Annotated in this window: 30 protein-coding genes (2 of these 30 only partly in view); 14 read left to right on the forward strand and 16 right to left on the reverse strand. The window is 73.8% G+C overall.

The genetic code is table 11. The features are described from left to right. Positions 1-1,138 carry the 3' end of an amino acid adenylation domain-containing protein gene (locus ACFYXE_RS21350; RefSeq protein ID WP_389314550.1) on the forward strand. The gene continues 1,322 nt to the left of window position 1, outside the view, so the window shows 1,138 of its 2,460 coding nt (coding positions 1,323-2,460); the start codon falls outside the window, past its left edge; it ends in the stop codon at positions 1,136-1,138. Between the two features lie 72 nt (positions 1,139-1,210). Here the strand turns inward: ACFYXE_RS21350 and gntD are convergent, their stop codons facing one another. From gntD to ACFYXE_RS21365, 3 genes are read right to left on the reverse strand one after another with little or no spacing between them, the layout of a single operon-like run. After that, positions 1,211-2,248: a guanitoxin biosynthesis L-enduracididine beta-hydroxylase GntD gene (gntD, locus tag ACFYXE_RS21355; protein ID WP_361180177.1), complete on the reverse strand. Its 1,038-nt coding sequence runs from the start codon at positions 2,246-2,248 to the stop codon at positions 1,211-1,213. A gap of 42 nt (positions 2,249-2,290) precedes the next feature. Further along, positions 2,291-3,904: a condensation domain-containing protein gene (locus ACFYXE_RS21360; protein ID WP_389314553.1), complete on the reverse strand. Its 1,614-nt coding sequence runs from the start codon at positions 3,902-3,904 to the stop codon at positions 2,291-2,293. Positions 3,905-3,936: 32 nt separating this feature from the next. After that, positions 3,937-11,001: an amino acid adenylation domain-containing protein gene (locus ACFYXE_RS21365; protein WP_389314555.1), complete on the reverse strand. Its 7,065-nt coding sequence runs from the start codon at positions 10,999-11,001 to the stop codon at positions 3,937-3,939. A 197-nt stretch (positions 11,002-11,198) separates the two neighbouring features. Between ACFYXE_RS21365 and ACFYXE_RS21370 the strand changes: the two genes are divergently transcribed. Then, a complete protein-coding gene (locus ACFYXE_RS21370) occupies positions 11,199-12,035 on the forward strand; it encodes a putative nonproteinogenic amino acid hydroxylase (protein ID WP_389314557.1) in 837 nt (278 codons plus the stop codon). Here ACFYXE_RS21370 and ACFYXE_RS21375 read toward each other — a convergent pair. The 5 genes from ACFYXE_RS21375 to ACFYXE_RS21395 all read right to left on the reverse strand — a co-directional run bounded on the left by ACFYXE_RS21375 (position 12,011) and on the right by ACFYXE_RS21395 (position 19,144). Then, positions 12,011-13,612 (reverse strand): amino acid adenylation domain-containing protein, encoded by a 1,602-nt coding sequence (locus ACFYXE_RS21375; RefSeq protein ID WP_389314559.1) that lies wholly within the window; start codon positions 13,610-13,612, stop codon positions 12,011-12,013. The two genes, ACFYXE_RS21370 and ACFYXE_RS21375, sit on opposite strands and share 25 nt — an antisense overlap. After that, positions 13,609-14,697: an ornithine cyclodeaminase family protein gene (locus tag ACFYXE_RS21380; protein WP_389314561.1), complete on the reverse strand. Its 1,089-nt coding sequence runs from the start codon at positions 14,695-14,697 to the stop codon at positions 13,609-13,611. The genes ACFYXE_RS21375 and ACFYXE_RS21380 overlap by 4 nt, the downstream gene beginning before the upstream one ends. A 16-nt stretch (positions 14,698-14,713) precedes the next feature. Continuing rightward, positions 14,714-16,507: an ABC transporter ATP-binding protein gene (locus ACFYXE_RS21385; RefSeq protein WP_389314563.1), complete on the reverse strand. Its 1,794-nt coding sequence runs from the start codon at positions 16,505-16,507 to the stop codon at positions 14,714-14,716. Between the two features lie 49 nt (positions 16,508-16,556). Continuing rightward, positions 16,557-18,248 carry an ABC transporter ATP-binding protein gene (locus ACFYXE_RS21390; protein WP_361177889.1) on the reverse strand — a complete coding sequence of 564 codons (1,692 nt, stop codon included), beginning with the start codon at positions 18,246-18,248 and terminating at the stop codon, positions 16,557-16,559. Between the two features lie 137 nt (positions 18,249-18,385). Then, positions 18,386-19,144 carry a thioesterase II family protein gene (locus ACFYXE_RS21395; protein ID WP_389314565.1) on the reverse strand — a complete coding sequence of 253 codons (759 nt, stop codon included), beginning with the start codon at positions 19,142-19,144 and terminating at the stop codon, positions 18,386-18,388. Between the two features lie 612 nt (positions 19,145-19,756). Here ACFYXE_RS21395 and ACFYXE_RS21400 point away from each other — a divergent pair. Genes ACFYXE_RS21400 through ACFYXE_RS21415 form a run of 4 tightly spaced genes read left to right on the forward strand, consistent with a single transcriptional unit; the run spans position 19,757 to position 23,484 of the window. After that, a complete protein-coding gene (locus tag ACFYXE_RS21400; protein WP_389314567.1) occupies positions 19,757-20,551 on the forward strand; it encodes an SDR family NAD(P)-dependent oxidoreductase in 795 nt (264 codons plus the stop codon). Next, positions 20,541-21,053 (forward strand): GNAT family N-acetyltransferase, encoded by a 513-nt coding sequence (locus ACFYXE_RS21405; RefSeq protein WP_389314569.1) that lies wholly within the window; start codon positions 20,541-20,543, stop codon positions 21,051-21,053. The genes ACFYXE_RS21400 and ACFYXE_RS21405 overlap by 11 nt, the downstream gene beginning before the upstream one ends. A 59-nt stretch (positions 21,054-21,112) precedes the next feature. After that, positions 21,113-22,813 carry a carbamoyltransferase N-terminal domain-containing protein gene (locus ACFYXE_RS21410; RefSeq protein ID WP_389314571.1) on the forward strand — a complete coding sequence of 567 codons (1,701 nt, stop codon included), beginning with the start codon at positions 21,113-21,115 and terminating at the stop codon, positions 22,811-22,813. Next, positions 22,810-23,484 carry a hypothetical protein gene (locus ACFYXE_RS21415; RefSeq protein WP_389314573.1) on the forward strand — a complete coding sequence of 225 codons (675 nt, stop codon included), beginning with the start codon at positions 22,810-22,812 and terminating at the stop codon, positions 23,482-23,484. The genes ACFYXE_RS21410 and ACFYXE_RS21415 overlap by 4 nt, the downstream gene beginning before the upstream one ends. Before the next feature lie 43 nt (positions 23,485-23,527). Here the strand turns inward: ACFYXE_RS21415 and ACFYXE_RS21420 are convergent, their stop codons facing one another. Next, positions 23,528-24,895, reverse strand: coding sequence for an MFS transporter (locus ACFYXE_RS21420; protein WP_389314575.1), 1,368 nt, complete (start codon positions 24,893-24,895; stop codon positions 23,528-23,530). Positions 24,896-25,219: 324 nt separating this feature from the next. On the opposite strand from ACFYXE_RS21420, the gene ACFYXE_RS21425 reads away from it, so the two are divergent. From ACFYXE_RS21425 to ACFYXE_RS21445, 5 genes are read left to right on the forward strand one after another with little or no spacing between them, the layout of a single operon-like run. Then, positions 25,220-31,456 (forward strand): amino acid adenylation domain-containing protein, encoded by a 6,237-nt coding sequence (locus tag ACFYXE_RS21425; protein ID WP_389314577.1) that lies wholly within the window; start codon positions 25,220-25,222, stop codon positions 31,454-31,456. 40 nt (positions 31,457-31,496) lie between these two features. Continuing rightward, the gene (locus ACFYXE_RS21430; protein WP_389314579.1) at positions 31,497-32,540 is read left to right on the forward strand and encodes a MupA/Atu3671 family FMN-dependent luciferase-like monooxygenase; all 1,044 of its coding nucleotides are present in this window, start codon (positions 31,497-31,499) and stop codon (positions 32,538-32,540) included. Positions 32,541-32,543: 3 nt separating this feature from the next. After that, positions 32,544-40,622 (forward strand): amino acid adenylation domain-containing protein, encoded by an 8,079-nt coding sequence (locus ACFYXE_RS21435; protein ID WP_389314581.1) that lies wholly within the window; start codon positions 32,544-32,546, stop codon positions 40,620-40,622. Then, positions 40,619-44,467 carry an amino acid adenylation domain-containing protein gene (locus ACFYXE_RS21440; protein WP_389314584.1) on the forward strand — a complete coding sequence of 1,283 codons (3,849 nt, stop codon included), beginning with the start codon at positions 40,619-40,621 and terminating at the stop codon, positions 44,465-44,467. Before ACFYXE_RS21435 ends, ACFYXE_RS21440 begins: the two co-directional genes overlap by 4 nt. 23 nt (positions 44,468-44,490) lie before the next feature. Then, positions 44,491-45,693 carry a cytochrome P450 gene (locus ACFYXE_RS21445; RefSeq protein ID WP_389314586.1) on the forward strand — a complete coding sequence of 401 codons (1,203 nt, stop codon included), beginning with the start codon at positions 44,491-44,493 and terminating at the stop codon, positions 45,691-45,693. Positions 45,694-45,720: 27 nt separating this feature from the next. Here ACFYXE_RS21445 and ACFYXE_RS21450 read toward each other — a convergent pair whose 3' ends face one another. After that, entirely contained in the window at positions 45,721-46,470 is a 750-nt protein-coding gene (locus tag ACFYXE_RS21450; protein WP_389314589.1) for an SAM-dependent methyltransferase, read from the reverse strand. A 511-nt stretch (positions 46,471-46,981) separates the two neighbouring features. On the opposite strand from ACFYXE_RS21450, the gene ACFYXE_RS21455 reads away from it, so the two are divergent. Continuing rightward, positions 46,982-48,067 (forward strand): winged helix DNA-binding domain-containing protein, encoded by a 1,086-nt coding sequence (locus tag ACFYXE_RS21455; RefSeq protein WP_389314591.1) that lies wholly within the window; start codon positions 46,982-46,984, stop codon positions 48,065-48,067. Positions 48,068-48,118: 51 nt separating this feature from the next. On the opposite strand, the gene ACFYXE_RS21460 is transcribed toward ACFYXE_RS21455, so the two are convergent. The 5 genes from ACFYXE_RS21460 to ACFYXE_RS21480 are packed head-to-tail and all read right to left on the reverse strand — an operon-like array spanning position 48,119 to position 54,274. Then, the gene (locus ACFYXE_RS21460; RefSeq protein ID WP_389314593.1) at positions 48,119-49,540 is read right to left on the reverse strand and encodes a cellulose binding domain-containing protein; all 1,422 of its coding nucleotides are present in this window, start codon (positions 49,538-49,540) and stop codon (positions 48,119-48,121) included. Continuing rightward, positions 49,537-51,102, reverse strand: coding sequence for a beta-N-acetylhexosaminidase (locus ACFYXE_RS21465; protein ID WP_389314595.1), 1,566 nt, complete (start codon positions 51,100-51,102; stop codon positions 49,537-49,539). The genes ACFYXE_RS21460 and ACFYXE_RS21465 overlap by 4 nt, the downstream gene beginning before the upstream one ends. A gap of 44 nt (positions 51,103-51,146) precedes the next feature. Beyond that, a complete protein-coding gene (locus ACFYXE_RS21470; RefSeq protein ID WP_389314597.1) occupies positions 51,147-51,983 on the reverse strand; it encodes a carbohydrate ABC transporter permease in 837 nt (278 codons plus the stop codon). After that, positions 51,980-52,948, reverse strand: a complete 969-nt coding sequence (locus ACFYXE_RS21475; RefSeq protein ID WP_389314600.1) for a carbohydrate ABC transporter permease — start codon at positions 52,946-52,948, stop codon at positions 51,980-51,982. Before ACFYXE_RS21475 ends, ACFYXE_RS21470 begins: the two co-directional genes overlap by 4 nt. A 54-nt stretch (positions 52,949-53,002) precedes the next feature. Further along, positions 53,003-54,274 carry an extracellular solute-binding protein gene (locus ACFYXE_RS21480; protein WP_389314602.1) on the reverse strand — a complete coding sequence of 424 codons (1,272 nt, stop codon included), beginning with the start codon at positions 54,272-54,274 and terminating at the stop codon, positions 53,003-53,005. A 198-nt stretch (positions 54,275-54,472) separates the two neighbouring features. On the opposite strand from ACFYXE_RS21480, the gene ACFYXE_RS21485 reads away from it, so the two are divergent. Both ACFYXE_RS21485 and ACFYXE_RS21490 read left to right on the forward strand, forming a co-directional pair. After that, on the forward strand, positions 54,473-55,321 hold the full coding sequence (locus ACFYXE_RS21485; RefSeq protein WP_361179171.1) for a GntR family transcriptional regulator: 849 nt from the start codon (positions 54,473-54,475) through the stop codon (positions 55,319-55,321). A gap of 73 nt (positions 55,322-55,394) precedes the next feature. Beyond that, positions 55,395-55,835 carry an OsmC family protein gene (locus tag ACFYXE_RS21490; RefSeq protein ID WP_389314605.1) on the forward strand — a complete coding sequence of 147 codons (441 nt, stop codon included), beginning with the start codon at positions 55,395-55,397 and terminating at the stop codon, positions 55,833-55,835. Positions 55,836-55,910: 75 nt separating this feature from the next. Here the strand turns inward: ACFYXE_RS21490 and ACFYXE_RS21495 are convergent, their stop codons facing one another. Next, on the reverse strand, positions 55,911-57,671 hold the 3' portion of the coding sequence (locus ACFYXE_RS21495; protein ID WP_389314681.1) for a family 16 glycoside hydrolase. It continues 1,269 nt past the right edge of the window; the window shows 1,761 of its 3,030 coding nt (coding positions 1,270-3,030); its start codon lies beyond the right edge, outside the window; it ends in the stop codon at positions 55,911-55,913.

Consider the following 57,671-nt stretch of genomic DNA (forward strand, 5'->3'; position numbering starts at 1 on the left):
CCTGCTTCCGCGCCAGCTCGCCGAGCTGGCGCGGCGGCACCGGGTCACCCATCTGACGACCGTCCCGAGCCTGTACCGGGTCCTCCTGGACGACCTCGCGGGCGCCGGTGACGCGCTGCACGCCGTCACCGTCGCGGGCGAGGCCACCACGGCCGACCTGGTGCGCCGCCACCACGAGCGGCTGCCCGGCGTCCGGCTCATCAACGAGTACGGCCCGACCGAGAGCTCGGTGGGCGCCACCGCCTTCGACCACGGCACGGACGCGGGCCCCGGCCTGCCGATCGGCCACGTCATCGGCAACACCGTCGCCACCGTGACCGGCGCCGACGGCCGCGCCCTGCCGGTCGGCTTCGTCGGCGAACTGCGCCTGGCGGGCCACGGCCTGGCCGACGGGTACCGCAACCGTCCCGATCTGACGGCCGCGGCGTTCGTCGCCGACGCCGGGGCGCCGGGCGGACGCAGCTACCGCACCGGGGACCTGGTGTGGTGGCGTCCGGACGGCATGCTGGAGTTCGCCGGGCGCGCCGACGACCAGGTGAAGATCCGCGGGCACCGGGTGGAGCCGGGCGAGGTGGAGAGCGTGCTGACGCTGCTGCCGGGCGTCTCCCAGGCCGCGGTCGCCGTGGTGCCGGGACCGGACGGCGCCCCCTCGCTCGCGGCCTGGCTGACCGCCCCCGACACCACGGTGGAGGAGATCCGGGCGGGCGCCGCGGCCGCGCTGCCGCCCGCGATGGTGCCGACCTCCCTCACCCTCCTCGACGACCTGCCGAGGATGGTCAGCGGAAAGATCGACCGGGGCGCCCTGGTCGGGCTCGCCGAGGCGGCCGTCCCGGCGCAGCGGTCCGCCGAGCCGGCCACCGGAGCGTCCGCCGGGGCGTCCGCGCAGGCGGCGTCCGGTGGCGACGAGGTGACGGCGACGGTCGCGGCCATCTTCGAGGAGGTCCTCGGCTCCGGGCCCGTCGACCCCGACGCCGACTTCTTCGACGAGGGCGGCCACAGCCTGCTCGCGATCAACGTCCTGGACGCCATCGAGAAGCGGTTGGGGGCCGGCGTGGACCTCGGCGACTTCTTCCTGACGCCCACGATCCGCGAGGTCGCCGAGCTGGTCCGCAACGCCAAGCCCGACCCGAAGGAGTAACCCGCACCACGCACGGCGGCGGCCCCGGTCCACCCAGGACCGGGGCCGCCGCGCTGTTCCCCCGCGGGGGCGCTAGCCGATGAGCCGGGAGCCGAGCGACCGGCGCATCGCACCGGACTTGCGCAGGTCGTGGGTGACGTTGACGCGCTTGAGCCAGCGGTCCGTCCCGTCGTAGCGCGCCTCGAAGGCGGTACGGCTGTGCACCACCCGGTGGTTGTTCATGAAGACGCAACTGCCCGGCTCCAGCGCGCAGTCGGTCAGGTTGGCGTCCAGCAGCTCCGCGGCGGCCGCGAAGGCCCGCACGGCCTCGGGGTCCTCGGGCGGCGCCGACATGTGCGTCGCGTCGAAGCAGAGCAGCGGGCGGGCCCGGGAACCGGTCAGCACCGGCACCAGGCCGAGTCCGTCGATGAGCCGCGCGATGTTCTCGAAGACCAGCCGGTCCTCCTCGGTGCGCACGGTGTTGTTCTCCGGCAGGTGCGAGGTGTCGGGGATGATGTGGAAACGGTCCTGGAACAGCACGTCGAGGACGTCGTCGGGCAGCACCGAGAAGTCCGCCTCGGCGACGGTCACCGGCACCGAGTCCGGATTGCGCAGCGACGACAGCAGGATGTAGTCGGCGCGGTAGGGGTGGAAGGCGTCCTCGGTGTGCAGGGTCAGCGGCGTCTTGCTCCCGGTGCCGAGCAGCGCGCGCTCGTACTCGCGTATCGGGAAGACGTCGTTGACCAGGTGCCCGTCCTGCTGGGTGGCCCAGCCGAACGGTTCGCCGAGCAGCGAACCGTAGAGCAGGACCAGGATCTCCTCGGGCAGTTCGTGGTGGACGCGCTCCTCGTCCTTCCAGTGCGCGGGGGTGGCGCCGATGCGCGCGTCGTCCACCAGGTGTCCGCTGACCGCGCAGAAGCCGCGGGCCTGGTCCAGGGAGAAGGCGCGCAGGAACCGCCGGACCCGCTCCGGCAGGTCACCGGTGAGCAGCGGCAGGTCCTGCAGCAGCCGCTCGTCGTCGGCCGCGAGGTACTTCTCGGCCAGGCGCAGGGTCAGGTCGGACACCTGCCGGGCCTCGTCCGCGGTCAGCCGCAGCTCGGTCCCGGTATCGGGGGTGATGGACGTGGTCATGGTCGTTCTCCTCAGATGCGATGGCCGGGTGCCGGGGCCGGATCAGGCGTCGAACCGGAAGCCGCCGAAGGTCTGGTGGGCGGGCTCCGCGGCGGGTACGGGCTCCGCGGGGTCCCGCAGCAGGAGCGTCACCTCGTCGACGAGCCGCTGGACGATCCGCTCCGCCGTGTCGGAGGCGTAGCGGCGGGTGTCGTACTGGAGCACCAGACGCATCCCGTGCGCGTGCTCCACGAACTGGAACGACAGCTCGAACATGCCGACGCGCAGCGGGGTCGGCCCGCCGCGCAGGGCGATGCCGTCCGGCGCGCACGGGCCGGTGTCGATGTGCGGGTACAGCGCCACCCAGACGTCGAAGAACGGCGGGCGGCCGGGGGAGCGCGGCGGGTCGAGCGCCGCCACGAGCGCGTCGAAGGCGACTTCGCTGTGGTCGACGGCGTCCATCGTGCGCTGTGCGACGTGGCGCACGAGGTCGTCCGCCGACGTGTCCGCCCGGACGTCGAGGCGCAGCGGGACCGTCGCGATGTGGAAGCCGACCGCGTCCTCCGCGCCGAGCAGCGCCCTGCGGTCCACCGGGGTGCCCAGGCAGATGTCCGTGCTGCCGGTGAGCCCGGCCAGGGTGCGCGCGACGGCGGCGGTGAGCGGCGCGAAGGGTCCGGCGTGGTGCCGTCGGCCCAGGTCGGTGAGGTGCCGCAGGGCTTCGGGGCCGATCTCCTGGGCGGCGATGGCGGTGGTCGCGCCGGCCGGTTCGGTGCGCGGGCCGCGCACCGGCAGGGGCAGCGGCGCCGGGGGCGGCAGGAGGACCTCCCGCCAGTGGCGAAGCGCGGCCTCCGGGTCCGTGGGCCGGGGCACGGACGGCCCCCGCGGCGCCTCGGCGGCCGACGGGTCCGCGTAGGCGGCCACGAGCTGTCGGGCGAGGATCTCCAGGCTGCGGCCGTCGCACACGAGGTGGTCCGCGAGCAGCAGGAGCGACCAGCGCGCCTCGGTGCGCAGGAAGAGGGTGGCGCGGGTGAGCGGGCCCGTCGCCGGGTCGAAGGGCACCGCGATCCGGTCGTCCACCAGCGCGCCGAACCGTGCCTGGCTCAGCTCCCGCGCGCTCACGTCCACCACGTCGAACAGCGGCTCGTCGTCGGTGAGCACCGCGCGCGGCTCGCCACGGAACTCGACGAAGACGGTCCGCAGCGCCGGGTGGCGCCGGGCCAGGGCGGCCAGCGCGGCCCGCAGCCGGCCGGGGTCGACGGGGCCCTCGCCGTGCAGCAGGCAGGGCACGGTGTACGCGCCGAAGTCGCCCTCGGCGCGCTGCCGTTCGAGCCACAGCCAGCGGGTGGCGTCGGCGACCGCCGTCCCGGGCGGCGTGCTGCCGGGCGCCGGAACGTCCGGTGCCGCGGCCGGGGGCCGGTGCGGTGCGGCGGCGGACGGAACGGTGCCGGGCGCGAGATTGGCCAGTCGGGCGGCGAGGAGCTCCGGGGTGGCGGACTCGAAGACGTCCCGCACCCGCACGCGGACGCCGAAGGCCTCCTCCACGGAGACGGCGAGGGCCAGCGCGGACAGGCTGTGTCCGCCGGCGAGGAAGAAGTCGGTGTCCGGGGTGACGTGGTCGAGTTCGAGCGCCTCGGCGAAGAGCGTGCACAGGCGCCGCGTCGGGTCGAGGTCAGCCACGGCGGCCCGATCCCGGGCACGTGCGGGCGGTGTCAGAAGTCATAGTGGGTGTCGCTCCAAACAGGGCCGGGTGCGGACGGGTTCGGGGTCGCGGTCGGGGGCGGGGGGCCGGTCGGCGGTGCGGCGCGGCCGGTGGTCAGGGCGCGCAGCGCGGCCACGACATGGTCGGCGTAGCCGCCCGCCTCCGCCGCGTCGAGCAGATGGTCGTCGTAGGTGAGGTCGAGGTGCAGGTCCTCGCCCTTGACGCGGGCGTACAGCCACAGGTCGCTGGTGGCGGGCAGGTCGTCGGGGAGCAGGTCCTCGACGACTTCGCTCTCGGCGCGCAGGCCCGCGTTCTCCCAGCTCACGCCGAGGTCGAGCAGCAGGCTGCGGCCCGGTGCGGCGCGCAGGCCGAGCCGCTCGGCCAGGACGTCGAAGGGCAGCCGGGAGTGCTCGTACGCCTCGACGATGCCGCTCTGGACCCGGGGCAGCAGGTCCTTGCCGGTCACCGTGTCGTCGAACGTGACCCGCAGCGGCACCGCGTTGACCAGGTAGCCGATCAGCGCGTCGGCCTCGGGGCGGTGACGCAGGCCCGCGGCGAAGCCGATGACCAGGTCGGTGGCCCGGGTGTGCTGGTGCAGGGTGACCGAGAACGCGGTCACCACCTGCGCGAACGGTGTGCCGGGGGCGTCGCCGAGCAGCGCCGCGGGCACGGTCCTGTGGACGAGTCCGGTCCGGCCGCGACGGCTGCCGCGGCGGGCCGGGTCCACCGGATCGGGCCCGTCGGTGACGCCGCGCAGCCGCTCCCGCCAGAACGCCACCTCCCCTTCCGCCTCGGGCCCTGCCAGCCACTCCTGCTCCTCGCGGACCCACTCCTGGTAGGTGTAGGCGAGCCGGGGCAGTGCGGCCGACGCACCGGCGGTCACCTGGTCGTACGCGGTGAACAGGTCGCGCAGCAGGACGTCGACGCTCGCGCCGTCGTAGATCAGGTGGTGAGCCGTGACGGTGAGCAGATCACCCCCGGCGGGGCCCGTGAGCAGCCGCAGCTCGAACAGCGGGGCCCGTTCCAGGTCGAGGTCGACCCGGCGGGCGTCGTGCAGCGCCGCGGCCACCTCCGGGCCCGCCGGGTCCGCGCCGGGCAGGTCGACGACGACCAGGGGCACGCCGTCCGGCAGCCCGTCGAGGACGGTCAGTTCCGCCTCCGTGCCGCGGGGCAGGACCTGGGCGCGCAGCATGTCCTGGCGGGCGACGACGGCCTCCAGGGCGGTGTGCAGCGCGTCGGGGTCGACACGGCGGCCCAGCCGTACCAGGTCGGAGATGAGGAAGGTGTCCGAGCCCGCCCGGCGCGAGGTCAGCCAGACGCGGCGCTGCGCGCGCGACAGCGGCAGGAACGCGCCCGGCGAGGACGCCCCGGCGGCCGGGCCCTGCGTGGTGCCGCCCACCGGCTGCCGGGTGTGCGGCCCGGCCCGCTCGGCCAGCGCCGCGGTGAGCGTGGCCACGGTCTGGTACGTGAAGACGGTGGCCACCTTGACGCGCAGGGCGTGGGCGATGCGCGCGGCGGCCAGACTGTGGCCGCCCAGCTCGAACAGGTTCGCGTCCGGGTCGGTGACGGGACGTTCGAGGACCCGCGCCCACACCTCGGCGACGGGCTCCTCGTCCGCCGTCAACGGCCGTACGGGGGCCGGGGACGCGGCGGCGGCCAGGGCCTCCTCGGGCGAGGGCAGCGCCCGCCGGTCGAGTTTGCCGCCCGCCGCCACGGGGAGCGCGGGCAGGTACACGAAGGCGGCGGGCATCATGTACGCGGGCAGCCGCCCGGCCAGGTGCCCGCGGAGCGCCGCCCGGTCCGCCCCGCCCACCACGTAGGCGACGAGCCGGTGTTCGCCGTCCGGCCCCGGCACCGGGAGCACGGCGGCGGTGCGCAGGCCGGGGGCCTCGGCGAGGACCGCGGCCACCTCGTTGGGCTCGACCCGGTTGCCCCGGATCTTGAGCTGGTCGTCGGTCCGCCCCAGATACTCCAGGCGGCCGTCGGGCAGCCGGCGCGCCAGGTCCCCGGTGCGGTAGACGCGCTCGCCCGGACGGACCCGGCTGGGCACGAAGCGGGCGGCGGTCAGCCCGGCGTCGCCGAGGTAGCCGCGGGCCAGGCCCGCGCCGCCGACGCACAGTTCACCCGGGGCGCCGAGCGGCACGAGCTCGCCGTGCGGGTCGAGCAGGTCCACGGTCTTGCCGGGCAGCGGGCGGCCGATCGAGGCGTCGCCGGACACCGTGCCGGGGGTGCCGGGCGGGGGCGCGGGGACCACCTGCTCCACCGTGCTGAGCACGCTGTCCTCGGCGGGCCCGTACTCGTTGAACAGCTTGACCCCGGGCAGCAGTTCGGCGTGCCGGGCGGCCAGGGCGCGGGTGACCCGTTCGCCGCCCAGGACGACCTCGCGGACCGCGCGGAACGCCGGCCCGACCTCGTCGAGCAGCACCTGGTAGAGGCTCGGCACGAGCAGCACGTGCCGGATCGGGTGCCGCCGCACGACCGCGGCGACGTCCGCCGGGGTGAGCAGTTCGTCGCGGGTGACGATCACCATGGGCGCGCCGGAGCCGAGCGCGCTGAACACGTCGACGATGCCGGCGTCGGCGTGGATCGGGTCGACCTGGAGGACGGCGCCGTCGGCGGCGAGCCCGTAGTGACCGATGCGGAACAGCACCGAGTTGACGATGCCGGCGTGCTCCACCATCACGCCCTTGGGCGTTCCGGTGGAGCCGGAGGTGTAGACGACGTACGCGAGGTCGTCGGGCCCCGCGGGCCGCGGCCCGGGCTGCTGCGCCGGGGCCGGTTCCGCGGCGGCCGTGTCGCCGGTGACCAGCGTGGGCAGGCCCGCGTCCGCTGCCGTGCCGGTGAACCGCGCCGACGTCACGGCGGCCACGGCACCGCTGTCGCCGAGCACGGCCGCGAGCCGGGCCGCCGACTGCTGCGGGTCCAGGGGCAGGAACGCCGAGCCGGTCTTGAGGACGGCGAGCAGCGCCACCGGCAGCCACTCGGAGCGGTCGCAGAGCACGGCGACGACACGGCCGGGCCCGGTCGGCGCGGCGGCGGCGAGGCGGGCGGCCAGGGCATCGGCCCTGCGGTCCAGTTCGCGGTAGGTGAGGGTGCGGTCGCCGCAGACGACGGCCCGGTCGTCGGGCGCGCGCCGCACTTGGGCGAGCACGACGTCGAGCAGGGTGGCCGGCGGGTGCGGGGCCGGGAGGCCCGGGCCGGTGCCCGCGGCGAGGAGTGCGGCGCGCTGGTCGGCGGGCAGTACCGGGACGGTGCCGACGGCCGCCGCGGGATCGGCGACCAGGGCGGTCAGGAGGTGGTCGAGCTGTCCGGCGATCCGTTCCGCGGTCGCCGCGTCGAAGACGTCCTCGCGGTAGGTGACGGCCATCTCGACGGGACGGCCGGGGCCGGGCTCGGAGAAGCTGAGGGACAGGTCGAAGCCCTCCGTGCCGCTGTCGAGGCGGAGGTGCTCGGCGGCCGGGCCGCCCTCGGTGCCCAGCGGGTCCGTGCCGGAGACGGCGGCCTCGACCAGCACGTCGAACAGCGGGTTGCGTCCGGTGGTCCGTTCCAGGCCCAGCGTCTCGACGAGGCTCTCGAAGGGGTACTCCTCGTGGGCGCGGGCCCGACGGGCGTGCGCGTCCACCGCCGTCACCAGATCGGCGAAGCCGAGCCCGGGGTCGACCGCGGTGCGCAGCGCCACCGTGTTGACGAACAGGCCGACCGAGTCGGCGAGTTCGGGCCGGTCGCGGCCCGACACGACGGTGCCGAGCACGACGTCGTCCGCCCCGCTCCAGCGCAGCAGCAGGACCCGGACCGCGGCGACCATCGCCGTGAACGAGGTGGTGCCGAGGTCCCGGCACAGGCGCTGCACGGCCCGGCTGGTGTCCGCGGCGACCGTACGGCGGACCGTGCCCGCGGCGGCACCGCGCTCCGCGGGACGGGGGCGGTCCAGCGGCAGGTCGGTGCTGGGTGCGCCCTCCAGGGTGCCGCGCCAGAACGCGGCGCTCTCCGGGGCGTCCGGGCGCTCGTGCCGCGCGAGGGCGTACGCGCCGTACTGGGTGGGCGCCGGCACCTGCTTAGTCCCGTCCAGGAACCGCAGCAGGTCGCGCAGGATCACGGCGAACGACCAGCCGTCGCAGACGCTGTGGTGCACGCAGAGGAGGAGCGTGCCGGGTCCCGGGCCGTCGGTGAGCCAGTGGGCGCGCAGCAGCGGTCCCTCGGCCTGGTCGAAGACGTGGCGCTGCTCCGCCGCCGCGACGCGCCGCAGGAGTGCCTGCGCCCCCTCGGCCCCGGCCCGGTGGACCCGCAGTTCGGGCCGCGCCCGGTCGGGCGCGAGGACGATCTGCCGCAGGCCGTCGGACTCCGTGCGGAACACGGTGCGCAGGGCCTGGTGGCGCCGGACGACCTGCTCCAGCGCGGCCGCGACGTCGGCCGCCGCGCGGGAGCCGGGCAGGCGGAAGGCCTCCACCATGTTGTACGGGCGCGGCTCCCCGGCCTCCCCGGCCTCGTACTGTTCGAGGAACCACATCCGGCGCTGGGCGTTGGACGCGGGGAGCGGGCCGGGGGTCAGGGGCCAGGGGGTCTGCCCGGCGGGGGCGTCCCGGCCGTCGGCCGCGGCGCGGTGCAAGAGCGCCGCCATGCCCTCGGGGGTACGGGCGGTGAACACGTCGCGGACGGTGATCACGCCGTCGGCCGCCCGGCCGAGGCGGCCCGCGAGGACGGCGGCGGTGAGGCTGTGGCCGCCCGCCGCGAAGAGGTCCTCGTCCCCGGCGCGCGGCGGAGCGCCGAGCACGTCGGCCCAGACGCGGGCGACGGTCCGCCCGGTCGCGTCGGTGGGCCGCCAGACCTCGCCGTCCTGGCCCGCCAGGTGCGCGAGGAGCGCCGAGCGGTCGATCTTGCCGTGCAGGGTGACGGGCAGTTCGTCCAGGCGCAGGATGCGGCCGGGGACCATGTACCCGGGCAGTCGGCGGTCCAACTCCGCCCGGACCGCGTCCGGTCCGGTGTCCCGGTCCGAGGTGTAGACGGCCGCGAGGGAGGGCGGTCCTGAGCCGTCGGTGCGGGGCAGGACCGTGGCGGCGACGACGCCGGGCACGGCGCTGAGGGCCGCCTCCACCTCGCCGAGTTCGACGCGGTTGCCGTGGATCTGGATCTGGTTGTCGCGGCGGCCGAGGAAGACCAGCTCGCCCCGGTGGTTCCAGCGGCCGAAGTCGCCGGTGCGGAAGGTCCGGACGCCCGGGTGCGCGGGGAGCTCGACGAACCGGCCGGGTCCCGTCGGCTCGTCGTCGAGGTAGCCGCGGGCCACGCCGGGGCCGAGCACGTGGATCTCGCCGGGCACGCCGGGCGGTGCGTGGTCCCCGTGCGGGGTGAGCACCAGGACGCCGAAGCCGTCCGAGGGGCTGCCGACCGGCACGGTGGTCAGCTCGGCGAAGGCGGACCCCGGGCAGGTGAAGGTGGTCGCCTCGATGGTGGCCTCGGTGGGCCCGTACAGGTTGGCGAAGGTGCCCACGCGCAGCCGGTCGGCCAGCCGGGGCAGCAGCCTCGCCGGGATCTCGTCGCCGCCGAGCAGCACGATGCGGACCTCCTCGGCGGCGCCCGCGGGCAGTCCCTCGGCCATGACGGCGAGCAGGGACGGCACGCAGTTGAGGACGTTCACGCGCAGGCGCCGTGTCGCCGCCCAGAACTCCGCGGGGGAGAGGGCCTGCGGGGACCCCATGGGCACCACGCAGCCGCCGGCCGCGAGCGTGGTGAAGACCTGGTACGTCAGGGCGTCGGAGGTCACCGCGGAGAGCAGGGCGCACCGGATCTCCGCGTCGAAGCCGAGGAGGCGTCCCGAGGCGGCCGTCTTGTGGGCGAGCTGGCGGTGGGTCAGGGCGACGGGGCGGGGCAGTCCGGTCGATCCGGAGGTGAAGAAGAGGATGGCCTCGTCGTCGGGTGCGGGCGCGGTGGCGACCACGTCGGCCGCGTCGGGGGCGGTGACCAGTGCCCGCGGCGGCACCACCGGGAGGTCCACGTCACCGGGGAGTTTGGCCGAGGCCGAGATGACGCACGCGGCCCCGCTCAGGCGCAGTTGACGGGCGACCCGCGCGGGCGGGTGGGACGGGTCGAGGGGCACGAACGAGGCGCCCGCGCGCAGCACCGCCAGGATGGCGAGGACCAGCTCCGGGCCCTTGGGCAGCAGCAGCGCGACCCGGTCGCCCCGCCCCAGGCCGTGGGCCGCGACGAGGGCCCGCGCCGCGCGCGAGGTGCGCGCGGCGAGCTCGCGGTGGCTCCAGTTCACCGTGCCGTCGGCGACCGCCTCGTGCTCCGGGAAGCGGTCCGCGGCGGCGTCGACGATGCCGGTGAGCGTCGCGTCGGGGAAGTCGGGCGGTACGGGCAGGCCGGACCACCGCTCCACCTCGGCGCGCTGTGCGGGGCCGAGGACGTCGAGGTCACCGGCCGGCTGCCGGGGCGCGTGGCCCAGGCCCGTGAGGGCGGCCGCGGTGCAGCGCAGCAGGGCCGTCGCGGCCACCGGCAGTTCGCCGCCCGCCTCGGCGGTCAGCACCAGCCGGTCACCGGAGCGCCGCAGGGTCAGGCGCAGGTCGACGGGGTCCAGGAGCTTGCCGCCCGTCTCCTCGCAGACGACGCCGAGCCGGGACAGCGCACGGCCGGCGGGCAGGCCGGCGAGCCGCAGGCGCGCGGCGACCGTCTCGCGGTCGGTCCAGGCGAGCGGCAGCGCGGATTCGAGTTCGGCGTGCAGCGCCGTGAGGAAGGCGGCGGCGGGCGCCCCGCGGTCGAGGGGGGCGCACAGGGCGAGTTCGCGCGGGGTGGCGTCCGTGGCGGCCCTGCCGGTGCCCCGGGGGGCGGGGGCGGGCACCAGGACGACGTGCCGGGACTCCTCGTCGAGGGCGGCCAGCGCGAGCCGTGCCGCGGCGACCGTCAGCAGCAGGAGGCCGGTCGCGTCGCCGCCCGTCAGGGCGTCGAGCCGCTCGGTGGCCGCGGGCTCGACGACGCACTCGGGAGTCTCTCCCGCCGGGGCCACGACGTCCAGGAACGGGACCCCGTGGGCGGCCGCCAGGCGGGGGAGCCAGGATTCACTCAGGGCATTGTCAATCAGCATTTCTCACGCTCACCCAATACCTTCGATGATTCTGACGAACATGACGGCACCGTAAGATCCTGCGCAAGAGAAATAGATCTTGTCAATCATCAATCCGGGGCCCGAAGCCGATCATTGCCCTCCCTCTTGCCAGCCGTTACGATTGCCGATCATCGGCGTCCGGTGCCCTGTGCACTCATCAACCGACGGGATCTCGCATGCTCAAGTCGCAAAGGCTCGCCACGCTTCCGATCGACTCCTACGATTTCGACGAAGAGCTTTCGATCATCGATTCGAACGACGCCGGGGGTGAGTACGACGCGTTTACCTTCGGGTCCTGGTCCGCGCATGTTCTCGCCAATTCCGGGGGAAGTGACGAGGACACGTCGTTCCGGCCCTACGAGGGGCAGCTCGCCCTGACGGAGCTGGGGCGGAAGCTGCCCGGGATCATGTCGATCGTCACCGACAACTTCCCGCTCGAAAGGCTGCAGTGGGTCCGGATCTTCAGTCTCAGTGATGGAATTCTCGCGCCGCACGTCGATTTCCTCGAATTCTCCGAGCCGGGTACGCGACTTCAGATTCCGTTGCGCACGGACGAGGATTCCCTGCACTCCGAGGAAGACATCGTGTACCACCTCCGTCGCGGCGAGGTCTGGAAAATACACACGACGGTCCCGCATTCGGCCCGGAGCGTCTCTTCTTTCCCCCGGCTCTCGCTCTGCCTCGATTTCTCCGGCGCCGAGGAACCGGTCGAGATCAAGAACGCGGTGCCGGCCGAACTGCCGGTCCGCATCATGGAGCGCCCGCCGGTGACGGACGCCGAGGTGGAGGAGCTGCTGTCCTCGTCGGCCGAGCTGGACGCGACCACCCAGCGCGCCGCGTTCCGGCGCTTCGCGGCGGTCCACTTCACGCGGCAGGCCGACGCGACGGCGGCCTTCGACTGGTTCGTCGAGGCCGCCGCGCGCACCGGGGACGACGCGCTGGTCGACAAGGCCAGGGCGTTCCGTACGTACTGCATCGAGAAGCGCGGTTACCGCGAGGCGTTCGAGTGGTGAGGGACCAGGGACAGGGGCTGGGCCCCGGGCCCGGGCAGGGCCTTGCGGTCCAGCTTCCCGTTGGGTGAGACCGGCAGGTCCTCCGTGAGCCACCAGCGCACCGGCACCATGTAGTCGGGCAGCACGGCGAGCAGCGCGCGGCGCAGGTCAGGGGCCGACGGCGGATCACCGGTGAGCGCCGCGTGCAGCTCCACCGCCCCGTCGGCCCGCACCACCGGGAACGCCGCCGCGTCACGTACCCCCGGGAAGTCCATGAGGTGCGCCTCGACCTCCCGGGGCTCCACGGCATTGCCCCGGATCTTGATCAGGTCGTCCATCCGGCCCAGGAGCTGCAGCGTCCGGTCCGCCCGCCACACCCCGCGGTCGCGGGTGCGGTAGAGCCGGGCGCCGGGGCGGAACGGATCGGGCACGAACGCCCGGCGGCTCAGCTCCGCGTCGGTGTAGCCGATGGCCACGCCCACGCCGCCGATGTAGATCTCGCCCACCTCCCCGTCGGGCACCGGCTCGCCCTGCTCGTCCAGCAGGTAGACGTAGGTGTTCCACACCAGAGACCCGACCGGGGGCCGCGCTTCGAGGTTCCCCGCCGCACCGCTCACCGAGTGGCTGGCGACCATGTGGTTCTCGGCGGGCCCGTAGTGGTTGTGCAGGGTGAGCTCCGGGCGGGCGGTGAGCAGCTCCCGCAGGGCCTCGGTGACCCGTACCGTCTCGCCCGCGCTGATGATGTGGCGCAGCTCCGGCGCGTGCGCGAAGTTCGTCGGCAGCGCCATGACCACGTCGATGAGCGACTGCGGGAAGTCCACGACCTCGATGCGCTCGTCGATCACGTAGTCGACGAGGTCCCGCGGGTCGCGCCGCACATACGGCTCCGGCACGTACAGGCAGCCGCCCGACGCGAGGGTGTAGAACATCTCCTGCACCGACACGTCGAAGGTGAGCGGAGCCACCTGCAGCACCCGCCGGCCGCGCCCCAGACCGGAGCCGTCGACCTGCCACGAGACGAAGTTGGCCAGGCACCGGTGCGTCTGCACGATGCCCTTGGGCACGCCCGTCGACCCCGAGGAGAAGATGACGTACGCGGCATCCTCCGGCGCGGGCCCGGCCCGGCCGCCCGGCGCGGCGGGAGCACCCGCCGCACCGGGCGCCACCAGATCCGCGAGACCGGTCGTCCGTGCCGACGGCGACATCGCGTCCGCGACCCCGGGCTCGGCGAGGACCAGCAGCGCCGCGCTGCTCGCCCGCAGGATCTGCTCGACGCGCTCGGGCGGATACGTCGTGTCCACCGGCAGATACGCGGCCCCGGCCCGCAGCGTGCCCAGCAGGGCCGCGGTGAAGTCCACCCCCGCCCGCGCGGCGATGAGGACGACGTCACCGCGGCCGATCCCGAACTCCCGCCCGAGCCGGCCCGCCACGGTGTCCGCGAGCCGGTCCAGTTCCGCGTACGTCACCACCCGGCCCGGCTCCCGCACCGCGGGGGCCTCGGGGTGTGCGGCCACCTCACGGTCGACGAGCTCGAGCACCGTCGCGACACCGGTGTCCACCACCGGACCCGCGTGCCCCGGCGGCGGCGCGGCCGTCATCGCTGCGCCCCGGACTGTCCGGCCAGCGACCGGGCGACCTCCGCGGGGAGGAACGAGTACGGGTCCTGCGGATCGTCGGCCGTCGCCTCGACGGAGATGCGGTGGCCGACACCGAGCTCCCGCGCCAGCTCCTCGAACACCTCCACCATGACGAGGTCCTGGAGCGCGAGGCCAGTGGAGTCGTACACGGTGGTGACCGGGGACAGCCTGCGGTGCGCGTCCGGGTCGCGCAGGAGATCGGGGAGCGGGGCCCCTATCTCCGCCGGGACGAGCTGCTGGCAGTCGCCCTCGGCCCGCGCCTGCTCCAGGTGGTCGGGGCAGACGTAGGCCGCGCGCAGCAGGTCGAGCGGGAGCTCCGTCTTCCCCGGCATGTCGGAGCCGATGGTGTTGACGTGCACCCAGGGCTTGAGCGACGTGCCGCGGATGACCGGGCCCTCGTGCGGTCCGACCGAGGTGGCCGTGCACAGCACGTCCGCCCGCTCCTCCACCTCCGCGAGCGGCGCGACCCGCACCAGCCCCTCGGGCATCCTGGCCCGGGCCGCGAAGGAGTTCTCCGCCCGCACGTCCTTGTCGCAGACGAGCACCTCGGAGAACGGGAAGACCCGCGCCAGGGCGTGCAGTTGGGTCACCGCCTGGGCCCCGCAGCCCACCAGGCCCAGCACCCGGGAGTCCGGGCGCGCGAGCACCCGGCTGGCCAGCGCGGACGCCGCACCCGTCCGGACGGCGGTGGCGAACGTGCCGTCGACGACCGCCCGCAGGTGGCCGCTGTCCGCGTCGAAGGCGCAGAGCGTCGACAGGATGGTGGGCAACTGGTTCTTGACCGGATTGTGCGGGTTGTAGCCGACCAGCTTGATGGAGACCGTGGCGCCCTGGCGGACCGCCGGCATCCACTCCAGTAGGCCCAACTGCGGTGTCTCCAGCAGGAACCCGTCCCGCTGCTTCATCTCCACCGGCGCGCCGGAGCCACCGGCGAGGACGGCCTCCATGCGGGCGATGGTCAGATCGTAGAGTTGCCCCAGTCCCACCTTCGTGACGATGGTGGCGATGGCTTCGGCGTCGACGATGTGCGTGCGCTCAGCTTGCAAGGGTCTCTCCCGGAGCTCAGAGTTCGGGCTTTTCCAACGGGGTCGAAGAGGCAGCGGACTTCGCGGAGGTCGAGGGGCCACGCCCGTGCCAGGACTCCCACAGGCCGGCATAGGCGCCGCCGGCCGCCACGAGCTCGTCGTGCGGGCCCTGCTCGGTGATGCGGCCTTCCTCCATCACGACCACACGGTCCGCGTCGTGCGCGGTGTGCAGCCGGTGGGCGATGGCGATGACGGTGCGCCCGCGCAGCACACCGGCCAGCGAACGCTCCAGGTCACGGGCGGCCCGCGGGTCGAGGAGCGACGTGGCCTCGTCGAGCACCAGGGTGTGCGGGTCGGCCAGCACCAGCCGGGCCAGCGCCAGTTGCTGCGCCTGGGCGGGGGACACCGGGGTCTCGTCGGTGCCCAGCTCCGTGTCGATGCCGTCCGGCAGCGCCCGCACCCACTCCTCGGCCGACACGGCCGCGAGGGCCGCGGTCACCTGGGCGTCGGTGGCGTCCGGCGCGGCCAGCGCCACGTTGTCGCGCACCGAACCGAGGAAGACGTGGTGCTCCTGCGTGACGAGCGCGACATGGCGGCGCAGCTCCTCCAGCGGGAGCTCGTGCACCGGCACTCCGCCCAGCGTGACCGAGCCGGTGCGCGGCTCGTGGATGCCGGTGAGGATCCGGCCGAGTGTCGACTTGCCCGCGCCCGACGGTCCGACGATGGCGACGCGCTCACCGGCGCCGGTGCTCAGGTGCACGTCCTCGATCACGTCGTGGCCGGGCCGGTAGGCGTAGGCGATGCCCTCCGCGGTGAGCCGGTCGTCGGCCGGGCGGCGGTCGGTGGTCTTCTCCGGTCCGGCCACCGACTCCACGCCGATGAGGCGGGCCATCGAGGCGTCGCCCACCTGCAACTCCTCCAGCCAGCCGAGGAGTTCGTCCAGCGGGTCGATCACGGCCCGGGTGTACAGGGTCGCGGCGGTCACCTCGCCGAGGCTCACCCAGCCCTCGATGTAGAAGAGGCCGCCGAACAGCAGGGTCGCGGCGACCGGCAGGATGTAGCCGAAGTCCATCAGCGGGAACCAGACGCTGCGCAGGAACAGCGTGCGCCGCTCGGCGCCGTTGGCCCGCTCGACGTCCTCGTCCGTGCGGCGCACGCGCGGACCCGACCGGCGCAGCGCCTCCACGGTGCGGGCGCCGGACACGGTCTCGTTGAGTCCCTGGGTCAGGTCGGAGTAGCTCGCCGCCTCGGCGAGATAGGCCTCCCTGGCGCGCTGCAGGTACCAGCGGGTCGACCAGACGATGACCGGGACGGCCACCAGGCACGGCAGGACCATGATCGGACTGGTGACGACGAGGGCCACCAGCGTCAGCACCACCGAGAGGCTGGCCACCAGGATCGAGGGCGCGCCCATGCGCACGGCCTGCGACAGCGCGTCCACGTCCCGCGTGCTGCGGGTCAGCAGGTCGCCGCCGCCGGCCCGCTCCACGGTGTTCAGCGGCAGCGTCAGGACGCGCCGGATGAACCCCTCGCGGATGTCGGCGAGGACCAGCTCGCCGAGCCGGGCCCCCTCCAGGCGGGCGGTACGGGTGAACACGCCCTGGAGCAGCAGGAGTCCGGCGATCACCAGCACGGTGACGTCGACCCGGGTGGTGGTGATGCCCTTCTCCACGTGCTCGACCAGATCACCCAGCAGGGCGGGGACGACCAGACCGCAGACGGTGGCGAGGACGAACCAGAGCACGGTGCGCGTCAGCAGCCCGGTGTGGCTGCGCACCAGACCGCGTACATGACGGCGGACCGTCTTCGCGTCGGCTACCGGAAGACTCACTGTGCACTCCTCTGGGGGCGGCTGTCGGAAGGAACGGGGACGATGACGTTCACGTCTCCTCCCGCATCACCACGGCGGCGTACTGGGACGTGCCGGAGGCGAGCTCACGGTGCGTACCGGTCAGGACGACCTTGCCGTCCTCCACGAAGGCGACCTCGTCGGCCCGGTCGAGCAGCAGGGGGCTGTTGCTGACCACCACCGTGGTGAGCTCCGACCGGGAGGCGTGCAGCCGTTCGGCGATCACGGACTCGGTGTGCGCGTCGACCGCGCTGGTGGGGTCGACGAGGACGAGCACCTGGGGCTGCGCGGCCAGGGCGCGCGCGAGCCGCAGCCGCTGCTGCTGGCCGCCGGAGAAGCTGGAGCCGCCTTCGGAGACGACGGTGTCCAGGCCTTCGGGCAGCGCCTCGACGATGTCCTCGGCGTTGGCGTTGTGCAGCGCCTGGGCCCGCACCTGCTCGGAGCGGCCGCCCAGGTCCTCGGCGAGGACGCCGGAGAAGAGGGCGTCGTCGTTGCGGGCGACCAGGACCAGGTCGCGCACCTGCTCCAGCGGCAGGGTCTCCAGCGGTACGCCGCCGACGGTCACCTGGCCCTGGGCGTACCGCCCGAGCCGTTCGGCGATCTCGGCGCCCTGCTCCGGCGTGGCGGCCGCGATCGCCGTCATCACGCCCGGCCGGACCCGCAGGCCCGACGTCGCGTCGTACAGGTCGGGCGCCTCGGAGAGGTCCGCCTTCGCGGTGTCGGCGGTGGGGTCGGGCTCCAGGGCCAGCACGCGCACGACCCGCTTGGCCGCGACGTCGGCGCCGACGAACGACTGGACCGCGGAGGTCGCCGTGCGCATCGGCAGCATGAGGAAGGCGGCGTAGCCGTAGGCGGCGACGAGGTCACCGGCGGACAGGTCGCCGCCGACGGCCAGCCGGGCGCCGATCCAGACGACCGCGACCACGAAGATGCCGGGCAGCAGCACCTCGGCGGCCGGCAGCACCGACTCGATCTTGGCCACCTGGACGCCCGCGTGCCGTACGCGCTGCGAGTCCTTGCGGTAGCGCTCGCCGAACGCGGCCTCGCCGCCGATGCCGCGCAGGACGCGCAGCCCGGACACGATGTCACCGGCCCGGCCGGTCAGATCGCCTTGCAGATCGCGGTAGTTGCCGATGCGCTTGTGCAGGGGGCTGAGCAGCGGCCCGGTACCCGCGAGGAGGGCCGGGACACCGATGAGGACGAGCAGGCCGAGCGTCACCGAGGTGGAGAGCAGCGCCACGGCGACGAGGACGACGGTGACGACACTGCCGATGCCGCGGGCCAGGGCGCCGGGCAGCGCCCCGATGCGGGTGATGTCCGCCGTGCCGATGGCGACCACCTCCCCCTTGGAGACGCGTCCCGGCAGCGTGGCGCCGAGCCGCACGGCGTGCGCCGCCACGAGGCGGAACGTCAGGTAGTTGGCCTTGAGCCGGCCGATGGTGTCACAGCGGTGCCGCAGCACACTGCCGACGGTGGTCACCAGGGCGAGCCCGATGATGACGCCGGTCCAGGTCCACAGTCGCCCGGTGTCCTTGTCCGACACGGCGTCGATGGCCCGCCCGATGGCGAAGGGGGTCAGCCCCATGCTGGCCATCCACAGGCAGCCCCAGAACACCCCGAGGAACAGTGTGCTCGACTGCCTGCCGATCAGCCATCGCAGATAGCTCCTGGGCGAGCGGAGATCCGGGTCTCCCAGCTCGGGCAGCGGATTGTTGCTTGGCAATGCGGATTCCTTCGGGGTTGTCCCGTCCCGGACGGCCGGGACGGTCAGGGGACGGAGAGGGTCTGCTGTACGGGCGGTACGGGCGGTACGGGCGGCGCTGGTGGTGCTGGTGGTGGGGACGCCCGGGGGCGGCCCCGTCAGCTGCGTGGTGGCAGCAGGTCCGTGACGAACGTCCTGAGCTCGGCGATCACTTGATGGGGAGCGTCGAGGTGGTAGAAGTGGTCGCCGGGGAACGTCCGCAGGGCGCTGGGGCCGGTGGTCCACTGCTGCCACTTGCGGATGTGCCCGTCCGTCACGCCCTCGTCGTCCTGGCCGCGCCACGCGCCGAGCGGGCAGGGCAGGAGCGGGTCGGTGCCGGGCGGGCGGTAGCTGTCGCAGAGGGCGCTGTCGCCGCGCAGGGGCCGCGTCACCGCGGCGGCGAGCCGGCTGTTGGCGCCGACGGCCGCGGGAACGACGCCGTCCGCGACGAGTTCGGCCACGAGCTGCTCGTCGGTCAGCCCGGGGGTGTTCGACGGCTCGCCCTGGTCGTCCGGCGCCCGGCAGGCCGAGGCGACGAAGCCGCTCGGCCAGCGTCCTTCCTTGCGGCCCAGGAGGCGCGCCAGCTCGTACCCGATCAGCGCTCCCATGCTGTGGCCGAACATGACGTAGGGGAGATCGAGGCGGGCCGCGAGCGGTGCGGCGACCTCGTCCAGCACCTCGGCCATGCCGGTGGCGGGCTCCTCGCGCCAGCGGTTCTCCCGGCCCGGCAACTGGACGGCGAGGAGCGCGATGTCGGGTCCGAGCAGCTCCTGCCAGGAGCGGAACTGGAAGGCGCCGGAGCCGGCGTGCGGGAGGCACACGAGGAGCGCCGTCGCCGTGCGTGGAGGGTCCCACTCCACCAGGGGGCCCGCGGTCATGGGCGCCGGTCTGCGACGGACACGTGAATGTGACGCTTCTGGAGGGCAGACACGCTGTTTCCCTTGTCAGTCGAAGGTGACGTTCAGAGGTGGGGAAGGGTCCGTGCTCGGCGGCCGGACATGACATCAACGGCGGTCGCGGTATCGGAAGTTGGGGGGAGGAGTGGCGGGCCTTGCTCGACGGGTGCGACGCGAATCGTAAATACGCGTGCCCCCAGCCCCGTTGCCAACATTCCTATCACGGAATGGACTTGTAATGGCAAGGGATAAATGGCCCCCGTCCGTTGTGTCCGTGTCCTGGCCCGACAGGAGGATGCTCCCGTTCACGGACCGTGCATCAACCCCTTCAGGCTGTGCTGTACGTCACATGGTTGAGCCGTGTCGGCACGTGATTCACTGGCCAGGAATTTACGGGTCAGTGGTCAAGCCGACCTGATGCCTTGCCGGCGGGGGATGTTCGACGTAAGGAGGAGTACCTCCGGTCGGCCAGCGTGCACGGAGACCCCAATGCCGCTGAACAGGTGTCCGGAACCCCGCCCTCGACCGGGGCGCGGGGTGAGCGCGTGAAGTCCTCGTGGCGATACAGCGCGACGGGGACGAGGGGATGTGTGCATGGCGCAGGACGAACGTGGCGTAGCCGTGATTTCGGGTGCATCGTCGGGATTCGGCGAGAGAATTGCACAAGTGTTGTCCCGGCAGGGCTACTTGGTGGTCGCCCTGGCCCGCAGGGAGGACCGGCTCAAGGCACTGGCGGAGCAGGACCCCACCGGGGCGATCCTACCGGTGGTCGCCGACGTCCGGGACCGCGACGGGCTGGCCCGGGCCCTGGACGGGCTGCCGGCGGACTTCCGTGACATCTCGGTGCTCGTCAACAACGCCGGCCATTCCCGCGGGTTCGGGCCGCTCCAGTCGGGCCGCGACGAGGCCTGGCGCGAAATGATCGACACGAACATCACCGGTCTGCTCAACGTGAGCGGCCTGGTCCTTCCCCGCATCGTTGCCCGCGGATCGGGACATGTGGTGAACATCGGCTCGATCGCCGCGAGTTACCCCTACATGGGCGGCAATGTGTATGCCGCGACCAAGGCATTCGTGCACCAGCTGTCGCTGAACATGCGGGTCGACCTCCAGGGCACCGGGGTCCGGGTCAGCTGTGTGGCGCCCGGCATGGCGAAGACCGAGTTCGCCAAGGTCCGTTACGACGGCGACGAGGAGCGCGCGGACGCGCTCTACGCGGGGCTTGAACCGCTCACCGCCGAGGACGTGGCGGAGGCGGTGGCGTGGTGTCTCGCGCAGCCCGCCCGGGTCAACGTCAACCTCATCGAACTGATGCCGTCCGAGCAGCACTTCGGACTCGGCTTCGCGGGGAGCCCGCCCGCCGCGCCCGGCGGCACGGATGGCGCCTGAGTCGGTGCGGACCGCCCCCCGGCGCGCGAGCGCGCGGGACGGCCTCGTCGCACGGCCCGCACGCCCCGACGACGCGCGGCAGATCGCGTCGCTCTCCGCCCCCTTCGTCGAGAAGGGCCTGTTGATAGACCGCACCGCGGCCGAACTGGCGGAGAAGGCGCAGGAATTCCTGGTCGCCTGTCACGAGGAGCGGCTGGTCGGGTGCGCCGGGATGGCGCCGGTCGGCGAGAGCCTGGTGGTCTACAACCTCTGCATTGCCGCCGATTGGCAGGGCAGAGGAATCGGCCGACAATTGGTCGGCCTCGCCGCGAGTATCGGCAGAGAGCAGGGGTATCAATCCCTGCTGGCTCTGACCCGATACGGCGGAGAATGGTTCGGGAAGCTGGGGTTCTCGAATGTCCCGGCGAGCGAGACCCGTGATGAATGGCGCACTCTTTTCCGTCCCGGCCGTAGGTCGAGTCTCTATCGGTTGAGACTGGCCTCCGAGTCGTCCAGAGACTGAAGCATGCCCGTGTGCTTGCTCAAGCAGACCTAGGAGTGACACAGTTGATAATCTGCGGGTTGAAACTCACGCATGATGGTGCCGTCGCCCTGCTCGACGACGACCGCCTCGTTTTCAGCGTCGAGATGGAGAAGTTGGGAAACGGTCTGCGCTACAGCACCGTCGCCGACTTCAGCCTGATCCCCGGAATCCTCTCCGACTTCGGCTACAAACCCGAGGACGTCGACGAATGGGTCGTCGACGGCTGGGACGGCGACGTGTCCGGCACGGTGTCCCTGCTCGACCAGGGCGCGCCCACTGAGATCACGGTCGGCCCCTACCGCGAGTCGGCGGCCTGCCCGGCACTCGACGCGCCGAGCGTCTCGGGGACCTTTCCCATGGACGGCGGGTCCTACGCGTACACGAGCTTCCCGCACGCGGCGGGTCACGTGTCCAGCGCGTACGTCTCCAGCCCCTTCGCGCGGCGCGGCGAGGCCTCGTTCGTCCTGGTCTGGGACGGCGGCCTCTTCCCCCGCCTCTACTGGGTCGACCCGCGTGAGGGCGTACAGAACCTGGGCGAGCTCTTCCCCGTCCTCGGCCACGCGTACGCCATCGCGGGACACCACTTCGGTCCCTTCCGCAAGACCGTCCAGTCGCCCACGGTCGACGACCTCTCGGTGGCCGGCAAGCTCATGGCGTACATCGCGCTGGGGCAGCCGGACGACGCCGTGATCTCCGTGCTGCGCGAGGAGTTCCACCGGGTCTTCGAGAGCGACGCACCGGCCGCCGTGGAGTACCGGGCGACGGTCGGCGGGTACGGCAGCCTCTTCGAGCAGTCCGTGCCCCCCGTGCACGAGTTCTTCTCCGCGGTGCGCGCCCGGGTGTCGGACCGGGCGAGCGACGAGGACGTACTCGCCAGCGTGCACGCCTTCTTCGAGGAACTCCTCGTCGAGCGGATCACCGCCAAGGTGCTCGCCGCGCGGGGCGAGGGACCCTGGAACCTCTGCTTCGCCGGCGGCTGCGCGCTCAACATCAAGTGGAACAGCGCGCTGCGCGCGGCGCCCGCCTTCCACGACGTGTGGGTGCCGCCGTTCCCCAACGACTCGGGGTCCGCCATCGGCGCCGCCGTCCTCGGCCGGGCCCAGCACACCGGCCTCACGGCCCTCGACTGGAACCCGCGGCTCGGCCCGGCGCTGACGCCGTCGCCCGAGCTGCCGGCCGGCTGGTCGGCGTCGCCGTGCACCCCGCAGGAGCTCGCGGAGATCCTCCACGAGACGGGGGAGCCCGTCGTCGTCCTGCACGGCCGCGCCGAGCTCGGCCCGCGCGCGCTGGGCGGGCGCAGCATCCTGGCGGCGCCGGTCAGCGCGACGATGAAGGACGAGCTGAACCGCGTCAAGGACCGCGAACCCTACCGTCCCGTCGCCCCCATCTGTCTGGAGGAGGAGGCGCCGAAGATCTTCTCGCCGGGCACGCCGGACCCGCACATGCTCTTCGACCACGACGTGCGGCCGGACTGGGTGGAGCGCATCCCCGCGGTCATCCACCTCGACGGGACGGCGCGGCTCCAGACGGTCGGCCGGGGCGACGACGAGCTGCTCTTCACCGTGCTGTCCGCCTACCACCGGCTCAGCGGCGTCCCCGTGCTCTGCAACACCAGCGCCAACCTCAACGGCCACGGCTTCTTCCCCGACGTGGCGTCCGCCGCGCGGTGGGGCAGGGTCTCCCGGATCTGGAGCGACGGGACGCTCCACCGGCGGACCGACGCCCAGCCGGAGGCGTGAGCGGGGAGGAACGCCCGGCGGCCGCCGCCCAGGGCGCGGCCGCGTCCCTCGTCGCCACGCTGCCCCGGCTCAGGGAACTCCACGGCCGGACGGTGGTCGTGGTGGCGGGCGACCACGTCCTGGCCGACGAGAAGCTGCGGCACGCGTTCTGCGGCGACATCGCGTTCCTGCGGTTCGGCGGGGTGCGGACCGTCGTGGTGCACGACGGCGGCCCGCACCCCCCGGCGCGGGCGGCCGGCGATCCGGAGGCACTGCGCCGGCACGTCGCGGGACACGTGCAGCGCGGGCTGGTCGGCAGCCTGGGCGACCACACCCGGCTGGCCGTGGGCATCACGGGCGAGGACGGCCGCACCCTGGTGGTACGCGACGGCGCGGACATCGTGGTCGACACGGGGGTGGTCCGCCTGTTCCTCGACAGCGGCCGCATCCCCGTGGTGTCGAGCATCGCGTACGACGCGCGAGGGGGCATCCGGCACCTGAGCGCGGTCGACGCGGCCGGGGCGCTCGCCGCCGCGCTGCGGGCCACCCTGCTGCTCCCGGCGGGGGCCGGTGGCGCGCCGCCGGTGGCCGCGGCCGTCGTCGACATGGCGCTCCCGCACGCCGTGCTGAGGCATCTGTACCGGCTCGACGCCGGTGGGGAGCCGGGGCCCGGGGAGCGGCTCGACGCGTGAGGCGTCACGCGTGACGCGCGCTGCGTGACGCGGGCGGCTCACCTCACGTGGCGCGCCGGTCCCGGGCCTCCGGCGACCGGCTCGCCGAGGTGTTCCCGTCGCCGTGCGCCGCAGCCGGGGCCGGCAGGTCCCGCAGGCCGCGCAGGGCGGAGCCGAGCAGCGGGAGGTTCACGACGAGCAGGGCGGCGGCGACGAGCCACATGGTCGCCCGGGAACCCAGGAAGGTGTTCACCGTGCCGCCGATGACCGCACCGAGCGGAATGGTGCTGAAGTTCAGCACCAGCGTGGTCGCGGTGACGCGGCCGATGAGCCCGGCGGGACAGTAGGCCTGCCGGAAGCTGACGATGATGACGTTGCAGGCCACGACGCCCGCGAGGAGCACGGTGGACCCGATGACGAACAACGCGAGCCGGGGGCCCGGCTCGGTCAGGGGGATGAGCAGGGCGAAGGGGGCCGCGACGAACTGGATGCGCAGCAGCGCGCGGGCGCTCCCGAAGCGGCGCGCGAGGCCCCGGGCGGCGAGCCCGCCCGCCACCCCGCCCAGACCGCCGAAGGAGATCAGGACCCCGACGAGTCCGGGCTCGGCGCCCACCGCGCGGACCAGGAAGACGACTTGGACGGCCTGGTAGGAGGCCAGCGCCAGGTTCAGCGCCGCACCGAAGACGGTGATGAGGCGGACGTACGGGTCGTGCGCGACGAACCGGAGTCCGTCGTGGATCTCCTGCCGCAGCCGGCGACGGCGCGGGGCGGGGCGTCGCTCGGTCGCCTTGATACGCAGCAGGCACACCGAGGAGACCAGGAAGGACAGCACGTCCAGGAGCAGGCCCGGCGCACTGCCCACCGCCTGCGCGACCACACCGCCGAGACCGGGCCCCGCCACCCGCGCGGCCTGGTCACCCACCTGCAACTTCGCGTTTCCCTCCAGGAGTTCGTCCGCGCCGACCAGGGAGGGCAGGTACGTGGAGTACGCGGTGGAGAAGAACACGGACGCGGCGCCCGTCAGGAGCGCCACCACGAGGAGGTGAACGATGTCGAGGACGCCGAGCCACCAGGCGACCGGCACCGCGGCGAACAGCGTGGCGGACACCGCGTTGCACACCAGCATCACCGGCCGGCACGGGAGCCGGTCCACCCACGCCCCCGCGGGCAGCCCGACGAGCAGCCACGGCAGCCAGGGCGCGGCGGTCAGCAGGCCGACCAGGAAGGGCGACGCGTCCAGTGTGCTGACGGCCACCAGCGGCAGCAGGACCGACGTGACGCTCGTGCCGAGCTTGCTCGTCGTCTCGCCGATCAGCAGCATGCGGAAGTCGGGGCGGGCCAGCAGCCCCCAGAACGTCCGCGCCGGACCGGCCGCCGGTGCCGCCGGCCGCGACGGTTCCTCCCGGTCGTCCGGGGCCCCGGGGTCTCTCATCGCTCGACGGGCCTTTCGCCAGGTCGTGCCGTGCCGCGGAACGGCCCGGAACCACGCGGGGAGCCGCCGGGGACGGCCGGCGCCCAGGCGGGCGCGACGGCGGCACATGTTAGCAACTTCACATTCCAACTAGCGGCGTTCTGCAAGGTCATACCTGCCGCTTAGGGTCACGGACGGGGGCCGCCGAGTGGCCGACCGCAGCGGAACCACAGAGAACCGGAAGCAGCCGACCGTCCCGACGCCGCGACCGCGAACCGACCTTCGACACGCGGCGAGCGGGGCCGCGAACCTCTCAGCTTTCGCGCTTCAGTTCAAGGAGCCTTTGTGGACAGTGGCGAAAACGATCTCCTGACGCGCTTCGCCGAGACGGCGTCCCGCCACCCGGACCGCGTCGCGCTGACCACCCCCTCGGACACGCTCGACTTCCGCGCGGTCCGCGACCGCGCGGCGCGGCTCGCGGCGGCCCTGCGCGCCCGCGCCGTGGGCCCCGGCAGCACGGTCGGCCTCTGCCTGCCCCGGTGCGCGGACCTGGTCCCCGCGATGCTGGCCGTGTGGCAGGTGGGCGCGGCCTACGTGCCGCTCGATCCCGCCCACCCCGGCGAGCGGCTGCGCTTCCTGGCCCGGGACGCCGGAGCCCGCCTGGTCCTCACCAGCGGCGGCGCGACCCACGCATTCCCCGCGCCCCTGGTCCCGGTGGACCTCGCCGCCCTGCGCCCCGGCCCCCTCGGCCGCCGCTCCGACGCGGCCCCGGCGCCCGCGACGGCCGTCCCCGCGCTGAGCCCGGCGTACGTCGTGCACACCTCGGGCACCACGGGCCGCCCCAAGGGAGTCGTCGTCACCCGCGGCAACGCCGCCCACCTGATGCGCGCCCTGGAGCGGTCCGGCGTCTACCCGCCGGAGCCCGCCCGCGTGGTGTGGAACGCCGGGCTCGGTTTCGACGCCTCGGTCCAGCAGTGGACCAGGATCTGCCGCGGCGACACCTTGATCCTGCCCACCGACCAACTGCGCCACGAACCGGCCCTGTTCGCCGCGTTCCTCCGCGCCGAACGCGCCACCGACCTCGACGCGACCCCCTCGCACTGGGAGGTGCTGCGCCCGTACCTGGCGGAAGAGCCCGCAGCCACCGGCCCGCTGCGCCTCTTCCTCGGCGGCGAACCGGTGCCCGCGGGGATGTGGACGGACCTGGCGGACCTCACCGACCGGGGCCTGGTGAGCGCCGTCAACCTGTACGGCCCCACCGAGTGCACCGTCGACTCGACCGCCGCCCGGATCACGGGCCGCGCCCCGACGATCGGCCCGCCGCTGCCGGGCGTGCGCGCGCACGTCCTCGACCCCGCGCTGCGCCCCGTGCCGGAGGACGGCACCGGCGAGCTCTACCTCTCCGGCGAGGGCGTGGCACAGGGCTATGCCGGGCGCGCCGGGGCGACCGCCGAGCGGTTCGTCGCGGACCCCTTCGGCCCGCCCGGGGCCCGGATGTACCGCACCGGTGACGTGGTGCGCCGCCTGCCCGGCGGACACCTCGCCCATCTCGGCCGCTCGGACGACCAGGTGAAGGTGCGCGGCCACCGCGTCGAGCCGGCCGAGATCGAAGCGGTCCTGTCCGAGCACCCGGGCGTGCACCGCGCCGTCGTCGTCGTACGGGAGGACGCGCCCGGCGACCGACGGCTCGTCGCCTACGCCACGACGGCCCCCGGCGCGGGCGCCGTCGAGCCCGCGGCGCTCCTCGCCCACTGCGCGGCCCGGCTGCCCGCCCCCGTCGTCCCCTCCGCCGTCGTCCTGGTCGACGCCTTCCCGCTGACACCGAACGGCAAGACCGACCGGTCGGCGCTGCCCGCGCCCACGCCCCGGGGAGCCGGGCCCGGACGCGCCCCCGCGTCGGCCGCCGAGGAACTGCTGTGCGGCCTCTTCGCCGACGTGCTGGGCCTGCCCCACGTCCACGCCGACACCGACTTCTTCGCCGCGGGCGGCCACTCGCTGCTCGCCATGCGGCTCGTGGGCCGCGTCCGTGCGGGCCTCGGCGCGGAGCTGACGGTCCGTGACGTCTTCGAGTCCCCGACGCCGACGGGCCTCGCCCACCGGATCGGCGTCCGGCGGTCGACCCGGCCCGTGCTCGGCCGCCGCCCCCGCCCGGCGCGGCTGCCGCTCTCGGCGGCCCAGCGGCGGCTGTGGTTCCTCGACCGGCTGGACGGCCCGAACCCCACCTACAACGAGCACGTGGCGTTCCGGTTCACCGGGCACCTCGACACGCGGGCGCTGCGCTCGGCCGTCACGGACGTCGTCACCCGCCACGAGGCGCTGCGCACGGTCTTCCCCGACCTCGACGGCGAACCCCACCAGCACATCCTCGCCCCCGGCGCGGACCGCCCCGCCGTCCCGCTGCGGGCGGTGACCGAGGAAGAGCTGGCCGACGCGCTGCGCGAGGAGGTCCGCGCCCCCTTCGACCTGGCGTCCGAACCGCCCTTCCGCGCCGTCCTGTTCGCACCCGCCCCGAACACCCACGTCCTGCTCCTGGTGATGCACCACATCACCAGCGACGGCTGGTCCCTGCGGCCCCTGGCGCGCGACCTCGCCGTGGCCTACCGGGCGCGCCGGACCGGCGAGGAGCCCGACTGGCCCGAACTGCCCGTCCAGTACGCCGACTACACCCAGTGGCAGGACGAGCTCCTGGGCCGCCCCGGCGACCCGGACGGCCTGCTCGACGAGCAACTCGCGTACTGGACCAAGACGCTCGACGGGATGCCCGAGCACCTCAGCCTGCCCGTGGACGGCCCGCGCCCGGCCGGGTCCGGGCACGCGGGCGCGACCGAGACCTTCACCTGTGACGCACCACTGCACCGCGGCCTCGTGGACCTGGCCCGCGCGCACGGCTGCACGCTGTTCATGGTGGTGCACGCGGCGCTCGCCGCCCTCCTGACGCGTCTGGGGGCCGGCGAGGACATTCCCGTCGGCGCGGTGACGGCGGGCCGCGGCGACCCGGCCCTCGACGACCTGGTCGGCTTCTTCGCCAACACCCTGGTCCTGCGCACCGACACCTCGGGCGACCCGGCCTTCCGCCACCTCCTCGCACGGGTCAGGGACACCGACCTCGCCGCCGCCGAACACCAGGACCTCCCCTTCGACCGCCTCGTGGAGGCCCTCAACCCGGCCCGCGTCGCCGGACGCCAGCCGCTCTTCCAGGTCCTGCTGGCCTTCCAGAACGCCGAGGGCGCCGTGTGGGACTTCGGCGACGCCGACATGCGGCCGGAGCCCGTCGCGGCCGGCACCGCCAAGTTCGACCTCGCCCTGTCGGTCACCGAACTGCTCGCGGCCGACGGCACCCCCGCGGGCCTGCGCGGAACCCTCGAATACGCCACCGGCCTCTTCGGCCCGCGCAGCGCGGCCGACCTGCTGGCCCGGCTGCGCCGCGTCCTGGAGACGGCCGTCGCCGACCCGGACCTGCCCCTCGGCGACTTCGACGTCTCGACCGCCCGGGACGCCCGCCTGCTGGCCGAGCGCAACGACACGGCGAGCACCGCGCCCGCCCCCACGCTGCTCGACCTGTTCGAGGAGCGCGCCGACCGGGACCCGGCCACGCCCGCCGTGCTGTTCCGGGCCGACCAGCTCTCCTACGGGCAGGTCGAGGCCCGCGCCAACCGCCTGGCCCGCCTCCTGCTGGAACGCGGCATCGGCGCGGGCGCGGTGGTGGCCTCCGCCGTGCCCCGGTCGACGGACCTCGTCGTCGCCGTCCTCGCCGTCATGAAGACGGGCGCCGCCTACCTTCCGGTCGACCCGGACTACCCCGTCGAACGCATCGCCCACGTCCTCGGCGACGCCGGCCCCGCCCTCCTGCTGACCTGCGCGGACACCGCCCTGCCGGCCGAGGTGACGCACGGGCTGCCCCACCTGCGCCTCGACGCGCCGGAGACCGTCGCCGCGCTGCGCGCCTGCCCGTCCGCGCGGCCCACGGACCACGAGCGCGGGCCCCTCCCCACCGGGCGACCCGCGTACGTGATCTACACGTCGGGGTCCACCGGCCGCCCCAAGGGCGTCGTCGTCGCGCACTCCGGGCTCGCCACCATGGCCGCCCACCAGATCGACTCCCTCGGCCTGCGGCCGTCCGACCGGGTGCTGCAGTTCGCCTCGCCGAGCTTCGACGCCTTCTTCTGGGAACTGTCCATGGCGCTGTCCGCGGGCGCCGCCCTCGTCCTCGCACCCGCCCCCCAGCTCCTGCCGGGCCCGGGCCTCCAGAAGCTCGTCGAGGACCACGGCATCACCCACCTCACCCTGCCGCCCGCCGTCCTGAGCGTCCTGTCGCCCGACGCGCTGCGCGGCGTCCACACGCTGATCGCCGCCGGAGAAGCGCTGGGCACCGAGCAGGTGCGCCGCTGGGCCCCCGGCCGGACCCTGATCAACGGCTACGGTCCGACCGAGACCACGGTGTGCGCCAGCATGAGCGCACCCCTGACACCGCACGGCCGCACGGCACCGATCGGCCGCCCGATCCGCGACACCCGCATCCACGTCCTCGACGCACGGCTGCGGCCCGCGCCCACGGGCGTCGGCGGCGAGCTGTACGTGGCGGGCGCGGGCCTGGCGCACGGCTACCTCAACCGGCCGGGCACCACCGCCGAACGGTTCGTCGCGGACCCCTTCGGCCCGCCCGGCACCCGGATGTACCGCACCGGCGACCTGGCCCGCTGGAACGCCGAGGGCGAACTGGAATTCCTGGGGCGCGCCGACGACCAGGTCAAGGTGCGCGGCCACCGCATCGAGCTGGGCGAGATCGAGGCGGTGCTCGCCGGACATCCCGGGGTCGCGGACGTCGCGGTGACGGTGCGCCAGGACGACCAGGGGGACCGCAGGATCGTCGCCTACGTCGTACCGGACGACGCGGCCGCCGCACCGGGGTCCGCAGAGGACGAGACGTCGCCGGACGCCTCGGTCGCCGCCTGGCGGCAGCTGCACGACGCGGTGCCCGGCCAGGACGAAGAGGCCGTGTTCGGCGAGGACTTCACCGGATGGCGCAGCGGCTACGACGGCACCGCGATCCCGCTGGACGAGATGCGGCACTGGCGTCGCGAGACGGTCCGGTCCATCGCCGCGCTCGCCCCGCGCCGAATCCTCGAACTGGGCGTCGGCAGCGGCTTGCTGCTCGCCGAGCTGGCTCCCGGTACCGAGGCGTACTGGGGCCTCGACCACTCCCCGGAGGTCATCGGGAAACTGCGCCGGCACGTGGCCGCGCGCCCCGGCCTGGCCGGCCGCGTCGACCTGCGCACCCAGTCGGCCGACGACTTCACCGGCATCCCGGACGGCCACTTCGACGTCGTGGTCCTCAACTCGGTGGCCCAGTACTTCCCCGGCGGGGACTACCTCACCCGCGTCCTGCGGCGCGCCGCCCGGGCCCTGGCGCCCGGCGGCTCCCTCTTCGTGGGCGACGTGCGGAACCTGCGCCTGCTGCGGTGCTTCCACTCCGCCGCCGCCCTGCGCCGCACCGGAGCCGAGCCCGGCAGCCCCGCCCACGCGCGCGCCACCGGGCTGGGCCTGGCCAGGGAGCAGGAGCTCCTGGTCGACCCGGCGTTCTTCCCGGCACTGGTCGCGGCGTCCGACCGGTTCACGTCCTGCGACATCAGACTGAAGCGCGGCGCATACGCCAACGAACTGAGCCGCTACCGCTACGACGTGGTGCTCCGCACGACGCCCGCCCCGGACACGGCGCCGCCGGTCCACCCGCTTCGCTGGGGCACCGAGGTGCGGTCGCTCGACGACGTACGCAAATACGCGGACCCCCGCGAACATCCCCGCAGGCACCCCGCGGACCGGACACCGGTCACCACGCTCGTCACGGGGATCCCCAACACCCGCCTGGCACACGACCTGGCCACCCTGGGCACGGCGCCGCCCGATGGGCTCGACCCCGAGGAACTCGCCAGTGCGGCGGAGGAGTCCGGGTGCGCGGTCGTGCTGCGCTGGTCCGAGACGGGCGGCCCCACGTGCTTCGACGCGGTGCTCGTGCCCCGGGCCACCGATCCCGCGACGGTCCGCGCGCACGTCCTCCCGCCCGGCACGGTCCCCCCGGCCGACCGCGCCGGGCCCGCCACCGACGACGAGGACAAGCACGTCAACATCCCCTTCGTGACACCGCGGGACGCCCGCCTGAAGCAGTCGGTCACCCGGCGCGCCGAGGCCTTCCTGCCCGCTGTCATGGTGCCCTCGGCGGTCGTCGTCCTGGACGGCTTCCCCCGGACGCCGAACGGCAAGCTCGACCGCGCCGCCCTGCCCGCACCCGACGTGGCGGTCAGCGCGGGCAGCCGCGCGCCGCGCACCCCGCGGGAAGAGGCGCTGTGCCGGATGTACGCGGAGCTCCTCGGCGTCGACGAAGTGGGCATCGACGACAGCTTCTTCGACCTCGGCGGCCACTCCCTGCTCGTGACGCGGCTGATCAGCCGTATCCGGGTGGAGTTCGGGATCGAGGTGCCGATCACCGCGGTCTTCGACGCACCGAGCGTGGCCGCGCTCACCGAGCGGCTGCCCGGCGCGCGCAAGGCCCGGCCCGCGCTGCGCAGAATGCGCCCCAAGGACTGACCCGACCGGCCCAGCGGCCCACGAACCACGAGGGTGATCAATGGACTTCAGTCTCTTCTACTTCGCGGACGACAGCACACCCGACGGCGACGGCGGACGGTACGAACTGCTCCTCGAAGGAGCCCGCTTCGCCGACCGGCACGGCTTCACCGCCGTGTGGACCCCCGAGCGCCACTTCCACGCCTTCGGCGGGCTCTACCCCAACCCCGCGGTCGTCGGCGCGGCCCTGGCCGCGGCCACGGAACGCATCGGGATCAGGGCCGGCAGCGTGGTGTCACCGCTGCACCACCCGGTACGGATCGCCGAGGAGTGGTCGGTCGTCGACAACCTCTCGGGCGGCCGCGTCGGTGTCTCCTTCGCGTCCGGCTGGCACCCCGTCGACTTCGCGCTGAGCCAAGTGCCCTACGACGACCGCAAGCGCACCATGATCGAGAACATCGGCCAGGTGCGGCAACTGTGGCGCGGCGAGGCCCTCGACGTGGTGGACGGCACCGGCCTGACCACGCCGGTGCGCGTCTTCCCGCCCCCCGTGCAGCCCGAGCTGCCCGTCTGGATCACCAGCGCGGGTGACGCCGGCACGTTCCGCGCGGCGGCCACCGCCCGGGCCGGGGTGCTGACCCATCTGCTGCACCAGGACGTCGCCGAACTCGCCGACAAGATCACCGAGTACCGGCGGTGCGCACGGGAGGCCCACGACGGCTGGGACGGCCACGTCACGCTGATGCTGCACACCTTCCTCGCCGACAGCCGGGACGAGGCCCGCGACATCGTGCGCGGGCCGCTGCAGGAGTACCTCAAGAGCTCGATCGAACTCATCACCCGGTCGTTCCGCGAGGCCGACCCCGACTTCGACGTCGACGACCTCGACGAGGAGGACATCGACTTCATCGTGTCGCGGTCCTTCGACACGTACTTCGACGAACGCGGGCTGTTCGGCACCGTGCCGGAGGCCTCCGCGACGGTCGCGCGCCTGCGGGACATCGGGGTGGACGAGATCGCCTGCCTGATCGACTTCGGTGTCGACACGAAGACCGTACTGGCCGGGTTGCGCCAGGTGAACGCGCTGCGAGAAGCGTCGGAATAGGGCTTGGAGGCCGAGAAACACATGATCCCCCTGTCGTTTTCGCAGCTGCGGTTCTGGATCCAGGGCGAGCTGGGCGCGGACGGCGCCGCCTCGCCGGTCGCCTCCTTCGTCCTGCGCCTGACGGGACCGCTGGACGTGGTGGCCCTCCGGGCGGCGCTGCGGGACGTGGTCGTCCGCCACGAGAGCCTGCGCACGCTGTTCCCGGCCGTCGACGGCCGGGCGGCGCAAGTGATCCTGGACGCGGGGGCCGCGGCGGAGCGCCTGGACCTGCCGGTGCGCCAGGTCGCCCCCGACGACCTGGCGCAGGCCGTGGCGTCCCACCTGCAGCACACCTTCGACCTGGAGCGTGAGCTGCCGCTGCGGGCGGTGCTCCTCGGCGCCGGGGCGGGCGCGGCGGCGGGCCCGGGCGGGGGCTCCGCGGCGGCATCGGGGGCAGGGGATCATGCGTTGGTGGTCGCGGTGCACCACATCGTGTTCGACGGCTGGTCGGTGGCGCCGTTCGTGCGCGACCTGTCGGCGGCGTACGCGGCACGACTGGGCGGGAAGGCGCCGCAGTGGGACGAACTCCCCGTCCAGTACGCCGACTTCACCCTCTGGCAGCGTGACCTCCTGGGCGCCCCCGAGGACCCGGGGAGCCTGTTCGCCGAGCAGCTGTCGTACTGGCGCAAGCGGCTCGCCGACCTGCCCGACGAGACGGCGCTGCCCACCGACCGGGCGCGCCCGGCCACCGCGTCGCACCGCGCGGGATCGGTCGCCTTCCGGCTGGACGCAGCGACCCGCGACAGGCTCGCCGCGCTCGCCAGGGAGCACGGGGCGAGCCTGTTCATGGTGCTGCACGCGGGCCTCGCGGGACTGCTGGCCCGCTGGGGTGCCGGGACGGACGTTCCCGTCGGCAGCCCGGTCGCGGGCCGCACCGACGCCGGCCTCGAAGACCTGATCGGCTGCTTCGTCAACACGGTGGTGGTCCGCACGGACGTGTCGGCGGACCCGTCGTTCGGCGAGCTGCTCGACCGCGTGCGCGCCGACGTCCTGGCCGCGTTCGAGCACCAGGACGTGCCCTTCGAGCACGTCGTCGAGGCGGTCAACCCGGCCCGCTCCGCGGCCCGGCACCCCCTCTTCCAGACCATGCTCGTCCTGCAGAACAACGCCGCCACCGAGGCGGACCTGCCGGGCCTGACCACGACGGTGGAGGGCGACCGCGTCGACCGGTCCATCAGCTTCGACCTGGTCTTCGACGTCACCGAGGAGCCGGACGGCCTGGCGGGCCGGCTCGTGTACGCCGAGGACCTCTTCGACCGGACGACCGCGGAGCGGCTGGCCCGCTCCTTCGAGAGCTTCCTGACGCAGGCGGCCGCGCACCCCTCCCGGACCGTCGCCCGGCTGGAGGTCGTCACACCGGCAGAGCGGGACGACCTCCTCGCCGCGGGCGACGGCGGCACCTTCCCGCTGCCCACCGGGTCCGTGCCGGACGTCTTCGCGCGGCGCGCCGCCGAGACACCGGGGGACACCGCGGTCATCTGCGGCGACACCCGTCTCACGTACGAGGAGCTCGACACCCGGGCGAACCGCCTGGCGCACGCGCTGACCGCACACGGCGCGGGCCCCGACCGGCTCGTCGCCGTCGCCATGGTGCGCTCCGCCGACCTGGCCGTCGCGCTGCTGGCCGTGCTGAAGAGCGGCGCGGCCTACCTCCCGCTCGACCTGCGCAGCCCGGACGACCGACTGCGCACGATCCTCGCGGAGGCACGCCCGTGCCTCGTGCTCGCCGACGAGGCGAGCCGCCCGCGCGCCACCGCGTGGCAGGTCCCGGACCTGACGTCACCCGTGGTCCCGCTCTCCGCTGCCGACCGGGCAATGGAGAACCAGACCCTGCTGCCGGAGGCGCCGGGGTCGTCGGGTGCCTCCGAGCAGGGCACCGCCTACGTGATGTACACCTCGGGATCCACCGGGCGCCCCAAGGGGGTCGTCATCACCCATCGCAACATCGTGGGTCTCGCCGCGGACCCCTGCTGGGCGGACGGCACGCACACCCGCGTACTGGCCCACGCGCCGCACTCCTTCGACGCCTCCACCTACGAGCTGTGGGTGCCGCTCCTCAACGGCGGCACCGTCGTCATGCCCCTGGCCGAGGAGACCACCGCGGACGCCTGGCACCGGACCGTCGCCGAGCACGGCGTCACCGGAGCCTTCCTGACCGCCTCCCTCTTCCACTCCCTCGTCGAGGACCGGAGCCCCGTCCTGGGCGCGCTCCGGCACGTCCTGGTCGGCGGCGAGGAACCGTCGGCCGCCGCCGTGCGACGGATGCGGGAGGAATTCCCCGGCACGGCGCTGACCAATGCCTACGGCCCGACCGAGAACACCACGTTCACCACCCTGCACCGCCTCGACGCCCCCGGCGAGGAGACCGGGCGTATCCCCCTGGGCCGTCCGATGGCGAACGGGCGGGTCCATGTGCTGGACGGCGGAATGGGGTTGGTGCCGGTGGGGGTGGTGGGGGAGCTGTATGTCGGTGGTGTGGGGGTGGGCCGTGGTTATGTGGGGCGGCCGGGGTTGACGGCGGGTCGGTTCGTGGCGGATCCGTTCGGTGGGGCGGGGGAGCGGTTGTACCGGACGGGGGATCTGGTGCGGTGGCGGGCCGGGGGCGTTCTGGAGTTCGTGGGGCGGGCCGATGACCAGGTGAAGGTGCGTGGTTTCCGGGTCGAGTTGGGTGAGGTGGAGGCGGTGTTGGAGGGGCATCGGTGGGTGTCCCGGGCGGTGGTGGTGGTGCGGGAGGATCGGCCGGGGGATCGGCGTCTGGCTGCCTACGTGGTGCCTGGCGCTGGTGTTCTGGTGGAGGGTGTGGCGGGGGAGTTGTCGGGCTGGTTGGCGGAGGCGTTGCCGGATTACATGGTGCCGGTGGTGGTGGTGATGTCTGAGGGGCTGCCGTTGTCGGTGAACGGGAAGGTGGATCGGGCGGCTCTGCCGGTGCCGGAGGTGACGGTGGTGGCGGCGGGGCGTGAGCCGCAGTCTCCGGCGGAGGTGTTGTTGTGCGAGTTGTTCGCCGACATCCTGGGGCTGCCCGAGGTCGGCGTCGACGACGACTTCTTCGTACTCGGCGGGAATTCCCTGCTGGCCATCCGGCTGGTGAGCAGGCTGCGGTCGGTCCTCAGCACCGAGATCGACATGCGGGCCATCTTCGAGGCACCCCGGCCGGCCGAACTCGCCGCCCGGTTCACGGCGTCGGACACCGGCCGCCCGGCCCTGACGGCGCGCCCGCGACCCGACCGGCTCCCGCTCTCCTTCTCCCAGCTCCGGTTCTGGTTCCAGAACGAACTGGTCACCGCAGGTGACGCGCACACGATCACCACGGCGCTGCGCCTGACGGGACCGCTGGACGTCGTCGCGCTGCGGGCGGCCCTGCGTGACGTGGTCGTGCGCCACGAGAGTCTGCGCACGGTCTTCCCCGTGACGGACGGCGAACCGCGGCAGCGGGTGCTCGACGCGGCGGGGCTCCAGGTCGAGCTGGAGGTACGGCCGCGCGCGCCGCGGAGTCCGGCGCAGGCGGTGTCCGAGGTGGCGGGCGTCCCCTTCGACCTGGAGCGCGAGGTGCCCCTGCGGGCCGTGCTGTTCGGCCCGGAGCGACGCGCGGAGGGCGACTCCGACGGGGACCCGGACGAGAGCCCTGCCGCGCCTTCGGCGGCCGAGGCCCACGTGCTGGTCCTCTCCGTGCACCACATCGTGTTCGACGGCTGGTCGGCGGCACCCTTCGTGCGCGACCTGTCGACGGCGTACACCGCACGACTGGGCGGGAAGGCGCCGCAGTGGGCCGGGTTGCCGGTCCAGTACGCCGACTTCACCCTCTGGCAGCGCGACCTCCTGGGCACCCCGGCGGACGCCGACAGCCTCTTCGCCGGACAACTCGCCCACTGGCGCGAGACCTTGGCCGGCCTCCCGGACGAGCTGACGCTGCCCACCGACCGGACCCGCCCCGCGACCGCCTCGCACCGGGCCGGAGCCGTCACGGTCCGCCTCGACGCGCGGACCCGGCGACGGCTCGCCGACCTGGCCCGCCGGGAGGGCGCGAGCCTGTTCATGGTGCTGCACGCGGGCCTCGCCGGGCTGCTGACCCGCTGGGGCGCCGGGACCGACCTCGCCGTCGGCAGCCCGGTCGCGGGCCGCACCGACTCGGCTCTGGACGACCTCGTCGGCTGCTTCCTGAACACCGTCGTCGTCCGCACCGACACGTCCGGCGACCCCACTTTCGCCGAACTGACCCGCCGGGTACGCGAGACCGTACTGACCGTCATGGAGCACCAGGACGTCCCCTTCGAGCGTGTCGTCGACGCGGTCGACCCGCAGCGGTCCGCGGCCCGGCACCCGCTCTTCCAGGTCATGCTCAGCCTGCAGAACAACGCGGAGGCCGCCGCGGACTTCCCGGGCCTCGACGCGACGTCCCTGGACGACGGGAGCTACCCCTCCACCGCCTTCGACCTGCTCTTCGACCTCGGCGAGGCGGACGGCCGCATCGAAGGACGGCTCGTCTACGCGGAGGATCTGTTCGACCGGGCCACGGCGGAACGCCTCGCACGCCACTTCGAGCGGTTCCTCGGCCGGGTGGCCCAGGACCCCGCCCGACCCGTCGCACGGGTCGACTTCCTGCCCGACGCCGAGCGCCGTGCCGTCCTGGAGGAGTGGAACGGCACCTCCCGCCCGGCCCCCGACGGCCTCGCGCCGCGGTGGATCGAGCGGCAGGCCGCACGGACCCCCGACCACACCGCCGTGGTGTGCGCGGGCACGACGCTCAGCTACGCCGAGCTGAACACCCGGGCGAACCGCCTGGCGCACGAGCTGATCGCGCGGGACGCGGGCCCCGGCCGGCTCGTCGCCGTCGCCATGGCACGCTCCGCCGACCTGCTGGTCGCCCTCCTGGCCGTCCACAAGACCGGCGCCGCGTACCTGCCCATCGACCCCGGCCACCCGAAGGAGCGCATCCGCACCATCCTGTCCGACGCCGCGCCCACGCTGGTCCTGACCGACCTCGTCACCCGCGAGGAGGTCGGCGCCCCCGACTGGGTGGCCCTCGACGACCCCGGCGTCACCGCCGCCCTCGCCCGGCGTCGCGGCTCCGACCCCGACATGACGCGGGTTCCGGGCGCCGCCCACCCCGACGCCGCCGCGTACGTCATCTACACCTCGGGCTCGACGGGCCGGCCCAAGGGCGTCACGGTCACCCACCGCAACCTCGCCGCCCTGCTCGACGGCATGGGCGACCACCTGCCGCTGCTGCCCGAGGACCGCCTGCTCGCGGTGACCACCGTCGCCTTCGACATCGCCCACCTGGAGCTGCTCCTGCCCCTGTGCCACGGCGCCGCCGTCGTCATCGCGTCCGACGACGCGGCGGGCGACCCCTTCGCCCTCGCCGACCTCGTCCGGGAGCACGGGGGCACCGCCATGCAGGCGACCCCCTCGCTCTGGGCCGCCCTCGCCGAGAACACCCCGAAGGCGCTCCGCGGACTCCGCGTCCTCGTCGGTGGCGAGGCCCTTCCGGGCGGCCTCGCCACCGAACTGGGCTCACTGGCCGCCGAGGTCACCAACCTCTACGGCCCCACCGAGACGACCATCTGGTCCCTCGCCGCACGCATCGACGCGGACAGCGCACCACGCCCTCCCATCGGCCGTCCGATGGTGAACGAGCGGGTCCATGTGCTGGACGACGGGCTGAGGTTGGTGCCGGTGGGCGTCGTCGGCGAGCTCTATGTCGGTGGTGTGGGGGTGGGTCGTGGCTATGTGGGGCGGCCGGGGTTGACGGCGGGTCGGTTCGTGGCGGATCCGTTCGGTGGGGCGGGGGAGCGGTTGTACCGGACGGGGGATCTGGTGCGGTGGCGGGCCGGGGGTGTTCTGGAGTTCGTGGGGCGGGCGGACGATCAGGTGAAGGTGCGTGGTTTCCGGGTCGAGTTGGGTGAGGTGGAGGCGGTGTTGGAGGGGCATCGGTGGGTGTCCCGGGCGGTGGTGGTGGTGCGGGAGGACCGGCCGGGGGATCGGCGTCTGGCCGCCTACGTGGTGCCTACCGGTGGCGTTTCGGTGGAGGGTGTGGCGGGGGAGTTGTCGGGCTGGTTGGCGGAGGCGTTGCCGGATTACATGGTGCCGGTGGTGGTGGTGATGTCTGAGGGGCTGCCGTTGTCGGTGAACGGGAAGGTGGATCGGGCGGCTCTGCCGGTGCCGGAGGTGACCGTGGTGGCGGCGGGGCGTGAGCCGCAGTCTCCGGCGGAGGTGTTGTTGTGCGAGTTGTTCGCCGACATCCTCGGGCTGCCCGAGGTCGGCGTCGACGACGACTTCTTCGAACTCGGCGGGGACAGCATCGTCTCCATCCGCCTCGTCGCCCGGGCGCGCGCCCGGGGCCTGGTGATCTCCGCCCGTGACGTCTTCCGCCGCAAGACCGTCGCCGAACTCGCCAAGCACGCCAAGGAACGGGCGCCGAAGGCGAAGCGTCCGGCACGGACGACGGACCCGGCTCCCGGGACACCGGCCCGCTCGGCCACGGCATCCGCCCGCGCGGCCACGGCATCCGACGGAACGAGCACGCGAGAGCTTCTCGCACCCTCCACGCCAGCCACCGTGGCGCCGACCACACCGACGCCGACCAGTTCCGCACAGCCCACGCCCACGTCGGCCGCCTCCGAGGCGATCACCCTGACGCCGATCATCCGGTGGCAGCGCGACCGCGGCGGTCCGGTCGACGGCTTCCACCAGTCCGTGCTCGTCCGCACCCCGGCCGGCCTGCGGATGCCGCGGCTGCGGGCGATGATCCAGCACCTCCTCGACCGGCACGACGCCCTGCGCATGCGACTGCGGCGCGGCGCCGACTGGCACATCGACGTGCTGCCCCGCGACGCGGCCCCCGCGACCGAGCCGCTCGTACGGGTCGACACCGCGGGCAGCGACGCCGAGGAGCTCGCGCGCACGGTCCGCGACCAGCGGGACGCGGCGCGGCGACGGCTGGCCCCGGAGCGGGGCACCATGCTGCAGGCGGTGTGGTTCGACGCGGGGCCGGGACACGACGGGCGGCTCATGCTGATGATCAACCACCTGGTGGTCGACGGCATCTCGTGGCGGATCCTGCTCCAGGACCTGCGGACGGCCTGGGAGACCGAGGAGCGAGGGGCCGCAGGCGCGACGACCGTGGACGGCACCGGGATCTCCTTCGCGGACTGGGGCGCACACCTGACACGCAGCGCGCTGGCGCGCACCGGCGAACTCCCCTTCTGGACCGGTGTGGTCGGGGGAGCGGACGGCCTCCTCCCCGGGGCCGCGCTCGCCGCGGACCGCGACGTCCTCGGCACCCAGGGCTCCGTGGCCCGCATCCTGCCCGCCGACCGGACGGAACAGCTCCTGACGCGCGTACCGGCCGCGTTGGGCACCGGCATCAACACCGTCCTGCTGACCGCGCTCGGCGAGGCGGTACGGCAGTGGCGTACGGGACACACCGCGGACCCCGGGGCACCCTTCCTGGTCGACGTCGAGGGGCACGGCCGGGAGGAGATCGCCGACGACCTCGACCTGTCGTCGACGGTCGGCTGGTTCACCAGCATGTTCCCCGTCCGTCTCGGCGGTCCGGCGGACGGCGCGGAAGCCGCCCTGCGCGCCGTGGACGACCAGCTGACCACCATGCCCGACAAGGGGCTGGGGTACGGCCTGCTGCGGTACCTCAACCCGGAGACCGCCCCGGCGCTGGCCCGACTGCCGCGCGCGGACGTCATGTTCAACTATCTGGGCAGGTTCGACCGCCCGGACGGCACCGCGTGGGGGCTCGCCCCGGAGGTCGGCGCCGTCGCGGGCGGCGGCGACCCCGAGATGCCGCAGACCCATCTCCTGGAGATCTCCGCGGTCACCATGGACCAGGACGACGGCCCGGAACTGCACGTCACCTGGGCCTACCCCACCGCTCTGCTCGACGCGGAGCGGGTGGCGGAACTGGCCGACCTGTGGGAGGCGGCACTGGCGGCGACGACCGCCCGCACCCAGGAGCAGGCCCCGGCAGAGCGGAAGCAGCAGCAGAAGCAACAGGAGCAGCAGAAGCAACAGGAGCAGGGGGAGACGGCATGACCGGCGCGGACATGGAGCGGGCCACGGCGGTCCCGCCGGCCCCGCTGCAGCAGGGCCTGTTCTTCCTCACCGCGTTCGACGCGGACGGCCAGGACATCTACACCACCCAGCTGACCCTCGACTTCGAGGGCGACCTCGATCCCGTCGCGCTGTCCGACGCCTGCCGTGCGCTGCAGCGCCGGCACGACAGCCTGCGCTCCGGGTTCCGCACCGGGCCGACCGGCGAACCCGTACGGTTCGTCGTCCCCGACCCGCCGCTCGACTGGCGGACGGTCGACGTGTCCGCCGGGGACGCCGAGGCGCGCCGGGCCGAGGCCGACCGCATCGCGGCGGAGGAGCGCCGTCGGCGCTTCGACCTCGACCGGCCGCCGCTGGTCCGCTTCCTGCTGATCCGCGTCGCCGAGGGGAGCTGGCGGTTCGTGCTGACGAACCACCACATCATCCTTGACGGCTGGTCCACCTCCGTCCTCCTCGACGAACTGCTCCGGCTGTACGGCGCCCACCCGGACCGGGCCGGTCTCGCGCCCGCACCCGAGTACGCCGACTACCTGGAGTGGCTCGCGGACACCGACCTCGACGAGGCGCGCGACGCCTGGGCCGAGACACTCGACGGTGCCGAGGAGCCCACGCTCGTCGCACCGGAGGCCGCCGACCGGGCGGCCGTCGTCCCGCTGCGGGTCGTGCGGACCCTCCCCGCGGGGCGCAGCGCGGCCCTCGCCGACCTGGCACGGCACTTCGGCGTCACCCTCAATACCGTGGTCCAGGTGGCCTGGGCGCTGGTCCTGCGCAGACTCACCGGCCGGGACGACGTCCTGTTCGGCATGACCGTCTCGGGCCGGACCGCGGACGTCGAGGGCGTCGAGTCGATGGTGGGGCTCCTCATCAACACCCTGCCCGCGCGGGTACGGGCACAGCCCGCGGACACCCTGGCGGACCTCCTGGAGCGCGTGCAGGACGAGCAGCTCGACCTGTTCGAGCACCACCATCTGGGGCTCACCGAGATCCAGCGGCAGGCCGGGATCGGGCGGCTCTTCGACACCACGACCGCGTTCGAGAACTACCCGTCGGGCGGCGAACTCCGCCTGGGCGACGCGGAGTGCGTCGGCGTCGGCGGGTTCGACGCCACGCACTACCCGCTGTCGCTGATCTGCACGCCGGGCGACGCGCTGGGGATCCGTCTCGACTACCGGCCCGACGTGTTCGACCGCGCCGAGGCGGACCGCTTCTGCGACTGGTTCGTCCGGATGCTGGAGGCGATCGCCGACGACCCGGACCGGACGGTCGGCGACCTGTCCGTGCTCAGCGACGACGAGCGCCACGAGATCCTCGTCGACCGCAACGCGACCCACCACCCGGTCGACCCGGTCACGCTGCCCGACCTGTTCGCCGCCCGGGCCGCCACCGACCCCGGCGCCCCCGCGCTGACCTGCGACGGCACCACCCTCACGTACGGCGAACTCGACACCCGTGCCAACCGGTTGGCGCGGCTGCTCATCGAGCTCGGGGCCGGGCCCGACACGCTCGTCGCGCTCGCCCTGCCCAGGAACCCCGACATGGTCGTCGCGCTGCTGGCGGTCCTCAAGTCCGGCGCGGCCTACGTGCCCGTCGACGTCGGCTACCCCGCCGAGCGCGTCACCCACATGCTGACGGACTCCCGCGCCCGGATCGCCGTCGTGACCGAGCAGGCCCGACTCGCCCTGCCCGAAGGCACCCACCGGCTCGTCATCGACGCCGGAGCCGTGACCCGCGCCCTGGGCGACCGCCCCGACGGCCCCGTCACCGACGCCGAACGCACCCGGCCGCTGCGGCGCCAGGACCCCGCGTACGTCATCTACACCTCGGGTTCCACCGGCGTGCCCAAGGGCGTGGTGATCGAGCAGGGCAACGTGGTCAACTTCGTGGCCACGGTGCGGAAGGACTTCGGCGGCGACGGGATGTCCCGGGTGCTCGCGGCGACCTCCCTGAGCTTCGACGTGTCCGTCTTCGAGATCGTCACGACGCTCGCCATCGGCGGCCACCTGGACCTCGTCGACGACCTCTTCGCCCTCCTGGAGCGCGGCCGTTGGGAGGGCAGCCTGCTCTGCGGAGTGCCCTCGGCGGTCGCGGGCCTGCTCGCGGGCGGCGGCGCCGCACTGTCGGCACCCCATGTCATGCTCGGCGGCGAGGCGGTCCCGCGCGGCCTGGTGCGCGAGCTCCAGAGGCGCGTCCCCGGCTGCGTCGTCACCAACAGCTACGGCCCCACCGAGGCCACCGGCTACTGCACCTCCTGGCGCAGCACCGACGGCCCGGCGGACGGCCCCCCGCCCATCGGCCGCCCCGTGCCCAACGCCCAGGTGTACGTGCTGGACGGGCGGCTCGCCCCCGTGCCCGTCGGCGTGCCCGGCGAGCTCTACGTCGCGGGCGCCGGCGTCGCCCGCGGCTACCTGAACCGGCCCGGCCTCACCGCGGGCCGGTTCGTCGCCTGCCCCTTCGGCCCGCCCGGGACCCGGATGTACCGGACCGGGGACCGGGTGCGGCTGCGGTCCGACGGCGGCCTCGACTACCTCGGCCGCCTCGACGACCAGGTGAAGATCCGCGGCTTCCGCGTCGAGCTCGGCGAGGTCGAGGCCGCCCTGCTGCGCCACGACCACGTCGCGCAGGCGGTCGCGCTGGTACGGGAGGACCGCGCCGACGACCGCAAGCTCGTCGCCTACGTGGTGGCGGCCGGTCCCGCGGCCGCCGTCGACCCGCAGGACGTCCGGCGCCTGCTCGGCAGGACGCTGCCGGAGCACATGGTCCCCGCGGCCGTCGTACCGCTGCCGCGCCTCCCGTTGCTGCCCAACGGCAAACTGGACCGCAGGGCGCTGCCCGCCCCGGTGTACGGGGCCGCGGGCCGGGCCTCGCGCAACGCCCGCGAGGAGGCGCTGAGCGCGCTGTTCGCCGAGGTGCTCGGCGCGGACGGCGTGGGCGTCGACGACGGCTTCTTCGACCTGGGCGGCGACTCCCTCCTCGCGACACGGCTGGCCGGCCGCGTCCGCACGGTCCTCGGGCTCGCGCTCTCGCCCCGCGCCCTGTTCGAGGCCCCGACGGTGGCCGCCCTGGCGAACAGGCTCGACGACGCCGGCCACGGTGCGGGGCTCGACGTACTGCTGCCACTGCGGCGCGCGGGCGGCGGACGCCCGCTGTTCTGCGTCCACGCGGCGGGCGGACTCGCCTGGCCGTACGCGCGCCTGCTGCCCCACCTCGGGCCCGACACCCCCGTCTACGGACTGCAGTCGCCCACCGTGGGCGCGCCGGAGAGCGGCGCCTGGAAACTCGACGACCTGGTACGCGAGTACGCCGACCGGATGCGCGCGGTACAGCCGCGAGGCCCCTACCGGCTGCTCGGCTGGTCGGTCGGCGGCAACATCGCCTTCGCCGTCGCGGCCCACCTCGCCCAGGAGGGCGAGCCCGTCGAGTTCGTGGCCCTCCTCGACTCCTACCCGCCGCCGGACCCGAGCGCGCTGCCGGACCCGCCCGACATGCTGCGCGGCGTCCTCGCCGAGGTCGGCATCGCGGCCGACGGACGTCTGTCGGAGCAGGTCGCGATCCTCGGGGAGCGGACCGTCGAGGGCGTGCGGCTCGCGGCCCACTCCGCCGTGGAGGTGCTGCGGACGACGCCCCCGCGTGCCGTGGGCGTCGACCTCGTGCACTTCCGCGCCACCGCCGACGGCCCGCCCGCCGACGTCGCGCGGGAGGCCTGGAAACCGTACGGCGGCGGCCGGTTCACCGCGTACGACATCGACTGCGGCCACCACCGGATGATGGACCCGCGGCCGCTCGCCGCCCTCTGCGGCGCCCTGTCCGGCCATCTGGACCGACACTGAAACCGACACCGAAAGGGGACGGCGTGCCGCTGCTCCCGGAGATGGATCTCGCGGACCCGGCCCTGCACGCGGAGGAGGACCTGTCACCGGTGTGGCGGCACCTGCGCACGCACGAGCCCGTCCACCGGCAGCCCGAGCGGGGCCCCCGGCCCGGCTTCTGGGTCCTGACACGGTACGAGGACGTGTCCGCGGCCTACCGCGACCCGGAGCGCTTCCGCTCGGACCGGGGGAACGTGCTCGACACCCTGCTCGGCGGCGGCGACCACGCGGCGGGTCTGATGCTGCCGCTCATGGAGGGGCCGCGCCACGCCGAACTGCGCGGCGCCCTCATGAAGTGCTTCTCGCCCCGCGCGCTGGCCGGAGTCGTCGACAGCATCCGCGCCGCGTCACGGGAGTTGGTCACCGAGACGCTGGAGGACGGGGAGTGCGACTTCGCCCAGGACGTGGCGGGACAGCTGCCGCTGCGGGCGATCTGCGACCTCCTGGACGTGCCCCGGTCCGACCGTCAGCACCTGCTCGACATGACGTCGTCGGCGCTCGGAGCGGAGAGCGAACAGGGACTGCGGCGCGACGCCTGGGTCTCCAAGAACGAGATCCTCTTCTACTTCGCCGACCTGGCCGCACGCCGCCGCGCCGCCCCGCGGGACGACATCGTCAGCCTGCTCACGCAGGTCCGCGTCGGCGGCGTCCCGCTGACCGACGAGGAGGTCATCCTCAACTGCTACAGCCTGATCATCGGCGGCGACGAGACCACCCGCCTGGCGCTCGTCGGGGGCGTCGCCGCGCTCCTGGCGCACCCCGAGCAGTGGGCCCGCTACCAGGCCGGTGACATCGGTACCGAATCCGCCGTCGAGGAAGTGCTGCGCTGGACCTCGCCCACGCTGCACGTGGCCCGCACGGCCGGGACGGACCTCGTCGTGCGGGGCCGTGAGATCGCGGCCGGTGACATCGTGACGCTGTGGAACGCCTCGGCCAACCGCGACGAGGCCGCCTTCGAGGAACCGGACGCGTTCCGCCTCGACCGGACCCCGAACCGCCACCTGACCTTCGCCTACGGCACCCACTTCTGCCTGGGCGCGTTCCTGGCCCGGGCGGAGATCAGTGCCGTGCTCGGCGACATGCGGGAACTGGTGGCCGACCTCGGCCCGGCGGGTCCCGCCCGGCGGATCTACTCCAACTTCCTGGGCGGCCTTGGCGCGCTGCCGCTCACCTGGTCCCGGCGCTAGGGGCGGCCGGTACCGCGGCCACCCGGCTCAGGGACGGGGCTCCTTGCCCAGGAGCAGGGTGACGAACCCGAGCGTGCCGCGGTAGCCGTGGAGCCAGGCGGCGCGGTGTTCGGCGGCGGCGTCGAGGGCCTGACCGTGGTCGGGGTCCTCGGGGTGCTCCAGGGCCCACCGGGAGACGGAGCCGGTCCAGGACCACTCGTAGTCGTCCCACTCCTCGCGGGTGCTGACGTGTCCGTAGAGCGGCACCCAGCCCTCGGCCATCACCTGGTCGACGGTCGTCGCGAGGTCGTCGTACTCGTCGGCGGAGAAACCGGCGTCCAGGGTGCTCTGTCCGGGCTCGTGCTCCCAGAAGCAGTCGCCGACCAGCACGGTCCCGCCCGGGGCGAGGTGGCCGTCGGCCGCCTTCAGGGTGGGGAGCAGGCCGCCGAAGGCGTGGCTGGCGCCGATGCTGAGGACGAGGTCGTAGCGGTGCGCTGCGCTGAAGTCGGCGGCGTCCTGCGCGTGGAAGGCCACCCGGTCGCCCAGCCCCGCCGCCTCGGCGGCGGCACGGGCGGCCGCGATGGTGTCGGCGTCGCTGTCGACGCCGTCGGCCCGGAGGCCGGGGCGGCCGGCCTGCGCGCGCAGCAGCCAGGTGCCGGATCCGCAGCCGAGGTCGAGGAGCCGGGCGTCGCCGTCCGGCACGGCCCGGTCGAGCAGCGTCCGCACGGACGCGTCGCTCAGCGGCGCGGCGACGGGGTGGAGGGTGTGGGCGATGGAGCTGATCTGTCGGCGGTGCATGGCGGCATCCTGCCTGCCGCCCGCCCCGGGGTTTTCGAGGCGCCCCGAGGGCGACGTCCGGTCAACCCGATGGTGTGTCGCGGGAGGTGCGGCTGGGCGCGGCCTGCCGGGGTGAGTCGTGGGCACCGGTCAGGGGAAGTGCGGCGGGTCGGCGTACAGCGGACAGAACCTGACCGCATCGTCTGGGAGTGTGGTCATCGACCGACCGCCCCACCGGGTGAGCGACCGGGGTACGGGCCCCGGCCGGGTTCGGAGCACGCCAGCCGCACCGGCCCCGCACCGCTGTCCCGACCTCGCGCCCCCCACCACTGCCCCGCCGACCTCGCGACCCCGCCCCACCACGGCACAGAACCGCCCCGATCCGCCCCTGCCACGGCACAGAACCGCCCCGATCCGCCCCACCCCGCCCCGAGAGCCCCGGAGCCGCCCCCATGCCCGTGATCACCGCCCCGCCCCACCTGTCCCGCCGACCGGCCTCCCCGTCGGCCGACGCACGCCCGGGGGCGGCCCGGTGACCGTGCTCGACGCCCGCGCGCTCGGCCGCGCCACGCTCGCCCGCCAACTGCTCCTCGACCGCGCCGACCTGTCGCCCCTGGACGCGGTCGCGCACCTGTGCGGTCTCCAGGCGCAGGAACCGCAGGAGCCGTTCGTCGGACTCTGGTCCCGGGTGCGGGCCTTCGCCCCCGGGGACCTCTCCGACCTGCTCGTCGAGCGGCGTGTCGTGCGTACGCACCTCATGCGCCGCACGGTCCACCTCGTCGCCGCCGACGACGTCCTGGCGTGGCGGGCCCGGCACGACGCGATGCTGCGCCAGCGCGTGCTCGGCGTGTACCGCCGCGACCTCGACGGCGTGGACCTCGACGAACTCGCCGCGGCGGGCCGGGCCGTGCTGTCCGACGACGAGCCGCGCTCCATGGCCGAGCTCACCCGGGCGGTCGCCGACCGCTGGCCGACGACCGCCCCGCGGGCCCTCGGGGAGATGCTCGTCGCGGCACTCGTGCCGATGGCCCAGCTCCCGCCGCGCGGCCTGTGGCGCACCAAGGGCGGCGTACGCAATCTGCCGCTGTCGACCTGGCTGGGGCGGGAGATCGAACCGCTCCCGGCCGACGGCGCCGACCCGGTCGGACAGGCCCTGCTGCGCCGCTACCTGGCCGCGTTCGGCCCCGCAGCCACGGCCGACCTGCGGGCCTGGAGCGGCCTCGCGGGGCTGCCGGCCGCGGTCACCGCGGCCCGCGACGAGCTGGTCTCCTTCCGGGACGAGCGGGGCCGCGAACTGCTCGACCTGCCCGACGCGCCGCGCCCGGACCCCGACACGCCCGCCCCCGTGCGGTTCCTGCCCGCCTTCGACAACGCGATCCTCGGCTTCGACGACCGCAGCCGCATCATCGACGATGCCCACCGCGGCCTCTCGGTGGCCGGGGAGCGCGTCGTCCTGGTCGACGGCCGGGTCGCGGCGACCTGGACGGTGGAGGACGACACCGTCGTGGCGAAGCCCTTGCGCCGCTTCTCCCGCGCCGAGCGCGCCGACGTCCTCGCGGAGGGCCGGGCCCTGGCCGCCTTCCTCGGGGCCGGACGCGCCCGGGTGGACGCCGCCTGAGGGACGGAGCGCCGGTTCACGCGCGGCGGCCGGGCCCCGTCCCCCGTGCCCTCACGAACCCGGCACCGTGTCCTCGAACGCGGTGCCCGCGGCCCGGTAGGCGGCGACCTTGGCGGACACCTGGGCCGGGGTCAGCACCTGGTCCTTCACGTGCAGGACGTAGTCGACCTGCTGGTCGTACGAGCGGGGCGTGGTGCTCGACTGGCCCGCGAAGTCGATCAGCCACTGGTTGAAGTTGATCGACATGGGGCGCTCCGGCAGGTACGCGGCGTCGTGCGTGCCGAACGGCTGCCCGTCGACGTAGTACCGGATGGCGCTGTTGTCGATGGTCACCACCAGGTCGTGCCAGCCCGCGTAGCTCTGCCGGCTCTCGGTGTGCTGGTTGACGGCCTGCCACGGATCGGGGTTGTAGGTCTCCCAGGAGGTCGTGTAGAGGATGTTCGACTGCTCGCCCCAGCCGCCGTTGGGCAGGTACTCGAAGTCGTACTCGGCGTAGTCGTCGGCCATCGGCTCCTTGAGGTCGTTGATGGTGAAGAACGTCTGCACCAGGTGGTCGCCGTCGGGCCCGCCGCGCGGCGCGTCGCTGAACTTGACGCGGGCCGCGTAGGTCCCGTTCTTGAACTTCATGGCCTTGGTGAGCACTTCGGTCTGCTCGGTGCTCGCGCCCGTGCCCGCCGTCGACGTCTCCAGGTTCATCACCGTGCCGCCGCCCGAGGGCGCGAACGTCACGTTCGTCGGGTCCCAGGTCGCGCCGGGCACCCCGGGCCCGCCGGAGTTGGAGCGGACGTTCCAGCCGTGCGCCGCGATCTTCGGGTCGTTGTACGCGGTGTAGCTGAAGTCGTCGAAGAGCGTGGCGCCGTCGCCCGGCGGGTCGGTCGGGTCCGTGGGGTCGGTCGGGTCGTTGCCCTCGGGCGCGGTGCCCCACACCGTGGCGCCGTCGACCTGCGCGGTGACCTTCGGCCAGTTCGCGTACGTGGACCGGTCGGCGCCGAAGGAGTAGTCGTCCCGCTGGTTCAGCGCCTGCCAGTCGGCGCGGTGGAAGCGCAGCTGCAGATCGCCGGTGTCGGCGCCCGCCGCGAGCGAGCCGGCCCCCGGGGTGAAGCCGATCTCCAGGTAGCGGTCGGCGGTGGCGGTCGGGTGGGCGAGCGTGCCGAACGTCCCGGTGACGTTGGCGCAGCCCTTCACCGCCCACGAACAGGCGAAGCGGTAACTGGGCGCGCCCGCGTCGGACTTGAAGTAGTAGCGGACCTTGACGCCGCTGAGCGCGACGGCGGAGGTGCCGGTGTTCTTGACCTTCAGCCACGGTTCGGCCTGGTCGGTGCCGGTGGAGCCGGTGTGGTACTGCACGGTCAGGTCGCCGGCGGCCGCGGTGGCGTCGGCGGGCAGCGCGAGGAGGCCCGCGCAGCCGAGCGCGGCGGCGACCGCGCAGGTCAGGGAGCGCTTCGCCGATCTGCTGAGGATCGTCCTGCTCATGACTGTTCCTTCCGGGAACGGTGGGGGAGAGGGGCGTACGGGTCGAGGGGGCCGTGCCGGACGCCCAGCGCGGCGAGCCGCGCTCCGTGGGCGCGCAGCCGGTCGTGGAAGCCGGACCAGGGCGTGGTGCCGTGCCAGGCGCGGTCGGCGAGGGCGCACAGTCGGGGGAAGACCAGCCGGTCCACCTGGTCCGCCGTGGCGGCGAACTCCGTCCACAGCTCCGCCTGTACGCCGAGCAGCGTGCCGGACGTCTCGGTGTCGTCGGGCAGTTCGTGCCCGTGCACGGCGCGCAGGTCGACCACCGCCCCCGGCTGCCCCTGCGGTTCGGCGGGGTCGGCCGACTGGGCGTAGTCGAGGTAGGCGGCCCGGTGGTGGCAGCTGATGACCCGGTGGCCGCGCTTGAGGGCCATGCGGGTGTGCTCGGGGTCCCGCCACGTCATGACGGTGAACTCCGGCGGCAGGCCCTCGCCCGTCTCCGCCCACGCGGTCGGGATCCGGCCCCGCCCGACGAGGTGCGCGCCGATCCGGCCGAGGAACCAGCCGCGCAGCGCGTCCGTGTCCGGCAGTCCCTCGGCGGCGGCGCGGGCGCGGGCCGCCGGGCTCGCCGCCCACTCCGTCGTGGGGCACTCGTCGCCGCCGATGTGCACATGGGGCGAGGGGAAGACCTCCATCACCTCGTCGAGGACGGTGCGCCAGAAGTCGAGCACCCGGTCGTCGACGGCGAGGACGGTGTCGCACACGCCCCAGCGGGTCCAGACGTCCAGCCGCCGCCCCGGGTCGTTGCCGAGTTCGGGGTGCGCGGCGAGGGCGGCCCGGGCGTGTCCCGGCATCTCCAGCTCCGGCACGACGGTGACGCCCCGCGCGGCGGCGTAGGCGACGAGATCCGTCAACTCGGCCCGGGTGTAGAAGCCTTGGTGGGGTACGCCGTCGAAGCCGGTGCTGCCCGCCGGGCCGACCATCGACTCGGCGCGCCGGCCTCCGACCTCGGTCAGGCGCGGGTACGCGGCGACCGGCATGCGCCAGCCCTGGTCGTCGGTCAGGTGCAGGTGCAGCACGTTCAGCTGGTGCAGGGCGAGCAGATCGACGTAGCGGCGCAGCAGGGACACCGGCTGGAAGTGGCGTGCCACGTCGAGCATGAAGCCGCGCCAGGCGTGCCGGGGGACGTCGGTGATCTCCGCGCACGGCAGGCGCCACGGCGTGCCGCGCCGCGGCGTGCGGGAGAGGGCTTCGGGCGGCAGGAGCTGACGGATCGTCTGGACGCCCCGGAGCAGCCCGGTGAGGTGTGCGGCCCGCAGGAGCAGCGCGTCCGGGCCCACGGTGAGGCCGTACCCCTCCTCGCCCAGGCCGCGCAGCTGGGGGTCGAGTGCCAGCACCACCGTGCCGTCGGGGGAGGGCGGCAGGGGCAGGGCGGTGGCCGGGGCCAGCAGGGTGCGCAGCAGGTCGGCGGCGGGGCCGGCGCCCGGGCTCGTCCGGACGGCGGTGTCCCTGGTCAGGGTGAAGTGGCCGGGGCGCCAGGACAGGTGGGCGGGCAGCGGGACCGGCGCGGGGCGGTGTGCGGGCACGGCGAACCTCCAGTGGGCGGGCGGATCGGTCCTGGGCGGGCGGGTCAGCCCTTCACGGCGCCGGCCGCGAATCCCGAGGTCACCTGCCGCTGCAGCAGCAGGAAGATCACGAGGGCGGGCAGCGCGAACAGGGTGGAGGCGGCCATCGTGGCGCCCCAGTCGGTGCCGAACGTGTTGTGGAACGAGGACAGCCACACCGGCAGCGTCCGGTGGTCCTGCTGCTTGATGATCAGGAAGTTGGCGTACGCGAACTCGTTCCACGCCGTGATGTAGCCGAACAGCGAGGTCGCCATCAGCCCGGGTGCGAGCAGCGGGAACGCCACGTGCCGGAACGCGCCGGCCCGGGTGCAGCCGTCGACCTGCGCCGACTCCTCCAGCTCCGGCGGGATCGTGGCGATGAAGCCGCGCAGCACGACGATGGTGAACGGCAGCGTCATCATGAAGTACACCAGCGTCAGCGTCGGCAGCCGGTCCAGCATGTCGGTGTCCCGCGCGATGATGTACACGGGAATGATCAGCGACTCCCACGGCGCCATCTGCGCGACGAACACCAGGAGCATGAACTGCCGCCGGCCCCGCCACCGCATGCGGGCCACCGCGAAGGACGCGCCCAGCGCCACCAGGAGCGCCAGCACCACCGCGGCGAGCGTCACGAGCACGCTGTTGCGCCAGAACAGGCCGAAGCCGTCCGCGTCGACGGCCCGCCGGAAGTGGTCAAGGGTCCAGCTCTGCGGCAGCAGCCGGGGGTTCTCCGACTGGATGTCACGGGACGGCTTGAAGGCCGTCGTCACCATCCAGTAGACGGGGAAGAGACACACGACGACCGTGCAGGCCGCGGCGATCCGCAGCGGCAGGCGGCGCAGCGCGCGCGGGGCCGTCACCGCTCGGCCTCCTGTCGGAACATCTGCCGGAAGTAGAGGACGAGCACGCCCGACATCAGCAGCACCGTCAGCATCGACGCCGCCGAGCCGAGGTCGTAGTGCTGGCCGGACAGGGCCGTCTGCACCGCGTACACCGGCAGGATCGTCGTCGCGTCGCCCGGCCCGCCGCGGGTCATCACCCAGATCTGCACGAACGCCTTGAACGTCCAGATCACCTCCAGGGAGAGCACCAGCATGAAGATGGGCCGCACGATCGGCAGCGTGACGGACCGGAAGACGCGCGCCCCGGACGCGCCGTCGATGCGCGCGGCCTCGTACAGCTCGACCGGCACGGTGGTGAGCGCCGAGTACAGCGTGATCGCGGCGAACGGCACCGACTGCCACACCACGAGGGCGACCAGGATGGTGAAGGCGGCCGGGCCGTGCGCCAGCCAGGGATAGCCCTCGAACGAGCCGAAGCCGAGGCGGGTCAGCGTGTGGTTGACGATCCCGAACTCCGAGTGGAACAGCCACTGGAACACCGTCGTGGCCGCGACCACCGGCATCGCCCAGGCGAGGACGAGGGCGCTGAGCACGGCGGCCCGCCCGAACCGGCCCAGCCGCTCCACCATCAGCGCCACCAGCGTGGCCAGCACCATGATCAGCACGACGTTGACCGCCATGAAGAGGAAGGTGCGGCGCACCACCGTCCAGAAGCGGGGGTCGGACAGCAGGGTCGTGTAGTTGTCGAGCCCGGTGAAGTGCGCGTCGCCGAGGATGAGCTGGCGCAGACCGAAGTCCTGGAAGGAGATCACCACCGCCCGGGCCAGCGGATAGGCGAGCAGGTACAGCATGCCGAGCACGGTGGGGGCGACCAGCAGGTACGGCCAGATGCCGGCGGCGGTGGGCCGGCGGGCGGCGCGCGCCGGACGGCGGGGCGGGCGGGTGAGGGGGCGGGGCGTGGTCCGCTCGTGGACGACCGACACGGCGCGCACTCCTTTCGGTGGGAAGCGTCCGGGACCCGGTCCGGTGGGGGCCGGTCAGGACCCGGACTTCATCGCCGAGGTGATCGCCTCGGACGCCCTCTTCGCCTCCCGTGCCGGATCGCCGCCGGTCAGGACGGCCGTCATGTAGTCCTTGACGGGGTTCTTCGCCTCGACGGCGGCCCATCCCGGGGTGTTCGGCGTGGCGTGCCCGACGGCGGCGCCGACCGCCATCGCGGACGCCCCGGGGTCCTCGGCGACGGCGCCGGCCAGCGTCGTCTTGTTGGGCACGTAGCTCATCGCGACGGCGAGCTTCTTCTGCCAGGCGTCGCCCGTGAGCTCCTTGACGAAGGTGTACGCGGCGTCGTGGTGCTGCGACACCGTGGGGATCACCAGGTCGGAGCCGCCGGTGAAGACCGCGCCGGGCGTCTTCGCCGTCTTCCCCGGGATCGGGAAGAAGCCCAGCTTGCCCTTGAGCGCCGCGTTGTTCTGCACCACGACGTTGGCGGCCCCGGGGGTGGCGACGATCTGCGCGACGTTGCCCTTGGCCATGACCTCGGCCTGCGGCGGCTGTGCCTCGTCGGAGTCCTCGGGGCCCTTGCCGAGCGCCTGCAGCTTCGCGTAGAAGGCCATCGCGCGCAGCGCCCCGGGCGAGTCGAGGGTGCCCCGCCAGGTGCCGTCGGTCTCGGTGGCGAGGTCGCCGCCCTCGTCCCAGACGAAGCCGGAGAGGGTGTACCAGTTCTGTCCGGGCAGATAGATCCCCTGCCCGTCGCCCCGGTCGAGTTTCTTCGTCGCGGCGATCCACCGGGCGCGTGTCGTGATGGTCCCGGCGTCGATGCCCGCCTTCTTGAACAGGTCCGTGCGGTAGACGACGACGCGGTTCGCCGCGTAGTACGGGATGCCGTACTGCTTGCCCTCGTACGCGCCCGGCTCGGCCAGGCCCTTCAGCCAGTCCTTGCCGCCGAGTTCGCCGACCTTGTCGCTGAGGTCGAGCAGTCCGCCGCTCTGCGCGAACTGGGCGACCTGGGTATTGCCGGTCTCGATGACGTCGGGTGCGTCGTTGCTGGCCAGCGCGGCGGTGACCTTCTCGCCGATGCCGTCCCACTCCTGGACCTGCACCCGTACGTCGATGTCGGGGTGCGCGGCCTCGAAACCCTTCTCGAAGTCCTTCTGGAAGGCGGCCGAGACGCTGTCGCGCATCAGCCACACGTCGATGGTCGTCCGCCCGCCGTCCCCGGACACCCCGTCGCCGGAGCCGGACGAACTGCAGGCACTGAGCCCGGCGGCCGCGACGAGCGCGGACAGACCGGCGAGCAAGCGGAGCTTCACGGGCCACCTCTGGGAGTCGGACCTGACCAGTTGGGCAACTGGTCAGGTGACCTCTGGTGATGGAGAAAGGTGGCATGGACCAATGGAGGCGTCAACCCCCCGGTAAATGCTGGTCAGTTGTCGATCACCGGGCCCGTGTGGTCAACTGGTCAGGCAACTGGTCCTACGGGGCGGACGGACGGCGCGAGGGGGCGGACGGTGGCCGACACGAACAGGCAGGCGCCGGGAGCGGTGCTCAAGCGGGAGCGCGTGCGCGACCACATCCTCGAACTCATCGAGTCGCAGCGCCCCGGTGACGCCATCCCCTCCGAGCGCACCCTCTGCGCGGACCTCGGCGTGTCACGGCCGACCCTGCGCGCCGCCGTCGACGAGCTCGTCGCCGCGGGTCTTCTCGTCCGCGAACACGGCCGCGGCATGTTCGTCGCCCCCGAGAAGATCACCCAGGAGCTCGTCTCGCGGGAGCAGGCCCTCGCGGTGCCCCCGGCCGCGGGCGCCTGGTCCAGCCGCCTGCTCGAATTCACCACCATCCAGGCGGGCGCCCGCGTCGGCCGCAAGCTGCGCCTGTCGCCCGCCGCCCGGATCGTCTACGTCGCCAGGCTCCGGCTCGTCGACGGCTCGCCCATGGCCATCGAGCACCTGCACATCCGCGCCGACCTGGTGCCCGGCCTCAGCGCCCAGGAGCTGGAGAGCGGCGACCTCTACGAGCACCTGCGCGAACACCACGACGTGCACGTCCGCGAAGCCGTCCAGGCCATCGAGCCGACCGTGGTCACCCGCGCGGAGGCCGACCTCCTCGACGTGCCGGAACTGTCCCCCGCGCTGCTCTTCGAGCGGCTCACCTCGGACACCTCCGGGCGGCCCGTCGAGTACGTGCACTCCCTCTACCGCGGCGACCGCTACCGCATCGTCTCCCGGCTCACCCTCGGCCCCGCCGCGACCACCGCCGAGCCGCTGCCCGGCCACCACCCCGGCATCCCGCCCGGCGACTTCGCCCACCGCGACACCGTCGCCTCCTCCACCCGGGGCGACGTCCAGCAGGCGCCCTGACCGGACCGCCCGGACCGACACTCGCCGGACCGGCCTGCGCGCCGGAGCGCCGCCCCCTGGTTACCGTTCCGCCATGGCCGACTATCGCATCGAGACCGTTCGCAATGGCGAACGCGACTGGACCGCACGCAACGACCGGGGCGCCGAGGTCCGGATCGCCGCCGCCGACGACCCCGACGCCCAGCCCTCCTTCACCCCCGTGGAGCTCCTGCTCGCCGCGCTCGGCGGCTGCGGCGGGCTCGTCGTGGACCGCACCGCGCGCACCGTCGACCACGACGGCCTGCGCATCACGGTGGACTCGGTCTCGCGGCCCGAGGACGACGGCCGTGTCGGCGTCGTCCGGGTCTCCTACGAGCTGGACCTGCCGGAGGGCGACACCCGGGCCGCCGAGGCGCTGGAGCGCGCCATCCGGCTGACCCACGAGAAGTACTGCACGGTCAGCCGCACCGTCGAACACGGCGCCCGCGTCGAGGCGCAGGGCCCGGACGGGACGATCCTGTTCGCGGGAGGCTAGCCCCCGCCCCGCGGGAGCGGGCCCCGACGACGGCCCGTGTGCCGTCGTCGGGGCCCGCTGGGTCCGGTGGCCCGCTCAGTTCAGCGGTTCCACCCACACGTCGCGGAAGCGGACCTTGTTGCCGTGGTCCTGCAGCCGGATCGCGCCCGCCGCGGCCGACTCCGGGTCGCCCGCCCCGGTCGGCCCGTCCACGGCCACGTCGTCGTGGACCTTCTTGCCGTTCCACACCAGCGTGACCCGCGCGTCCGACGTCTTCTTGCCGTCCGCACCGAACCGGGCGGCGCGGAAGGTGATGTCGTACGTCTGCCATGTCTCCGGAGCCGTGGACGCGTTGAGGTCGGCGGCCTTCTTCTGGTAGATCGCCGCCGCCTCGTTGTCCGCCAGCTTCGCCACGCCGTACGAGTCGAGGATCTGCACCTCGTACCGCTCCTGGAGGTAGACCCCGCTGTTGCCGCGGTCCTGCCCGGTGACGTCGTCCGGCAGCTTCGGGACGCGGAACTCGACGTGCAGCTTGAAGTCCCCGAAGTGCTGCTTGGTGCGCAGGTCCCCGCTGCCGACCTCCACCGACCTCTCCGCGGCGTGCGGCCAGGTGGCGCTGCGGCCGTCGGAGTGCTGCCAGGCCGTGGCGAGGCTGCCGCCGGAGAACAGGTCGACGCGGCTGCCGGGGGTGCGCACGTCGAGCGCGTCGAGGTTCACATGGCCGGTGTCGTCGGGGCCCACGGAGTAGGTGATCGTGTTGTGCCCCTGGCGCAGGGTGAGCCGTTCGGACTTGGTGGACCAGCGGTTCCACTCGCCCGTCGAGGGCAGGCTCGTCCGCTGCGCCGGGGCGCCGTTGACGCCGATGCCGACCGTCTTGGTGCCGGGGGCGGGGTGCGGGCCGTTGGCGTAGCGCAGGCCCACGTCGTACGGGCCGGCCTTGTCGACCACCACGTCGAAGGCCGCCTTCGCGCCCTTGTCGCCGAAACCGTCGACGAAGCCGCCGCCGGTGTAGCCCGCGTGCTCGGTGTCGATGCCCGCGCCGCCGGACAGCTTCGCGGACTCGGCGTCGTAGGTGGTGACGGGCTCCTTCGGTCCCGGTTTGGCGTTGAGCGTGTACCAGGCCTCGGTGGACCACAGCTGCTCGCCCTCGGCGGAGGAGAACGGGCGCGGCGAGCGCACGTGCACCACCCGGTCCGACTTCAGTCCGGGGATGCTCAGTTGCACCGTGCGGCGGTCCTTGGACAGCGTCGCCGCGGCGACCGGCAGCGACTCCTCGTCGACCTTCGGGCCGCCGTACGCGGGCGTCGGCACGTAGCGCCACTGCTCGACGGAGTAGGCGCCCTTGGTCAGCTTGGCCGCGGTCTCCGCCGACAGCGGCTTGGTGTAGGTGAGGGCGAAGCCGTCCCGGGTGGCGCGCATCGTCTTGATGTCGAACGCCGTCCTGCCGGTCGGTGTCAGCTTCTGCAGGCCGAAGCGGAGCTTGCCCTCCTGGCCCCAGTTCCCGTCGGCGCCGAGCCCCCCGGTGTAGATCGCGCCGTCGGGCCCCGTGCTGATCCGCGTGATGCCGGACTCCAGGCCCTGCGTGTGCCGGAACACCGCTCCCTGGTACTCGCCGTCGACCTTCTCCAGGTCGGCGCGCTGCAGCCCGCCGTAGGTGACGTCACCGAAGACCATCTGCCCGGCGAACGGCCCCTGCTTCAACTGCATCGGCGTGCTGGGCGAGTTGGCGATCTCGTTCTGCGGCAGCCACAGCACCGGCTTGGTGACGGGCTTGTCGTCGTAGGGCCCGTCCGGGTTCATGTAGTGGTTGAAGAACCGGTCCTGCTTGACGTGCACCAGCTTGGAGGCGGGCAGCCA

It is taken from the genome of Streptomyces sp. NPDC002564 (assembly GCF_042889645.1).
GTDB lineage: Bacteria > Actinomycetota > Actinomycetes > Streptomycetales > Streptomycetaceae > Streptomyces.

Bases quoted from the DNA above. Each gene is read 5' to 3' on its own strand.
- ACFYXE_RS21430 (WP_389314579.1), top strand. From the start codon at position 31,497: ATGGACTTCAGTCTCTTCTACTTCGCGGACGACAGCACACCCGACGGC.
- gntD (WP_361180177.1), bottom strand. From the start codon at position 2,248: ATGACCACGTCCATCACCCCCGATACCGGGACCGAGCTGCGGCTGACC.
- ACFYXE_RS21460 (WP_389314593.1), bottom strand. From the start codon at position 49,540: ATGAGCAGGACGATCCTCAGCAGATCGGCGAAGCGCTCCCTGACCTGC.
- ACFYXE_RS21490 (WP_389314605.1), top strand. From the start codon at position 55,395: ATGGCCGACTATCGCATCGAGACCGTTCGCAATGGCGAACGCGACTGG.
- ACFYXE_RS21420 (WP_389314575.1), bottom strand. From the start codon at position 24,895: ATGAGAGACCCCGGGGCCCCGGACGACCGGGAGGAACCGTCGCGGCCG.
- ACFYXE_RS21450 (WP_389314589.1), bottom strand. From the start codon at position 46,470: ATGCACCGCCGACAGATCAGCTCCATCGCCCACACCCTCCACCCCGTC.
- ACFYXE_RS21440 (WP_389314584.1), top strand. From the start codon at position 40,619: ATGACCGGCGCGGACATGGAGCGGGCCACGGCGGTCCCGCCGGCCCCG.
- ACFYXE_RS21405 (WP_389314569.1), top strand. From the start codon at position 20,541: ATGGCGCCTGAGTCGGTGCGGACCGCCCCCCGGCGCGCGAGCGCGCGG.
- ACFYXE_RS21400 (WP_389314567.1), top strand. From the start codon at position 19,757: ATGGCGCAGGACGAACGTGGCGTAGCCGTGATTTCGGGTGCATCGTCG.
- ACFYXE_RS21370 (WP_389314557.1), top strand. From the start codon at position 11,199: ATGCTCAAGTCGCAAAGGCTCGCCACGCTTCCGATCGACTCCTACGAT.
- ACFYXE_RS21395 (WP_389314565.1), bottom strand. From the start codon at position 19,144: ATGACCGCGGGCCCCCTGGTGGAGTGGGACCCTCCACGCACGGCGACG.
- ACFYXE_RS21375 (WP_389314559.1), bottom strand. From the start codon at position 13,612: ATGACGGCCGCGCCGCCGCCGGGGCACGCGGGTCCGGTGGTGGACACC.
- ACFYXE_RS21365 (WP_389314555.1), bottom strand. From the start codon at position 11,001: ATGCTGATTGACAATGCCCTGAGTGAATCCTGGCTCCCCCGCCTGGCG.